General features: G+C 55.1%; 55 protein-coding genes (2 of these 55 only partly in view). 36 read left to right on the top strand and 19 right to left on the bottom strand.

Annotation, left to right across the window (positions count from 1 at the left end; translation table 11 throughout):
* Together umuC and BM373_RS11685 are read left to right on the top strand one after the other, a co-directional pair.
* Positions 1-76, top strand: part of the annotated coding region (umuC, locus tag BM373_RS11690; protein WP_143102651.1) for a translesion error-prone DNA polymerase V subunit UmuC (this coding region is incomplete at its 5' end). 647 nt of the annotated region lie to the left of the window's left edge; 76 of its 723 annotated nt are in view.
* A 182-nt stretch (positions 77-258) separates the two neighbouring features.
* The gene (locus BM373_RS11685) at positions 259-669 is read left to right on the top strand and encodes an ASCH domain-containing protein (protein ID WP_023299534.1); all 411 of its coding nucleotides are present in this window, start codon (positions 259-261) and stop codon (positions 667-669) included.
* Between the two features lie 213 nt (positions 670-882).
* On the opposite strand, the gene BM373_RS11680 is transcribed toward BM373_RS11685, so the two are convergent.
* Positions 883-1263 (bottom strand): outer membrane protein assembly factor BamD, encoded by a 381-nt coding sequence (locus BM373_RS11680; protein ID WP_090461600.1) that lies wholly within the window; start codon positions 1261-1263, stop codon positions 883-885.
* A gap of 491 nt (positions 1264-1754) precedes the next feature.
* Here BM373_RS11680 and BM373_RS11675 point away from each other — a divergent pair, with 491 nt between their 5' ends.
* Positions 1755-2420, top strand: coding sequence for a YecA/YgfB family protein (locus BM373_RS11675; RefSeq protein WP_090461599.1), 666 nt, complete (start codon positions 1755-1757; stop codon positions 2418-2420).
* 44 nt (positions 2421-2464) lie between these two features.
* On the opposite strand, the gene tyrP is transcribed toward BM373_RS11675, so the two are convergent.
* The 4 genes from tyrP to BM373_RS11655 all read right to left on the bottom strand — a co-directional run bounded on the left by tyrP (position 2465) and on the right by BM373_RS11655 (position 7248).
* On the bottom strand, positions 2465-3676 hold the full coding sequence (gene tyrP, locus BM373_RS11670) for a tyrosine transporter TyrP (protein WP_090461598.1): 1212 nt from the start codon (positions 3674-3676) through the stop codon (positions 2465-2467).
* A 214-nt stretch (positions 3677-3890) separates the two neighbouring features.
* Entirely contained in the window at positions 3891-4388 is a 498-nt protein-coding gene (gene ftnA, locus BM373_RS11665; protein ID WP_090461597.1) for a non-heme ferritin, read from the bottom strand.
* A 207-nt stretch (positions 4389-4595) separates the two neighbouring features.
* On the bottom strand, positions 4596-4931 hold the full coding sequence (yecR, locus tag BM373_RS11660; RefSeq protein WP_090461622.1) for a YecR family lipoprotein: 336 nt from the start codon (positions 4929-4931) through the stop codon (positions 4596-4598).
* 106 nt (positions 4932-5037) lie between these two features.
* Positions 5038-7248, bottom strand: coding sequence for an HD domain-containing phosphohydrolase (locus BM373_RS11655; RefSeq protein ID WP_090461596.1), 2211 nt, complete (start codon positions 7246-7248; stop codon positions 5038-5040).
* 221 nt (positions 7249-7469) lie between these two features.
* Between BM373_RS11655 and BM373_RS11650 the strand changes: the two genes are divergently transcribed.
* Positions 7470-8108 (top strand): RpiB/LacA/LacB family sugar-phosphate isomerase, encoded by a 639-nt coding sequence (locus tag BM373_RS11650; protein WP_090461595.1) that lies wholly within the window; start codon positions 7470-7472, stop codon positions 8106-8108.
* A 46-nt stretch (positions 8109-8154) separates the two neighbouring features.
* Here the strand turns inward: BM373_RS11650 and BM373_RS11645 are convergent, their stop codons facing one another.
* A complete protein-coding gene (locus BM373_RS11645) occupies positions 8155-9576 on the bottom strand; it encodes an MFS transporter (RefSeq protein ID WP_090461594.1) in 1422 nt (473 codons plus the stop codon).
* A 212-nt stretch (positions 9577-9788) separates the two neighbouring features.
* Between BM373_RS11645 and azuC the strand changes: the two genes are divergently transcribed.
* Entirely contained in the window at positions 9789-9872 is an 84-nt protein-coding gene (gene azuC / locus BM373_RS11640) for a stress response protein AzuC (RefSeq protein ID WP_088218881.1), read from the top strand.
* 117 nt (positions 9873-9989) lie between these two features.
* Complete coding sequence (locus BM373_RS11635; RefSeq protein WP_090461593.1) at positions 9990-10241, top strand: DUF2766 family protein; 252 nt, start codon at positions 9990-9992, stop codon at positions 10239-10241.
* Between the two features lie 211 nt (positions 10242-10452).
* Here the strand turns inward: BM373_RS11635 and BM373_RS11630 are convergent, their stop codons facing one another.
* Entirely contained in the window at positions 10453-11796 is a 1344-nt protein-coding gene (locus BM373_RS11630; protein WP_090461592.1) for an anaerobic C4-dicarboxylate transporter, read from the bottom strand.
* A 193-nt stretch (positions 11797-11989) separates the two neighbouring features.
* Positions 11990-12493 (bottom strand): non-heme ferritin-like protein, encoded by a 504-nt coding sequence (locus BM373_RS11625; protein WP_090461591.1) that lies wholly within the window; start codon positions 12491-12493, stop codon positions 11990-11992.
* A gap of 522 nt (positions 12494-13015) precedes the next feature.
* On the opposite strand from BM373_RS11625, the gene BM373_RS11620 reads away from it, so the two are divergent.
* The 6 genes from BM373_RS11620 to otsA all read left to right on the top strand — a co-directional run bounded on the left by BM373_RS11620 (position 13016) and on the right by otsA (position 19864).
* On the top strand, positions 13016-13573 hold the full coding sequence (locus BM373_RS11620) for a DJ-1 family glyoxalase III (protein WP_090461590.1): 558 nt from the start codon (positions 13016-13018) through the stop codon (positions 13571-13573).
* Between the two features lie 329 nt (positions 13574-13902).
* Entirely contained in the window at positions 13903-14892 is a 990-nt protein-coding gene (locus BM373_RS11610; RefSeq protein ID WP_090461588.1) for an arabinose ABC transporter substrate-binding protein, read from the top strand.
* A gap of 75 nt (positions 14893-14967) precedes the next feature.
* Entirely contained in the window at positions 14968-16482 is a 1515-nt protein-coding gene (gene araG, locus BM373_RS11605) for an L-arabinose ABC transporter ATP-binding protein AraG (protein WP_090461587.1), read from the top strand.
* Between the two features lie 14 nt (positions 16483-16496).
* A complete protein-coding gene (gene araH, locus BM373_RS11600; RefSeq protein WP_090461586.1) occupies positions 16497-17477 on the top strand; it encodes an L-arabinose ABC transporter permease AraH in 981 nt (326 codons plus the stop codon).
* A 184-nt stretch (positions 17478-17661) separates the two neighbouring features.
* Complete coding sequence (gene otsB / locus BM373_RS11595) at positions 17662-18465, top strand: trehalose-phosphatase (RefSeq protein ID WP_090461585.1); 804 nt, start codon at positions 17662-17664, stop codon at positions 18463-18465.
* The gene (gene otsA, locus BM373_RS11590; protein ID WP_090461584.1) at positions 18440-19864 is read left to right on the top strand and encodes an alpha,alpha-trehalose-phosphate synthase; all 1425 of its coding nucleotides are present in this window, start codon (positions 18440-18442) and stop codon (positions 19862-19864) included. The genes otsB and otsA overlap by 26 nt, the downstream gene beginning before the upstream one ends.
* Before the next feature lie 27 nt (positions 19865-19891).
* Here the strand turns inward: otsA and uspC are convergent, their stop codons facing one another.
* Positions 19892-20320: a universal stress protein UspC gene (gene uspC / locus BM373_RS11585; protein WP_090461583.1), complete on the bottom strand. Its 429-nt coding sequence runs from the start codon at positions 20318-20320 to the stop codon at positions 19892-19894.
* A gap of 788 nt (positions 20321-21108) precedes the next feature.
* Between uspC and flhD the strand changes: the two genes are divergently transcribed.
* From flhD to cheZ, 17 genes are all read left to right on the top strand, one after another.
* A complete protein-coding gene (gene flhD, locus BM373_RS11580) occupies positions 21109-21462 on the top strand; it encodes a flagellar transcriptional regulator FlhD (protein WP_090461582.1) in 354 nt (117 codons plus the stop codon).
* Complete coding sequence (gene flhC / locus BM373_RS11575) at positions 21459-22043, top strand: flagellar transcriptional regulator FlhC (protein WP_177220148.1); 585 nt, start codon at positions 21459-21461, stop codon at positions 22041-22043. Before flhD ends, flhC begins: the two co-directional genes overlap by 4 nt.
* A 123-nt stretch (positions 22044-22166) precedes the next feature.
* The gene (gene motA, locus BM373_RS11570; RefSeq protein ID WP_090461580.1) at positions 22167-23054 is read left to right on the top strand and encodes a flagellar motor stator protein MotA; all 888 of its coding nucleotides are present in this window, start codon (positions 22167-22169) and stop codon (positions 23052-23054) included.
* The gene (gene motB, locus BM373_RS11565) at positions 23051-23980 is read left to right on the top strand and encodes a flagellar motor protein MotB (protein ID WP_090461579.1); all 930 of its coding nucleotides are present in this window, start codon (positions 23051-23053) and stop codon (positions 23978-23980) included. Before motA ends, motB begins: the two co-directional genes overlap by 4 nt.
* Positions 23981-23990: 10 nt before the next feature.
* On the top strand, positions 23991-26024 hold the full coding sequence (gene cheA, locus BM373_RS11560) for a chemotaxis protein CheA (RefSeq protein WP_256214632.1): 2034 nt from the start codon (positions 23991-23993) through the stop codon (positions 26022-26024).
* A 21-nt stretch (positions 26025-26045) separates the two neighbouring features.
* Positions 26046-26549, top strand: coding sequence for a chemotaxis protein CheW (gene cheW, locus BM373_RS11555; RefSeq protein WP_090461577.1), 504 nt, complete (start codon positions 26046-26048; stop codon positions 26547-26549).
* Positions 26550-27118: 569 nt separating this feature from the next.
* Complete coding sequence (locus tag BM373_RS11550) at positions 27119-27688, top strand: Csu type fimbrial protein (RefSeq protein WP_090461576.1); 570 nt, start codon at positions 27119-27121, stop codon at positions 27686-27688.
* Between the two features lie 12 nt (positions 27689-27700).
* On the top strand, positions 27701-28255 hold the full coding sequence (locus BM373_RS11545; protein ID WP_090461575.1) for a Csu type fimbrial protein: 555 nt from the start codon (positions 27701-27703) through the stop codon (positions 28253-28255).
* A 16-nt stretch (positions 28256-28271) separates the two neighbouring features.
* Positions 28272-29027: a fimbrial biogenesis chaperone gene (locus BM373_RS11540; RefSeq protein WP_090461574.1), complete on the top strand. Its 756-nt coding sequence runs from the start codon at positions 28272-28274 to the stop codon at positions 29025-29027.
* The gene (locus BM373_RS11535; protein WP_090461573.1) at positions 29003-31399 is read left to right on the top strand and encodes a fimbria/pilus outer membrane usher protein; all 2397 of its coding nucleotides are present in this window, start codon (positions 29003-29005) and stop codon (positions 31397-31399) included. The genes BM373_RS11540 and BM373_RS11535 overlap by 25 nt, the downstream gene beginning before the upstream one ends.
* Positions 31399-32367, top strand: a complete 969-nt coding sequence (locus BM373_RS11530; protein ID WP_090461572.1) for a Csu type fimbrial protein — start codon at positions 31399-31401, stop codon at positions 32365-32367. Before BM373_RS11535 ends, BM373_RS11530 begins: the two co-directional genes overlap by 1 nt.
* Positions 32368-32503: 136 nt before the next feature.
* Positions 32504-34135 (top strand): methyl-accepting chemotaxis protein II, encoded by a 1632-nt coding sequence (gene tar, locus BM373_RS11525; protein WP_371261104.1) that lies wholly within the window; start codon positions 32504-32506, stop codon positions 34133-34135.
* A gap of 40 nt (positions 34136-34175) precedes the next feature.
* On the top strand, positions 34176-35774 hold the full coding sequence (gene tap / locus BM373_RS11520) for a methyl-accepting chemotaxis protein IV (protein ID WP_090461570.1): 1599 nt from the start codon (positions 34176-34178) through the stop codon (positions 35772-35774).
* 19 nt (positions 35775-35793) lie between these two features.
* Entirely contained in the window at positions 35794-36660 is an 867-nt protein-coding gene (gene cheR, locus BM373_RS11515; protein WP_090461569.1) for a protein-glutamate O-methyltransferase CheR, read from the top strand.
* Entirely contained in the window at positions 36657-37706 is a 1050-nt protein-coding gene (locus BM373_RS11510) for a protein-glutamate methylesterase/protein-glutamine glutaminase (RefSeq protein WP_090461568.1), read from the top strand. The genes cheR and BM373_RS11510 overlap by 4 nt, the downstream gene beginning before the upstream one ends.
* A gap of 17 nt (positions 37707-37723) precedes the next feature.
* Positions 37724-38113, top strand: a complete 390-nt coding sequence (gene cheY, locus BM373_RS11505; RefSeq protein ID WP_088218858.1) for a chemotaxis response regulator CheY — start codon at positions 37724-37726, stop codon at positions 38111-38113.
* Positions 38114-38124: 11 nt separating this feature from the next.
* On the top strand, positions 38125-38769 hold the full coding sequence (gene cheZ / locus BM373_RS11500; protein WP_090461621.1) for a protein phosphatase CheZ: 645 nt from the start codon (positions 38125-38127) through the stop codon (positions 38767-38769).
* A 46-nt stretch (positions 38770-38815) separates the two neighbouring features.
* Here cheZ and BM373_RS11495 read toward each other — a convergent pair whose 3' ends face one another.
* From BM373_RS11495 to BM373_RS11480, 4 genes are all read right to left on the bottom strand, one after another.
* Complete coding sequence (locus tag BM373_RS11495) at positions 38816-39979, bottom strand: fimbrial protein (RefSeq protein WP_090461567.1); 1164 nt, start codon at positions 39977-39979, stop codon at positions 38816-38818.
* The gene (locus BM373_RS11490; RefSeq protein WP_256214626.1) at positions 39960-42416 is read right to left on the bottom strand and encodes a fimbria/pilus outer membrane usher protein; all 2457 of its coding nucleotides are present in this window, start codon (positions 42414-42416) and stop codon (positions 39960-39962) included. Before BM373_RS11490 ends, BM373_RS11495 begins: the two co-directional genes overlap by 20 nt.
* Positions 42417-42501: 85 nt before the next feature.
* Positions 42502-43194 carry a fimbrial biogenesis chaperone gene (locus BM373_RS11485; RefSeq protein ID WP_090461565.1) on the bottom strand — a complete coding sequence of 231 codons (693 nt, stop codon included), beginning with the start codon at positions 43192-43194 and terminating at the stop codon, positions 42502-42504.
* A 251-nt stretch (positions 43195-43445) separates the two neighbouring features.
* A complete protein-coding gene (locus tag BM373_RS11480) occupies positions 43446-44021 on the bottom strand; it encodes a fimbrial protein (protein WP_090461564.1) in 576 nt (191 codons plus the stop codon).
* Positions 44022-44408: 387 nt separating this feature from the next.
* Between BM373_RS11480 and flhB the strand changes: the two genes are divergently transcribed.
* The 5 genes from flhB to BM373_RS11455 all read left to right on the top strand — a co-directional run bounded on the left by flhB (position 44409) and on the right by BM373_RS11455 (position 51020).
* On the top strand, positions 44409-45557 hold the full coding sequence (flhB, locus tag BM373_RS11475; RefSeq protein WP_090461563.1) for a flagellar biosynthesis protein FlhB: 1149 nt from the start codon (positions 44409-44411) through the stop codon (positions 45555-45557).
* The gene (gene flhA, locus BM373_RS11470; protein ID WP_090461562.1) at positions 45550-47628 is read left to right on the top strand and encodes a flagellar biosynthesis protein FlhA; all 2079 of its coding nucleotides are present in this window, start codon (positions 45550-45552) and stop codon (positions 47626-47628) included. The genes flhB and flhA overlap by 8 nt, the downstream gene beginning before the upstream one ends.
* The gene (locus BM373_RS11465; RefSeq protein ID WP_090461561.1) at positions 47628-48020 is read left to right on the top strand and encodes a flagellar protein FlhE; all 393 of its coding nucleotides are present in this window, start codon (positions 47628-47630) and stop codon (positions 48018-48020) included. The genes flhA and BM373_RS11465 overlap by 1 nt, the downstream gene beginning before the upstream one ends.
* A gap of 273 nt (positions 48021-48293) precedes the next feature.
* Positions 48294-49880 carry an MFS transporter gene (locus BM373_RS11460; protein ID WP_090461560.1) on the top strand — a complete coding sequence of 529 codons (1587 nt, stop codon included), beginning with the start codon at positions 48294-48296 and terminating at the stop codon, positions 49878-49880.
* The gene (locus BM373_RS11455; protein WP_090461559.1) at positions 49881-51020 is read left to right on the top strand and encodes a beta-galactosidase BglB; all 1140 of its coding nucleotides are present in this window, start codon (positions 49881-49883) and stop codon (positions 51018-51020) included. It begins immediately after the preceding gene.
* Positions 51021-51179: 159 nt separating this feature from the next.
* Here BM373_RS11455 and argS read toward each other — a convergent pair whose 3' ends face one another.
* Positions 51180-52913, bottom strand: coding sequence for an arginine--tRNA ligase (argS, locus tag BM373_RS11450; RefSeq protein WP_090461558.1), 1734 nt, complete (start codon positions 52911-52913; stop codon positions 51180-51182).
* Between the two features lie 236 nt (positions 52914-53149).
* On the opposite strand from argS, the gene BM373_RS11445 reads away from it, so the two are divergent.
* Together BM373_RS11445 and cutC are read left to right on the top strand one after the other, a co-directional pair.
* Positions 53150-53716, top strand: coding sequence for a VOC family protein (locus BM373_RS11445; protein WP_090461557.1), 567 nt, complete (start codon positions 53150-53152; stop codon positions 53714-53716).
* 72 nt (positions 53717-53788) lie between these two features.
* Positions 53789-54532, top strand: a complete 744-nt coding sequence (gene cutC / locus BM373_RS11440; RefSeq protein WP_090461556.1) for a copper homeostasis protein CutC — start codon at positions 53789-53791, stop codon at positions 54530-54532.
* Between the two features lie 109 nt (positions 54533-54641).
* On the opposite strand, the gene cmoB is transcribed toward cutC, so the two are convergent.
* The 5 genes in view from cmoB to BM373_RS11415 are tightly spaced (at most 54 nt apart) and all read right to left on the bottom strand, a layout consistent with a single transcriptional unit that may run on beyond the window.
* On the bottom strand, positions 54642-55613 hold the full coding sequence (gene cmoB, locus BM373_RS11435) for a tRNA 5-methoxyuridine(34)/uridine 5-oxyacetic acid(34) synthase CmoB (protein WP_090461555.1): 972 nt from the start codon (positions 55611-55613) through the stop codon (positions 54642-54644).
* Positions 55610-56353: a carboxy-S-adenosyl-L-methionine synthase CmoA gene (gene cmoA, locus BM373_RS11430; RefSeq protein ID WP_090461554.1), complete on the bottom strand. Its 744-nt coding sequence runs from the start codon at positions 56351-56353 to the stop codon at positions 55610-55612. The genes cmoB and cmoA overlap by 4 nt, the downstream gene beginning before the upstream one ends.
* A gap of 39 nt (positions 56354-56392) precedes the next feature.
* Entirely contained in the window at positions 56393-56788 is a 396-nt protein-coding gene (locus BM373_RS11425; protein WP_090461553.1) for an MAPEG family protein, read from the bottom strand.
* Between the two features lie 54 nt (positions 56789-56842).
* Positions 56843-57661: a DUF72 domain-containing protein gene (locus BM373_RS11420; RefSeq protein ID WP_090461552.1), complete on the bottom strand. Its 819-nt coding sequence runs from the start codon at positions 57659-57661 to the stop codon at positions 56843-56845.
* Positions 57658-57671, bottom strand: the end of a protein-coding gene (locus tag BM373_RS11415; protein WP_090461551.1) for a hydrolase. 553 nt of this gene lie beyond the right edge of the window; 14 of the gene's 567 nt are visible here — the last part of the coding sequence; its start codon lies beyond the right edge, outside the window; its stop codon occupies positions 57658-57660. Before BM373_RS11415 ends, BM373_RS11420 begins: the two co-directional genes overlap by 4 nt.

The following is a 57671-nucleotide window of genomic DNA, read 5'->3' as shown; positions in this document are numbered from 1 at the left end:
GCAGATGAAAAGGGAAATGCTGTCTCCATGCTATACAACGAGATGGACGGATTTGCCGGTTGTACGTGCCAATTGACCATTTAGAAAAGTTCACCATCTGTCCGTATAGCTTGAATCGGCCCTTTTTAGGAGGGCCAACGGCTTCTATGATCGAAGAGCGGACAAAGTAGCAGAGGGAAAGCATCAATGTTAATGTCCGGAAAGTTCATGTTAAAACTCTGTATGACATTTTTCATCGACGATTAAAAAGGGCTCTTAATGGCTACTGTTGAGGTATTAAAAGTAAAGTATCCAGGCGCAGATGCCTGGCAAATGGGAGACAGCCCGGAACTGGCCAGCGAGCTTGCGGACCTGATTAAAAAAGGGATTAAAACGGCCTCCTGCGGATCCTTTGCCTCTTACCAGCAAGAAAAGTCTGCCCCGAGGATTGGAAGCTATAACATTATCCTTGATGGCCTGAATGCCCCGGTCTGCGTGACCCGGCTGGTTTCAATGCGACTGGTGCGTTTTTGTGATGTGACTGAGGAGTTTGCCCGCAAAGAAGGTGAAGGCGATTTAAGCCTTCAATACTGGCGAAATGAGCATCAGCGATTTTTTACCCGCGAAGGTCATTTTTCTAAAGATATGGAGTTGATCGCAGAAGAATTTGAAGTGGTTGAAGTGCTGTAAGACGAGAGAGTCCGGCTGGCGTCTGCTGCTATTAATAACAATGTCCGCTCCTGGCACACAGCGGACATTCAAATGAAAACCGATTGCATCAAGTGAGTAGCTTTTACACGCCGACAGAAAAAGTTAATAAGAAATTGCGAAGATGCTCAACATGCCGGAAAAAAATAAAAAAAAAACCGGCGCAGCGGCCGGATCTTTATAAGAGCAAGTGGCTTAATCAGCCCAGCCTGATTTTGTGTTGAGTGCCGATTCTGCCATTGTGTATTTCTGAACAGTATCGTTTTTGAAGAGAATGGTCAGTTCCTTCTTCGTGCCGTTGGTCCCATTGTGGAAAAGGCCATAGAACGGAATGAAACTAGTTCCATTTACTTTCACTTTCGCGAAGGAATATTTCCAAATCTCATTGCCGCCATCGGTGTAAGAAACCCCATCTGGGGAGCCAAAAATCGTTTTCACTTCTGCTTTGGTAGTCTTCCCTTCCTGGATTTTGGACTGAACGCTAGTTTCAGTTTCGTTTTTGAGTTGTTGATTACCTGAAGAAGCGCATCCTGCTAAAGTTGCTGCCATAAAAGTAGCAATTACTAATTTTTTCATTTTAAGTTTCCGTTAGTTGCAATCGGAAACATCCTAACACAAAAGTAAGTACCGAGTAGATCACCTGTTATAGGGGTTGTAAAGACAATAAGAAAGACCCAGTGGCCGTAATAGAATTCATACAACATCATAGCCAACTTCTATGGTTAGGAAGGGAATCGGATAAAATAGCAGCCTTAATATGTTCACCATTGTAAGCGAACATAAGCTCTAAGTGACTGATATTTTGAAGGTGAATAAAGTTGATTAATGGCGAAAAATACGTTTAAATGATTGAAATGTTGTGCATACACGCCTGATTTAAAATCCCTCGGCTGTAAGGCTGTGCGGGTTCAAGTCCCGCTCCGGGTACCATGGGAAACCTCGAATAAAATCAATGATAAGCAGTGTCGTGTAAGCCACCTTCGGGTGGTTTTTTTATGCCTGCTATTTGCCTTTCCCCTTTTTCTTTACTATGGTGCCTTTTTCGCACCTCACCGAGGATTTACATCATGAAAACCGGCCCGCTGAACGAGAAAGAACTGGAGTGGCTCGATGACGTACTGATGAAGTACGGCCAGGAGGGGGCAATTATGGATGTCGCTGAACTGGATGGCCTGCTGACGGCGGTGCTGAGTGCGCCGATGCCTATCGAACCGAGCCAGTGGCTGGTCGCGCTGTGGGGTGGTCAGGACAAAGTGCCGCGTTGGGCGTCAGAAAAGGAAATGGAGCGTTTTATGATGCTTTCTTTCCAGCATATGGACGATATTAGCGATCGCCTGGCGGATTACCCGGAGCAGTTTGAGCCGCTGTTTGGCACCCGCACCGTGGACGAGCACGATCTGACGATTGTGGAAGAGTGGTGCTTTGGCTATCTGCGCGGTGTGGGATTAAGCGACTGGTCAACGCTGCCGGAATCGTTAAAACCTGCGCTGGCGGCCATTGAACTTCACGGCAAAGAAGAGAACTTTGAACGTGTCGAGCAGATGTCACCAGAAGCCTTTGAGGAGAGCGTCCAGGCAATTAAGCCTGCTGCGCTGGCGCTGTATGAATACTGGGCCGAAAATCAGCAGGCGCAACCTGTTGCTCAGCCTTTTACCGCCGGGGAAAAGGTAGGTCGTAACGATCCTTGCCCGTGCGGCAGCGGGAAAAAATTCAAACAGTGCTGCCTGCACTGATAATCTGTACTGCCCGGCGCGCATCACGCCGCCGGGCTATTTTGTTAGCCGACTTCCGGCAGTAATCCTGCAACAATACCGAACTGCACCGCAATAATCGCAACCCCACACAGAAATACCAGCACCAGCGCGGGCTTGCCGCCAGTTACCCGATAGCCAGACTGCGGATTGTGTTTGCGACTCTGCCAGGCCAGCAGCGAGGGGATCAGAAGCGCCAGCACAGCCAGTGCGACCCCGGCATATCCCAGCGCCATCACGAATCCACGCGGGTAAAACAGCGCAAAAGCCAGCGGCGGCAGGAAAGTCACTGCCCCGGTCTGTAAACGCCCGGATACGCTGTTGCGGCGATTAAACAGGTCGGCTAGATAATCAAACAGGCCCAGCGCTACCCCAAGAAACGACGTTGCCAGCGCCAGATCGGCAAAGAGATGGACCGCCAGTTCCACATGCGGTGACGCCACCACTTCGCGCAGCGCCTGCAACAGTCCATTCAGACCCGCATGATCCGCCAGCATCCCCACAAAGGTGGAAGAATGAATGCTGCCGAGCGTCGCCACTTGCCAGAAGATATAGGCCACCAGCGGGATCGCACTGCCGGTGATGAATATCCCGCGCAGCTTACGGATATTGCCGTTCATGTAACTGACAATACTGGGCACGCTGCCGTGGAAACCAAACGAAGTAAAAATCACCGGCAGGGCGGAAAGGGCCAGCCCTTTTTCCAGGGGGAGGGTCAGCAGGTTAACTTTCTGAACGTGCGGCATCAGCAGCGCCAGCATCACTATCAGGAAAAGCATTTTGGCGCTGAATAAGAAACGGTTAAACAGATCGACCAGCGACGTGCCGACGCACACCACACCGCCAGCAATCAGCGTAAACAGCAACACGCCCATGGCAGGCGAGAGCGACATATCCAGCCACTCGCTAAGGCTTGACGCGATTAACTCTCCGGCACCGCTCATATAGGCAGCGGTGAGGGCGTACATCAGAAACATCATGCTGAAGCCCGTCACCCACTGTCCGTAGCGGCCAAGGTAACGGCGCGCCAGCGTACCCAGCCCGGTATCGGCAGGCACATGTTGATACACTTCCAGTAACAGCAGGGCGGTGTAACACATCAATGCCCAGAGGCTAACCAGCAATACCAGGGTGACACCAAAACCGACGCCAGCGGCAGCCAGCGGCATCGCCAGCATCCCTGCGCCAATCGTGGTACCTGCCACGATAAAAACACTCCCGAGAGTCCGATTCTTCACGCTTTCCTCTGTACCCAGACCATTATTCAAAAAATTATGCGGCGCAGGGTAAGGGAAAACGTCTGTCTCGTCAAACGACCGTTACAGGCGCTGTAAATTAAATTTTACGGTTTTATGTCGGGCGAAGGGCACCCGCCCTGGGAGTGTAGGATGCTGCTTAAGAGAGGGTGTGGGAAGAGAGAAGCTGGCCGCCATATACATGGCAGCCACAGGATTAATTCTGGGTATCGAGAGTAGATAATTCTTTATCGATGAAATAAAGGCCTTCACCGCTTTTACCCGCCAGAGATAATTTATCAATGACCGATTTAAATAATTTCTCTTCTTCGTGCTGCTCAGCCACATACCATTGCAGGAAATTAAAGGTTGGATAATCCTGAGTGGTCATCGCAACGTGAGCCAGTTCGTTAATTTTCTGCGTGATTAACTGCTCATGTTCGTAGGTCGCGCGGAATAATTCATCCAGTGACGCATATTCAGCAAACGGCGAGGCAATAGTATTAATGCATGGCAGGCTGCCGGTGTCGCACAGGTAATCAAACAGACGCTGCATGTGGGTCATCTCTTCCTGTGCGTGACGGCGCAGGAAGGCCGCCGCGCCTTCAAAGCTGTTGAAGCTACACCATGCGCTCATTTGCTGATAAAGCAAGGAAGAGAAAAGCTCAAGGTTCATTTGTTCGTTTAATTTTTCAATCATTTCAGCTTTAAGCATGGCAGCTCCAGATAATAATGGCGGGTGGTTATGTTGTCGCCACTATAATTTGTTATTTAAATATTTGCAAAAGGTAAAATAAAATATTTAAGTGAGTGCGAATGGGAATAATACGCAATGATGCTTTAAATAAAATTAACTGAAATGAGAATTGTTCTTCTTATTATATAAAGCCTGCCCGTAATATTTACGCGGGCAGGCGGGATATTAATAATAAGTATTTACTGAAGGTGATAATGCGATGCCCCGGCACTGATATTGCAGCGTCACTTTTTCGTTCAGGCAAATTGAGCCACTGAATACGCTACAGGTGTAAATTGGCTGCCCGTAGGCGACCGCGTCGGAGAAACCCATTTGCTGACACTGGCGTGCAGCAGTGCCGTGGGTGGTGTAGTCGTCGTAACGTGCTTTTTGCAGTACCGCTTCGTTAAAGGTCAGTCGCACCACGCCGGTTGTCGGATTAACGTCGCTGACTTCGGGTTCTTTGGTGATGGTACAGCCGGTAAGCAGCATCAACGCGGCGACAAAAAATAGATTCTTCATAGAATCGCTCTGATTCACTTTGGATGATCTCATCCTACCGCCTGGCGTCAAACCCAATGGGCGGAATAGCCTGTTTTTGATGCCTTATTCATGGCAACGGCGGAGTTCAGTCGGCCAGGCTGTCATAAATAATGCGGAAGTTTTCGTGATGCTGACGAAACAGCGCCACCAGACGGGGATCAAAATGCTGGCCGCTGCCGTTGACGATCAAATCATAAGCGTGCTCGTGGCTGAAGCCCGGCTTGTAAACCCGCTTCTGGCGCAGGGCGTCGTAGACATCGGCAATCGCCAGGATCCGCGCCTCCAGCGGTATTCTCTCGCCGCGTAAACCTTCCGGGTAGCCGCTGCCGTCCCACTTCTCATGGTGAAAATGGATGATGTTTTCCGCAACCGTCCCCAGCCCCAGGCCCTGGATAATGCGCCAGCCTTTAACGGTGTGCAGCTTCATCTCATTGTATTCTTCCGGCGTCAGGGGGCCTTCCTTGCGTAAAATCCGCTCCGGCACGGCAATTTTCCCCACGTCATGCAGCGAGGCAAAATGGCGAATATCCCGGGTGATTTTGCGTGGCAAACGCAGTTCGCGCGCCATCAAATCACAATATTTGGCGACACGCTGAATATGGCTGCCGGTTTCATTGTCGTGGGCGCGATTCACCTTTTCCAGCGCCTCGACGATATTGCGGTTGATGTGACGATTCTGACGAATATGCCGCCACATCATCCCCAGCAAGCAGAGGCTAAAGAGGGCGGTGATCAGCAAAATGACGCTGATAATTTTCAGCGTGTTTTTCGTCAACCCGGGCGTCACCACCGGTTCAGCCTGACGCTCCAGTTGCGTGCGGTAGCTCGACAGGCGGTGAAATTGCGACAGCAAATTATGTAAAGGGTGCGTTGCTTCAACCCATGGCCCGATGTTGAAGGTCGGACGGGTGATGCCAGCCACTTTCAGCACCCCACGGAACAATTCGTTGCCCCGCAAAGACGTTTCCAGCGAGCTTAAATCACCGAGAATATAGTCCACCTGGTGATCTTCAATCGCATCGATAAGCCGGTCGATGGAGGCCACCGTCACCACCGTCACTTCGCTGTCAAAGCGCTGACGCAGATAATGATAAGCAAAGGAGCCCGCCAGCACGCCCACGCGCTGGTGGCGGATCTGCTCTTCATCCCACAGGAACGGCTGGCCGATGCGGGTGTAATAAAGGTTATGCCAGGCGATTTTCGGCCCAATATTACCCTGTGCATGCGGGTCATCGTCTGTCGTGGAAATGTCGATTAAGCGCACCGGCCATCGTTCGCGGCGAAGGTACTCCACGTAATCGTCGATATAGTGGACTTCAATCCGCGCCTGAAGCAGCTCGCGGAGATCGTTAATAAGATCGAGGGCCGACCCGTGATAGCCGTTTTTGTCCTGCCAGATCAGCGGGGCAAAGTTTTCATTTTTTGGCAGCCAGATGTGCAGGATGTGGTGCGCCAGCCACTGTTTTTCTTCATCGCTGAGGGTGATCCGGCTGAGCAAATACTGTCGCCGGTTCTCAGACAGCGCGTTTTGCATTTTCCCGTTGCGCTGCCATTCATTGATAAGCTGATTAACATTATCGCGCATCCCCCGCAAATCCGGGCTGAAGCCAATAACCGTGGCGAGGCGCAGCGCTTTAAAAGGGTGGGAAATCTGGTAATAACGCGCGGTGGTGTCCATCTCCGTGGCGTCATTCACATAGTAATCCGCCTGATCCTCGCTGAGTATGCGGAAGGCCTCCTCGCTGGTGGTGACCATGCGTAGCTGGCGGAAAGTGAGATCGGGATAACGCTGATGAATGCGTTCCCAGGTGGCGTCATTCTGGCGGAAAATTACCCGCGTCTGATTCAGATCTTCCGGGCGGCTGGCGGATGAATTAAGACTTGCGGCGACCACTTCATTATCAAACAGGCGGGAGGAGAGCACTTTGGTGCGCGCCCGCGTCTCTGTACGGATCACACCCACATACAGCCCATGGCTGTCATGATTAAAACGTTTACTGATATCGGCACCCTGAACCGGCTGAAGCTGCAATTTATAGCCATACTTATCATTCAGGGCGTTAATGATTTGCGGATAGAGTCCCCGGTATTCACCTTTCGCATCGCGCCAGAATTCAAAGCTGTCGGCATCATAAACCCATACCGGGATACTCTCCTGCTGCGGGTTATTCGCCGCAAGCAGTCCGCCTGACCAGAGCAAAAAGGTGCTCACCACGCTGCAAAACAACAAAATTGTTAAAGGTATCTGGCAGCGTACTTTCACCACGTCTCCCACCCGTTTTAACGATATTGTCATCTTTGCAGTCTAACCAGGCCTTAACGAAGCGGAGGGATTTTTCTCCGTTTTGCGAAGAAGGCGTAACCCCGCTGTTTTTACTGAGTAAAAATGTGAGCGCCTCTGAGTTTTTTAAAACCATTTTTCACTTAATTTGAAAGAACGTTTGCTAAGTAGTAAGGTTAATCAAACGTTAGCTATTGATAGCGGGATACGCCGCAACGCCTTCAGGAGATGAAAGAATGAAAATTGCACTGATGATGGAAAACAGCCAGGCCGCTAAAAACGCCATTATCCTCAAAGAGTTGAAAACCGTTGCCGATGAGAAAAACTTCCCGGTGTTTAATGTCGGCATGAGCGACGAGAACGATCATCATCTGACCTACATCCATTTAGGGATCATGGCCAGCATTCTGCTGAATTCAAAAGCGGTGGATTTTGTGATCGCCGGCTGCGGCACCGGGCAGGGCGCGCTGATGTCACTGAACATCCATCCGGGCGTGAATTGCGGCTACTGCATCGATCCGGCGGATGCGTTCCTGTTCGCGCAGATCAACAACGGTAACGCGCTGGCACTGCCGTTCGCCAAAGGTTTTGGCTGGGGCGCTGAACTGAACGTGCGCTTTATCTTTGAAAAAGCCTTCACGGGCCGTAAAGGTGAAGGCTACCCGCCGGAGCGTAAAGAGCCGCAGGTGCGTAACGCCGGTATTCTGAACCAGGTGAAAGCCGCCGTGGTGAAAGACAACTACCTCGATACCCTGCGCGCTATCGACCCGGAACTGGTGAAAACTGCCGTGACCGGCCAGCGTTTCCAGGAATGTTTCTTTGAGAACTGCCAGGATAAAGAGATCGAAGCCTTCGTGCGTGAGATCCTCGCGTAAGCGGTCGTTTTTAAAGGGCCAGGCAGGTCATCCTTGCCTGGCTTTTTTATTTTGTTTTCTTCGACACCGCGCTGCCCGCATCTTTCGTGAGTCGTAGCGTATCGCCCATCCCAATCAGACAAATCAGCGCGATGACCACAAAGGCCAGCCGAAAGCTGATCCCCGGCAATTCACTGAGCAACAGCCAGTCGCTGACTTTCTCACCAATACGGATGCCAATCGCCCCAAGGGTAATTCCCAGCCCGACCGCGAGCTGAGTGGCGGTGCTGAACAGCGTATTCGCATAGCTCATCTGCGCCGACGGGACATCGGCAAACGCCAGTGTACTGACCCCGGTAAACTGCACCGAGCGGAAAACGCCGCCCAGATAGAGCACCAGCATAATGATCCACACCGGCGTGTCGGGCGTCAGAAAGGCGCAGGCCAGCAATGCCGCCACGTTAAGCGCCCCGTTAATCAGCAACAGCTTTTTGAATCCCAGCCAGCGGATCAGCGGCGTGGTCGCCGGTTTAATGGTGAGATTGCCGACGAAAACGGCCAGCACCAGCAGTCCGGCGTGGAAAGCATCCATGCCGAAACCCACCTGAAACATCAGTGGCAGCAAAAAGGGCACGGCACTGATCGAGGCGCGAAACAGCGAGCCGCCATACATCGTGACCCGGAACGTCGGCACCTGCATGGCGTCCAGGCGAATCATCGGCCAGCGGGTACGCTGAAAATGGCGCAGGGCATAAATCAGCGTGACAGCCCCAACCAGCAGCAGCGCCAGCGTTAACAGACCCTGCTGCTCCTGCGCGCCCAGTGACTCCATCGCATACACCAGGCTGACCATCGCAATGGCGGTAGCAAGAAAACCAGGCATATCGAAGGGGCGTCGTTCCTCTTCGCGGATGTCAGGAATAATGCGAAACGCCAGCGCAATGGCAATCAGGCCAATCGGCACATTAATGAAGAAAATCCAGCGCCAGTTCGCGTAACTGGTGATAAATCCGCCGAGGGGCGGGCCAATGATGGGCGCAACAAGCGCAGGCCAGGTGAGGGTGGCGATGGCAGTGATAAGCAGATGTTTTGGCGTGGTGCGCAATACAGCCAGCCTGCCGACGGGCACCATCAGCGCGCCGCCAACTCCCTGTAAAATGCGCATGGCGACGAACCATTCCACATTCACTGCCAGACCACAAAACACCGAGGCGAGGGTGAAAATGCCCAGAGCGGTGGCAAACACTTTACGCGCGCCGAAGCGGTCAGCGATCCAGCCGCTGGCCGGAATTAACACCGCAAGGGTAATAAGATAGGCGCTAATCCCGATGTTCAAATCGACGGCGTCAACGCCGAAGTCCTGCGCCATGTCTGGCAGGGCGGTGGCGATCACCGTCCCGTCGAGAAATTCCATAAAAAACGCCCCGGCGACTAACAGCGCGGCCGGTGATACGCCGCTTTTTTTCTCCGGGAGAGAGTTATCACTCATTTTTGGTCTGCCATTTTAAAAAAATTTTTAATATTTTACAGAAATGAACCATGCGTAAGCGTAAGATTTTTATAATATTTTTTAACAAGGTCACTAACGATTGCTCAAAATTTGTGTGATTCACGTCACAAATAAGTTGATTTTTGTGATGTAGGTCATATTATAGGCGCACAGACATATAACACCTGCATAACAAATCGCTGGAGCAAAACATGAAACTGCGCAAAATCCTGAAAAGCATCTTTGAAACCTACTGCAAAACCTTCAAAGACGTTCCTCCTGGCGCGATGTTCTAATAAAAAAACCTGCTACGGCAGGTTTTTTTATGTCTGCAATCCAGCGCTCAGGCTCCGCAATCTACCTTTTCCATCTGCTTGCCGTTACTATGGCCTCCTTTTTCTCAGGAGATCCTCATGACTCAGCCTCTAAATAGCGATCAGGAACTGGTATCCGATATCGTGGCCTGCCAGCTCGTCATCAAACAAATTCTGGATGTGATTGACGTTATCGCGCCGGTCGAAGTGCGCGAAAAGATGTCGCATCAGCTTAAGAATATTGATTTCAGCACCCATCCGGCAGCCGCCGATCCGGTGACCCGACGTGCAATCCAGAAAGCCATTGCGCTGATTGAGCTGAAATTCACCCCGCAGGGTGAAGCACACTAACGGGAAGGCTTAGCAGTAAAGTAAACCTTTGTTTTGAATTTTTCAAACGGAGGTTTAGTAAACCCTCACCCCAACCCTCTCCCTGAGGGAGAGGGAGAAAGGCGCGTATGTGCACGGTTCGCCCTCTCCCTGGGGGGAGGGAGAAAGGCAGGTATGTGCACGGTTTGCCCCCTCTCCCTCAGGGAGAGGGCCGGGGTGAGGGTAAAGAACGTCAGAAAATCGCCATCACCAGCATATAACTCGCCGCGCACGCGCAGCTCACCCCTATCAGGCCCGGAATAATAAAGCTGTGGTTAATAATGAACTTGCCGATCCGCGTCGTGCCTGAACGGTCAAAACCAATACAGGCCAGATCGCTTGGGTAAGTGGGCAGCACAAAATAGCCGTAAGACGCCGGGAAGAACGCCAGCAGCATTTTCGGTTCCACGCCCAGCAGCAGCGCCATCGGCGCGACGGCGGTGAGCGCAGCCGCCTGGCTGTTTACCAGCTTGGACACCAGGAATAACACAATCGCATAGGTCCACGGATGGGTTTGCACCACGCCCGCCAGCGCCATCTTTAATTCCTCCAGATGGGCCTGAAAAAACGTGTCGCTCATCCACGCCACGCCGAACACCGAGAAAATCGCCACCATCCCGGCTTTAAACACCGCTCCGCTCGAAATCGCAGCGGCATTCACTCTGCAGACAATCAGCATCACCGCCCCGGCAATCAGCATCATCATCTGAATCACCAGGTTCATCGACAGCGGTGCCAGCTTGCCCTTCACCTCAAATGCCGGACGCAGATCGGGCAGCGCACCGAGCAGGACAACCACTAAGATCCCGGTAAAGAAGATCCAGGTTGACCAGTAGGCTTCTTTTGGAAAGCGCTGGTTCATCAGCGTGTCGCTACTGCCGTAGATAAACTCACGTTGTTTCGGATCCTGGAGCTTTTTCTGAAATTCCATATCGTCCGCCAGATCTTTCCCCCGGCGCAGACTCCAGAGGGCCGCCATGGTCACACCGAACAGCGAAGCGGGAACCGACACCGCCAGAATCTCCAGAATGCTCCAGGCATGACCGATCCCATGCTGGGCGGCGAGAATAGAGACTAATGAAACCACCGCCACCGACACCGGCGAGGCGGTGATCGCCATCTGCGAGGCAATAGAGGCGACGGCCATCGGGCGCTCCGGGCGGATCCCTTTTTTCAGCGCAATATCGGCAATAATGGGAAACATGGTGTAAACCACATGCCCTGTGCCGCACAGAAAAGTGAGCATCCAGGTGGTGAACGGGGCCAGCAGGGTAATGTGCTGCGGATGGCGGCGCAGCAGCCGTTCGGCAAACTGCATCATCACGTTTAACCCGCCTGCCGTTTGTAACGTTGCCGCACAGCCAATAACGGCCAGGATGGTTAACATGACATCCACGGGCGGTTTACCCGGTTCAAGTCCAAATACAAACGTCAGGATAAATAAGCCGATGCCGCTAATTAGCCCGAGGCCCATGCCGCCGAACCGCGTTCCGACTAATAAACAGAGGATGATGACAATAAATTCAAGGGTAATCATGGAGCACCTGTGGGCGTAAAAAAGATGCTCAAATCATTACATTTTGTAAGGTCTCGCTTTGGGAGCCAGATCAGATTTGTTAAAGTGTAATAAAAGCAATAAGTTATAAACAAATAATTAACATTAAAGGGAAAATAACTTATTTAAAATAACAAACCCGGCATCAGCCGGGCGGGAGGAGGTGAGATTTTACTCAATGATGCTGATGGTTAACGATATTGAGTAAGTGCTGATCGGTTTGCGTAAGCCCCAGTCCCATTTTCCGGGCATTGCGCACTTCATCCATGATGGTTTGCAGCAGCAGGCCGTCATATTCCTGTTCTTTTTCCAGAGACTGTAAGAAATCCAGCGTCTCAGCGTCGCCCTCAGCCTGCGCCTCGGCGGTTAAATGGGCCAGCGTATGGCAGCGGCAACTGTGTTCATCCAGCATTTTCTGGAAGAGGTCTTCCAGTGTGGCGCAGCCCACGCAGGGGGTGTCAGGCGTTGTGACCACCGGGTTAGCACCCGATCTTTTTATGTAATCAAACACACGCATTATGTGGGTGATATTTCCTTGCGCCTGGGTGCGCAGGAAAGTCGCGGTTCCATTAAGACTATGCTCGGTACACCAGTCGCTCAGGCTGAGATAAAGATTGGAGGCCTGGAATTCCAGGTTCATCTGCGTGTTGAGATTTTTTGCCATTCCGACAGAAGCCATATAAATATCCTTATTCCGGGGAAAGTGATGGCAGAGAGTCATTCACTGCATGTGTATTACTTTATTCCGCCCTGCATTATTAAGATAACCAGGAGAGTGATATCAGCTTAATGAATTCGTGCGGTCAATAAATGTGACCGCTTAGCGATTTTTGTAAATTTACCGGCAGCAGCGTGAAATAATTTCAAAAGGATATTATTTATCTGGCGCTATAACGGCGGGCCGTTATTTAGCCTGGAATTTGAGCGTTTCATTTTATTTAAAACATAATTAAATCAGTCAGTTAAATTTAATAAGCGGAGAGTTAAGATCAATGAAAGACATTTGCGGCGAGACATATTATAAAAGTACGCACGTGTTAGCGGTTCTTATGTGAGCATATTATTGCCTCCTGTAATTTCCGATGAAAATTAATGTCGGCAGGGCGGGAAAAATGCGGCAGATCATGTTTGATGTCATAAAAACCGTGACGCACAATTGATTTCGCAATATTGCTTTTAATCACTCAGGAAGGAGTCATCAATGAAGAAAGTGGCGGTATTACTGGCCCCCGGTTTTGAAGAGGCGGAGGCGATTGTCACGATCGATATTTTGCGTCGCCTGCATATTGAGGTGGAAACCCTGGCCTGTGCGGAATCCCGCACGGTCGTCAGCTACCATAATATCCCGATGGTGGCTGACCACACCTTAAGCGAGCGGCTTGATACCCGGTACGACGCGGTTGTCCTGCCGGGCGGCCCGCAGGGGAGCGTGAACCTAGCCGCCAGCCAGGAGGTGGTCCGTTTTGTCGCCGCCCATGACGAAGCCGGTAAGCTCATCTGCCCCATTTGTTCGGCAGCGGCCCGCGTCCTCGGCGGCAACGGCCTGCTGAAAGGGCGTCGCTACGTCTGCTCCGGCGATCTCTGGCAGGACATTACCGACGGGGAATATGTCGATGCCCCGGTGGTGGAAGACGGCAACCTGCTGAGCGGCAAAGGGTTAGGGCACGTATTTGATTTTGCCCTCACGCTGTCTGCCCGCCTGTTAGGGGATGAGGCACCCGTGCGCGATCACGCCGATCATATTTACTATCGCTGGTAATCCTTAAGCCGGAAGCGACCCGGATGTGCAACGCATTCGGGTCACAAGGATAAGCTGGCTGGTGTTATGGATAATTCTGCTAACCCCCTTTTTAATTGTCTGACAAATACCCGCAAATTTATGGCTTTTATTGCTGAATCTATGTACGCAATTACTGTAATTCTGCGGTGTGATGGCGCTCTCCTATGGAGAATCAATTTCCCGCTAAAACTTAATGACAGCACGAGCATCTCAGGCGTTGAAGCTGCTAATGCGTTGTTTTCTGACTGATTAACGTACCGACAGAGCGTTATTCCCTACATAAAAGAAAGTTTAAGCTGGAGTTAACCATGCACAAATTCACTAAAGCGCTGGCTGCCATTGGTCTGGCTGCCGTTATGTCACAATCCGCTATCGCAGAGTCCATGAAGCTCGGTTTTCTGGTTAAACAGCCGGAAGAACCCTGGTTCCAGACGGAGTGGAAATTTGCGGATAAAGCCGGCAAAGATTTGGGCTTTGAAGTCATCAAAATTGCCGTGCCGGATGGCGAAAAAACGCTGAATGCCATCGACAGCCTGGCAGCCAGCGGCGCTAAAGGATTCGTGATTTGTACGCCCGATCCAAAACTGGGTTCAGCAATTGTGGCGAAAGCGAAAGGCTATGACATGAAAGTGATCGCCGTCGATGACCAGTTCGTTAACGCCAAAGGCAAACCGATGGAATCCGTTCCGCTGGTAATGATGGCAGCGAGCGAAATCGGCGCGCGCCAGGGTCAGGAACTTTATAAAGAGATGCAAAAACGCGGCTGGGATGTGAAAGAAACCGGCGTTATGGCCATCACCGCCAACGAACTGGATACCGCCCGTCGCCGCACCTCCGGCTCCATGGACGCGCTGAAAGCGGCCGGATTCCCGGAAAAACAGATCTACCAGGTCCCGACCAAAGCGAACGATATCCCCGGCGCATTTGATGCCGGTAACTCCCTGCTGGTACAGCACCCGGAAGTTAAACACTGGCTGGTGGTCGGCATGAACGACAACACCGTCCTCGGCGGTGTGCGTGCGGCAGAAGGCCAGGGCTTTAAAGCGGGTGACGTAATCGGCATCGGCATTAACGGCGTGGATGCGGTCAGCGAGCTGTCAAAAGCACAGGCCACCGGCTTCTACGGCTCCCTGCTGCCAAGCCCGGACGTACACGGCTATAAAACCAGCGAAATGCTCTACAACTGGGTTGAGAAGGGCGTTGAGCCGCCGAAATTCACCGCCGTTACTGATGTGGTGCTGATCACCCGCGACAACTTTAAAGAAGAGTTGGCGAAAAAAGGGCTGGGTGTGAAGTAAGTCTCTCTGTTGGTTGTGCCCTTCACCCCGGTGGTGAAGGGCCAGACGTACAATGAAATGAGTCACGGAGATGTTATGCAACAGTCAACTCCCTACCTTTCTTTCCGTGGTATAGGCAAAACCTTCCCCGGCGTTAAAGCGCTTAGCGATATCAGCTTCGACTGCTACGCCGGGCAGGTTCATGCCCTGATGGGGGAGAACGGTGCGGGTAAATCCACACTGCTCAAAATCCTCAGCGGCAACTATGCGCCAACCACGGGCAGCCTGATACTGCGCGGCGAAGAGGTGACCTTTGCCGATACCACTGCCGCGCTGAATGCGGGCGTGGCGATTATTTACCAGGAACTGCACCTGGTGCCGGAAATGACGGTGGCCGAGAATATCTATCTCGGGCAACTGCCGCACAAGGGCGGGCTGGTCAATCGCTCGCTGCTTAACTACGAAGCCGGTTTGCAGTTAAAGCATCTGGGCCTGGATATCGATCCGCAAACACCACTGAAATATCTCTCCATCGGTCAGTGGCAGATGGTGGAGATCGCCAAAGCGCTGGCACGTAACGCCAAAGTGATCGCCTTTGACGAGCCGACCAGTTCGCTCTCGGCGCGGGAAATCGACAATCTGTTCCGCGTTATCCGCGAGTTGCGCGATGAAGGGCGCGTGATCCTTTATGTGTCGCACCGTATGGAAGAAATCTTTGCCCTGAGCGACGCCATCACCGTGTTTAAAGATGGGCGCTACGTGCGCACCTTCAGCGACATGCAGCAGGTCAATCATGACTCGCTGGTGCAGGCGATGGTGGGCCGTGAGCTGGGCGATATCTATGGCTGGCAGCCGCGTGAATACGGCGAAGAAATGCTGCGCCTGGATGAAGTCAAAGCGCCGGGCGTGCGTAAACCGGTCAGCCTCTCCGTTAAACGCGGCGAGATTGTCGGCCTGTTTGGTCTGGTCGGTGCCGGACGTAGTGAATTAATGAAAGGGCTGTTTGGCGGCACCCGTATTACCGGAGGGCAGGTCTGGATCGACGGTAAAGCGGTGGACATCCAAAAACCGGCGCACGCCATCCGTGCGGGCATGATGCTCTGCCCGGAAGACCGCAAAGCCGAGGGCATCATTCCGGTGCATTCGGTCCGCGACAACATCAATATCAGCGCCCGCCGCAAGTACATCCGTGCAGGCTGCCTGATTAACGACGGCTGGGAAGAGCAAAACGCCGATCACCATATCCGCTCGCTGAACATCAAAACACCCGGTGCGGAACAGTTGATCATGAACCTGTCCGGCGGTAACCAGCAGAAAGCCATTCTCGGGCGCTGGCTGTCGGAAGAGATGAACGTCATTTTGCTTGATGAGCCGACGCGCGGTATCGACGTGGGTGCCAAGCATGAAATCTACAACGTCATTTATGCGCTGGCTGCACGCGGCGTTGCGGTGCTGTTTGCCTCAAGCGATCTGCCGGAAGTGCTCGGCGTGGCTGACCGCATTCTTGTGATGCGTGAAGGTGAGATCGCCGGGGAACTGCTTCACGGTCAGACGGATGAACAACAGGCGTTAAGCCTTGCCATGCCTAAAGTTAGCCAGGCTGTCGCCTGAGCGAGGAGAATATTATGTCGTCATTCACTGCTTCCGGCGCGCCGAAGTCGCCGTTTAACCTTGGCCGCATCTGGGACCAATACGGCATGCTGGTGGTTTTCGCCGTGCTGTTCCTGTGCTGCGCGCTGTTTGTGCCAAACTTTGCCAGCTTCGTAAATATGAAAGGTCTGGGGCTGGCTATCTCGATGTCCGGGATGGTGGCCTGCGGTATGTTGTTCTGCCTGGCGTCCGGGGATTTTGACCTCTCCGTGGCCTCCGTGATTGCCTGCGCCGGTGTCACCACGGCGGTGGTGATTAACCTCACCGAAAGCCTGTGGATCGGTGTGTTTGCCGGTCTGATGCTCGGCGTACTGAGCGGTCTGGTGAACGGTTTTGTTATCGCCCGCTTGAAGATTAACGCCCTGATCACGACGCTTGCCACCATGCAGATTGTGCGCGGGCTGGCATACATCATTTCCGACGGTAAAGCGGTAGGTATCGAAGATGAGCGTTTCTTCGCCCTCGGCTATACCAACTGGTTCGGTTTACCTGCGCCGATCTGGTTAACGGTGGGCTGTTTAATCATTTTCGGATTTTTACTAAATCGTACAACTTTTGGCCGCAACACGCTGGCTATCGGCGGTAACGAAGAAGCGGCGAGACTGGCAGGCGTGCCGGTCGTGCGCACCAAAATTATCATCTTTGTGCTCTCCGGTCTGGTGTCGGCGGCGGCGGGGATCATTCTGGCCTCGCGAATGACCAGCGGCCAGCCGATGACCTCCATCGGTTATGAGCTGATCGTCATCTCAGCCTGCGTGCTGGGCGGGGTGTCGCTCAAAGGCGGTATCGGTAAAATCTCCTACGTCATCGCCGGGATCCTGATCCTGGGTACTGTCGAAAACGCTATGAACCTGCTGAATATTTCGCCGTTCTCGCAGTATGTGGTGCGTGGTTTGATCCTGCTGGCGGCGGTAATTTTCGACCGCTACAAACAGAAAGCGAAGCGCACTGTTTAGGTGCATCTGCCGTTTCGCCTGGTTTAACCTTCAAGTCTAGTCCCTCCCTCTGCCAGCCGTTTTCACGGCTGGCACATTCCGATCAAAATGGCGAGCCTCGTCACACTGTCTATACTTACATGGCTATTAATAACGAGATGCGGCTGCTTATGCGGCCGATCAGAACCATAAGGAGGAAACCAGGGTGGCTGACCAGTTATCTGTACCGCCTGTACTTTCCGGGAATTTTGCTTTCTTTTTTGACCTCGACGGAACCCTCGCCGACATTAAACCGCATCCCGACCAGGTATTCGTTCCCCCCGCTGTTCTCAGCCGGTTGCATCAACTGGCGCAAGCTAACGACGGCGCGGTGGCATTGATTTCAGGGCGCTCCATGAAGGAGCTCGATTCCCTGTCTCACCCTTATCAATTCCCGCTGGCCGGGGTTCATGGGGCAGAGCGCCGCGACATCAATGGTAAAACCCATATCGTGACCCTGCCGGAATCTCTGGTAAAGCAGATTGAGCTTGAGTTAATCGCGGCCCTCGACGGGCTGGAAGGGACCGAGCTTGAAGCGAAAGGGATGGCATTTGCGCTGCACTACCGTCAGGCGATGCACCACGAAGAAGCCATCTTTGCGCTGGCGAAATCCCTCGAAGAAAAATACAGCGAACTGGCATTACAGCCGGGTAAATGCGTTGTGGAATTAAAACCGCGCGGCATTAACAAAGGCGCGGCCCTTGAAGCCTTTATGCAGGAAGCCCCGTTTGCGGGTAAGAAACCGGTATTTCTTGGTGATGATCTGACCGATGAAGCGGGCTTTAAGATCATCAACCGACTGGATGGGGTTTCCATCAAAGTCGGCATTGGTGCCACGCAGGCGCAGTATCGACTGGAAAGCGTAGCCAGCGTGCACCAATGGCTAGAAGACATGCTCGACCAACAAAAACAAGAAATGGCATTAACAAACAGGAGAGATGGCTATGAGTCGCTTAGTCGTAGTATCTAATCGCATCGCACCGCCGGATGACAAAAAATCCAGTGCAGGTGGACTGGCTGTCGGGATTTTGGGCGCACTGAAAGAGACCGGGGGCCTGTGGTTTGGCTGGAGTGGCGAGATCGGTGATGAAGATGAGCCGCTGAAAAAAGTGACGCAGGGGAACATCACCTGGGCGTCATTCAACCTCAGCGAACAGAATTATGATGAGTATTACAGCCAGTTCTCGAACGCTGTGCTGTGGCCGGCATTCCACTACCGTCTGGATCTGGTGAAGTATCAGCGTGAGGCCTGGGAGGGCTATCAGCGCGTGAACGCACTGCTGGCGGACAAGCTGGTGCCGCTGCTGGAAGAAGACGACGTGCTGTGGATCCACGATTACCATCTACTGCCGTTCGCCAGCGAACTCCGTCAGCGCGGGGTGAATAACCAGATTGGTTTCTTCCTGCATATCCCGTTCCCGACGCCGGAAATTTTCAACGCGCTGCCGCCGCACGCGGAACTGTTAGAACAGCTGTGTGATTACGATTTGCTGGGCTTCCAGACGGAAAGTGACCGTGTCGCGTTCCTCGACAGCCTGTCCTGCCAGACCCGGCTGATTGCCAAAGGCAATAAAACGCACACCGCATGGGGCAAAACCTTCCGCACGGAAGTCTATCCGATTGGTATTGAGCCAAAAGAGATCGCCCAGGCCGCGGCTGGCCCGCTGCCACCGAAGCTGGCCCAGCTTAAAGCTGAGCTGAAAGGCGTGAAAAACATCTTCTCGGTAGAGCGTCTGGATTACTCCAAGGGGCTGCCGGAGCGTTTTGCCGCGTTCGAAACGCTGCTGGAGAAGTTCCCGCAGCATCACGGCAAAATCCGTTATACGCAGATTGCGCCGACCTCACGCGGTGAAGTGCAGGCATATCAGGATATTCGTCATCAACTGGAAACCGACGCCGGGCGCATCAACGGCAGATACGGACAACTGGGCTGGACGCCGCTCTATTACCTGAACCAGCACTTTGATCGCAAACTGTTGATGAAAGTGTTCCGCTACTCTGATGTGGGTCTGGTCACGCCGCTGCGCGACGGGATGAACCTGGTAGCGAAAGAGTATGTGGCGGCACAGGATCCGGCGAATCCCGGCGTGCTGATCCTCTCGCAGTTTGCGGGTGCGGCCAACGAACTGACCTCGGCGCTGCTGGTTAACCCTTACGATCGTGACGGCATGGCCGCCGCAATGGACAGGGCGCTGAGTATGCCGCTCGCCGAGCGTATTTCGCGTCATGCCGAGATGATGGACATCATCACCAAAAACGATATCAACGCCTGGCAGGAGAGGTTCCTCCGCGATTTAAAGCAAATCGCGCCACGTAGCGCGGAAAGTGCGCTGCAAAACAAAGTGGCGACCTTCCCGAAAATGGCGTAATCCGACGGCTCCCGTTCTGCGGGAGCCTCACTCCGCGTTCAGCGACACCAGCAGCACATCCACCTGACTTGTCCCCACCAGCGTTTTTGCCGAACAGAGCGCGCGCGACATCACGCTATGATTGTGGTTTCCGCACACCACCAGATCGATCTGGTGCGTTTTACATAGATGCAAAACCTGAGTGCTTAACTCACCCGAAGGCATGAATGTGTGGGCGATGGGGTAATCCGTTTGCCGTATTAACTCCGCCAGAAACATCTGCGTCTCCTCGTAAATGACATCACGAAGGTTCTCAAGCATGGGGGCGGCGAAGTGATTATAAATTTCCGGGTCGGTGGTCAGGGTGATAAGACTGATGCGGGCCTGAGAAGGGCGGGCGAGGGCTACGGCTTTATGGAGTAGCTGATGACTTTCCGGTGAAACAGCAACCGCGACAAGCAGATGTGAGTAGCTCATAACTGACTCCTTTTCGTCTATGAACCGGGCTAGCGTTACTCCTTTTTTTCCGATTCTGCAAGTAACTAAAATCGCAGTTGTATGACAGCGTTAATAAATATTCATTAATTATTCTTACGCCTGGAATTGTTTCATGAGGAATTATGTTAAAAGTTTCTAAGTACTTATCGCAAATTTCGCGCTTCAAAAGAAGAGAAACGAACGTTTTAATCCTGTCGATAAACAAAATTTCCTGGAAGTTGCCGATTCGCCTGTAGCCCTCATTTTTTAATTAACTTGTTGTTTAAATTAAATAAAAAATAATCGTTTCTACTGTAGAAATGATCGTGATGCATAGCAGGCTCAGGATTTGCCAGCGAAGAGGGCAGGACAAATAAGTAAAATGAGGTTTGCATGACTATTCGATGAAATGGAATAGATAAGGCTCCTGATAGAACAAAAAGTACTCAATCAATCAGCGCGAATTATAGATTTATTCGGAATATTCGCTTAAATTATGTGATCTCTGTCACATTATTTTCAAATTGCTGCCCGGTCACATTGTATGTCTCAGTGTCCGCGAGTACAGTTGCCTCGATTTAGGAAAAATCTTAGTTTAGTGTAAGAAATGATTTAAAGCGTAGAAGGGAACGAGAACCCTGTCGAGGTGACCGCCCTCACACTTTTGACCTAAATCGATGCAATGCATTTTTGACTTTTCTTTTTTTAACCGGGTTTTTTCCCGGCGACATCACGGGGTGCGGCCAGGCCGCATAAGTATAATAGTTGGTTATTCTGGATGGGAAAAAATGCATACATCCGAGTTGCTAAAACATGTTTATGACATCAACTTGTCATATTTACTGCTTGCACAACGTCTGATTAGTCAGGACAAAGCGTCAGCGATGTTTCGTTTAGGTATTAACGAAGAAATGGCGACCACCATGGGCGAGCTTACGCTGCCGCAGATGGTTAAGCTGGCTGAAACTAATCAGTTGATCTGTCAATTCCGTTTTGACAGCCACCAGACCATTACGCGCCTGACTCAGGAATCCCGTGTTGATGATTTGCAGCAAATCCACACTGGCATTCTGCTTTCAACGCGTCTGCTGAGTGATGCAGGTCAAACTGTCGATGCGCCTGCCCGGAAAAAAAGGGCCTGATAATGAGCGAAAAAAGCATTGTCCAGGAAGCACGTGACATTCAGTTAGCGATGGAACTCATCACGCTGGGTGCACGTCTGCAAATGTTAGAGAGTGAGACGCAGCTGAGCCGTGGTCGCCTCATTAAACTTTATAAAGAACTGCGTGGAAGCCCGCCGCCAAAAGGTATGCTGCCTTTCTCAACCGACTGGTTTATGACGTGGGAACAAAACATCCATGCGTCAATGTTCTGCAACGCCTGGCAATTTCTTCTTAAAACAGGGCTATGCAGCGGCGTTGACGCGGTGATTAAAGCGTACCGTCTCTATCTGGAACAATGTCCGCAACAGGAAGAAGGGCCGATCCTCGCCCTGACCCGCGCATGGACGCTCGTGCGTTTTGTTGAAAGCGGAATGCTGCAGCTTTCCCGCTGCAATTGCTGTGATGGCAATTTTATTACCCACGCACACCAACCCGTGGGAAGCTTCGCCTGCAGTTTATGTCAGCCGCCATCCAGGGCAGTAAAAAGACGTAAACTTTCCCCGGAAGCTGCCGATATTATTCCACAACTGCTGGATGAACAGATCGATCAGGCTGTTTAACCGACACGGTGTGGACAACACTCCAGCAGCGGTAAGCAATTACCGCTGCTTTTTTTTGCCCTGCCGTTACGTTAAGACCGATTTGTTCCTCCTTGCCTTAGTCAACAGCTGAAGGATGATGTCGTGCTGATCTTATTAGGTTACCTGGTTGTTCTCGGTACAGTTTTCGGCGGTTACATGATGACCGGCGGACACCTTGGGGCACTTTATCAACCTGCCGAACTTATTATCATCGGCGGCGCGGGCGTAGGTGCGTTTATTGTGGGCAACAACGGCAAAGCCATCAAAGGGACGCTCAGAGCGCTGCCTTTACTCTTTCGCCGTTCAAAATACACCAAAGATGTGTACATGGATCTGCTGGCGCTGCTCTATCGCCTGATGGCCAAGTCACGTCAACAGGGGATGTTTTCGCTTGAGCGGGATATTGAAAACCCGCAGGAAAGCGAGATTTTCGCAAGCTACCCACGGATCATCGCCGATCCGGTGATGCTCGAATTTATCGTGGATTATCTGCGTCTGATTATCAGCGGCAACATGAACACCTTCGAAATCGAAGCGCTGATGGATGAAGAGATCGAAACCCACGAAAGCGAAGCCGAAGTGCCGGCGAACAGCCTGGCGATGGTGGGGGATTCCCTGCCTGCATTCGGTATCGTGGCGGCGGTCATGGGGGTGGTTCACGCCCTGGCGTCAGCGGATCGTCCGGCAGCAGAACTGGGTGCATTGATTGCACACGCCATGGTGGGAACCTTCCTCGGCATTTTGCTGGCCTACGGGTTTATCTCCCCGCTGGCGACCGTTCTGCGACAGAAAAGCGCCGAAACCACCAAAATGATGCAGTGCGTCAAGATCACGCTGCTTTCAAACCTCAACGGCTATGCACCGCCGATCGCCGTCGAGTTTGGACGTAAAACGCTCTATTCCAGCGAACGTCCGTCGTTCGTTGAACTGGAAGAGCACGTGCGTGCAGTCAGAAACCCGAATCAGCAGAGCACGACTGAGGACGCATGAAAAACCAGGCCCATCCTATTGTCGTTGTTAAAAAACGTAAACATAAAGGACACGGAGGCGGTTCGCACGGTTCGTGGAAGATTGCTTACGCCGACTTTATGACGGCAATGATGGCGTTCTTCCTCGTGATGTGGCTGATTTCCATCTCCAGTCCGAAAGAGCTGATTCAGATTGCGGAATACTTCCGCACCCCGCTGGCAACAGCGGTGACGGGCGGGCCTCGCATCTCGAACAGCGACAGCCCGATCCCGGGCGGTGGCGATGATTTCACCCAGCAAAAGGGCGAAGTCCACCGTCAGCCGAATATTGAAGAGCTGCGCAAGCGCATGGAGCAGACGCGACTGAGCAAACTGCGCGGCGACCTAGATCAGTTGATTGAAGCGGATCCCAAGCTGCGTGCGCTGCGCCCGCATCTGAAAATCGACCTGGTGCAGGAAGGGTTGCGCATTCAGATTATTGATAGCCAGAATCGCCCGATGTTTAAGACCGGCAGCGCGGAAGTAGAGCCTTATATGCGCGATATTTTGCGCGGCATCGCGCCGGTGCTTAACGGCATCCCGAACCGAATCAGCCTGTCGGGTCATACCGACGATTTCCCCTACGCCAATGGGGAAAGAGGTTACAGCAACTGGGAGCTTTCCGCTGACCGCGCAAACGCCTCACGGCGTGAGCTGGTTATCGGGGGGTTAGATGACGGTAAAGTCCTGCGCGTGGTGGGCATGTCAGCCACTATGCGTCTGCGCGACAGAGGCCCAGGGGATGCGATTAACCGCCGTATCAGTCTGTTGGTGTTAAACAAGCAGGCAGAAGACGCCATTCTGCATGAAAACGCCGACAGTCAGAATGAACCAATCAGTTTATTAAAACAGCCGGGGGCCGAGCCTCAGGCGACAGTACCCACATCGCCACAACCCGATCCGAGGTGATAGCGTGAGCATGGATATTAGCGATTTTTATCAGACGTTTTTTGATGAGGCTGACGAATTGTTGGCCGACATGGAGCAACATTTGTTGGATCTGGTGCCAGAGGCCCCGGACTCCGAACAACTGAACGCCATCTTTCGTGCTGCGCACTCGATAAAGGGTGGTGCAGGGACGTTCGGCTTCACCATTTTGCAGGAAACCACGCACCTGATGGAAAACCTGCTTGATGAAGCCCGACGTGGAGAGATGCAGCTCAATACCGACATTATCAACCTGTTTTTGGAAACCAAAGATATTATGCAGGAACAGCTCGACGCCTATAAAAGCTCACAAGAGCCGGATGCCGCAAGCTTTGAATATATCTGCAATGCCCTGCGTCAGCTTGCACTGGAAGCAAAAGGCGAGGTGGTTCCTGCAGCGGCCAGCGGTGCCAAACTGAGCGTGGTGGACACCGCGTCCGTCGCCACAGAAACCGCGGCTGCGCCCGCAGCGGAAGAGGCGAAACTGCGCATTGTGCTGTCGCGCCTCAAAGAGAGCGAAGTCAGCCTGCTGGAAGACGAACTGAAAAACCTCGCCACTCTCAGTGACGTGGTAAAAGGGGCGGATTCACTCAGCGCCACGCTTGACGGCGGTGTGAGCCAGGACGATCTGATCGCGGTACTGTGCTTTGTTATCGAGCAGGACCAGATTGCTTTCGAAACCGCGCAACCAGCAAGTGCTGAACCTGAAGCGGCGAGCGTTGCGGTAGTGGAAGAAGCACCGCAGGTCCCGGCCGTCAGCGCCGCACCTGTGCTGAAAGCCGTACCGAAAGAGCAGCCTGCGGGCCGTCAGGAGCGTGAAAAACCCGCTCGTGCCAGCGAATCCACCAGCATCCGCGTGGCGGTCGAAAAAGTTGACCAGATCATTAACCTGGTCGGCGAACTGGTGATTACCCAGTCGATGCTCGCCCAGCGTTCCAACGAGCTGGACCCGGTGACGCACGGCGATCTGATCACCAGCATGGGGCAGTTACAACGTAACGCCCGCGATTTGCAGGAATCGGTGATGTCCATCCGTATGATGCCGATGGAATACGTGTTCAGCCGCTTCCCGCGCCTGGTGCGCGATCTGGCGACCAAGCTGGATAAGCAGATTGAACTGACACTGGTGGGTAGCTCAACCGAACTCGATAAGAGCCTGATTGAACGCATCATCGATCCGTTAACGCACCTGGTGCGTAACAGCCTTGACCACGGGATCGAACTGCCGCACGTACGTGCCGAAGCAGGTAAATCGCCGGTCGGCAACCTGGTGCTGTCAGCGGAACATCAGGGCGGCAATATCTGTATCGAAGTGACCGATGACGGCGCGGGCCTTAACCGCGAGCGCATCCTGGCGAAAGCCATTTCTCAGGGCATGGCCGTTCACGAAAACATGTCTGATGAAGAAGTGGGCATGTTGATTTTCGCACCGGGCTTCTCCACCGCCGAGCAGGTAACCGATGTGTCCGGGCGCGGCGTGGGCATGGACGTGGTGAAACGTAACATCCAGGAAATGGGCGGTCACGTTGAGATCAAATCCAAACAGGGCGCGGGTACCACCATTCGCATCCTGCTGCCGCTGACGCTGGCGATCCTTGACGGTATGTCAGTCAAAGTGAGCGAAGAAGTCTTTATTCTTCCGCTGAATGCGGTGATGGAATCACTGCAACCGCGCGAAGAAGATCTCCACCCGCTGGCTGGCGGCGAGCGCGTACTCGAAGTGCGCGGCGAATACCTGCCGCTGGTTGAGCTGTGGAAAGTCTTTGACGTAAAAGGTGCCAAAACTGAAGCCACGAAAGGCATTGTGGTGATTGTGCAAAGTGCTGGCCGCCGCTACGCCCTGCTGGTTGATCAGCTTATTGGTCAGCATCAGGTAGTGGTGAAAAACCTTGAAAGCAACTATCGCAAAGTGCCGGGCATTTCCGCTGCGACCATCCTTGGTGATGGCAGTGTCGCGCTGATTGTGGATGTATCGGCGTTACAGGGATTAAACCGTGAACAACGTATGGCGCACACAGCCGCCTGATTTAGGTAAGAAGGTATAAATATGACCGGTATGAGTAATGTAGCGAAACTGGCTGGTGAGCCATCAGGTCAGGAATTCCTGGTCTTCACTTTGGGTGATGAAGAGTACGGCATCGATATTCTCAAAGTGCAGGAGATCCGTGGTTACGATCAGGTGACCCGCATCGCCAACACCCCTGAATTTATTAAAGGCGTCACCAACCTGCGTGGTGTGATTGTGCCTATCGTTGATCTGCGCGTGAAGTTCAGCCAGACCGAAGTGGAGTACAACGAAAACACCGTGGTGATCGTGCTGAATCTGGGCCAGCGTGTGGTCGGGATTGTGGTCGACGGCGTATCCGACGTGCTGTCGCTCGCCTCCGATCAAATTCGTCCGGCCCCGGAATTCGCTGTCACCCTGTCCACCGAGTACCTGACCGGCCTCGGCGCACTCGGCGACCGTATGCTGATCCTGGTGAACATCGAGAAGCTGCTGAACAGCGACGAGATGGCGCTGCTGGACGTGGCGACTACACACGTCGCCTGATAGCACTTTTACCCTCACCCTAACCCTCTCCCTCGGGGAGAGGGGACAGCCCGGCGTCCGCACTTGCCCGCCTTTCTCCCTCTCCCGGGGAAGAGGGCACCGGCCCGCTGTTCCCCCTCTCCCCTGGGGAGAGGGTCGGGGTGAGGGGATATATTCTCCCCGCTTTAAAATACCTCCTTTCCCATATTATCTAATTTGAAATAATCATCCCTGAAGTCTATCTCCCGTTATTTCCCCACTTATTTAAGTCCCGGTAAAACATAATTAACCCGACATTAAAGCCGCCGTCGAAAATAAGCGTTAATAGCGTGATCTAGATCACACCAGCAGGAATATATTATTCGCTGATACGTTTATTTACACCTTTTACTTAAATTTAATCCCTTGAAAATAAATGAAATTTTATGTCAGTCTGCCTTCATTTCAGCATTAATTTCAGGGCTGGTTGTTTGCACCCGCTTAAGCTAAATTTCTGTTAATTCTGCTATTTAGAGCCGCAGAATAATTAATATCGGCAACTTTCCTGGTATCGCTTTGAACGGTACGCTTCATTTTCTGGAGGCGGTGACATGAACAAAAAATTACTTTTTGTCCTGACAGCTGGCGCATTCGTTTTTGCCGGGCAGCAGGCCCGCGCGGTGACCAGTAGCGGGACAATTGGGGCCAGCCTCACCTTAACGAATGGCTGCCTGATCAACGGATCGCCCAGCCAGAATGGGATCAACTTCGGTACGCTGGACTTCGGTGAACACCCGGCGACCTTCTCCGAACTGACCACCCAGCTCACTGGCGCGGCGGGCGGAAACAGCTTCGGCATTCAGTGCACCACCGCCAGCTATACCGTGCAAATCACCGGTAACACCAACGCCACCGCGCCCGGTACCGTAGTCGGCACCCCCGGCACGCCGGCGCGTTACCTGATCAACACTACCAACGCGACGCAGGGCGTGGCCTATAGCCTCTACAGCGACAGCGGATTCAGTAACGTCGTCGCCAACAACGCGCCGCTGCCTATCGCCTCCACCACCGGCGGCGTGGATAACTACACGCTGTATGGCCGTATCCAGGGCGGCGGAAACAGCGTCAGCGTCGTGCCGGGCAGCTACACCGATACGATTAACGTGAGCGTTATTTACTAACGCCCCATCACGATGACCACAGATGGATGCACCGCTTTCCCTCGGGGAGGCCGGGGAGTCCTGCGCGGCGGATTTTATCTGCTCGTCGCCGGACTCATATTGCCGGGAGCGGCAAAGGCCGTCACCACACAGACGTTTCAGGTGGGGGCCACGATCGAAGCCGGATGCTCGGTCGCCAGCGGCACAGGGGGCGTTCTTGGTTCGCTCAACTTTGGCACCCATACCGGCGTCGAAAGCGGGCGCGTCACCACCAGTTTTGTGCCTAATTCCGCCTTATCGCTCGCCTGCACGCCAGGCGTGGCGCTGAGTATGAGCATCAACGGTGGACTGCACTACGCCTCCGTCCGCAACATGCAGCGCAGCGGGGGCACCGAGGTGGTCCCGTACCGTCTGTACCGCAGCAATACCTTTGCGGCAAACAGCGAAATTGGCGTCGACCAGACGCTGTCGGTCACCTACACCGACAGCAACAATATTGCGCTGACGCTGTTCGGCGCAGCGCAACTTACGGGGTTTAGCCCCGCCGGAAATTACAGCGATCAACTCACCGTGACCTTGTCATGGTGATACAGGGAGGAGTGTCATGAACGTCACTACACGTGGGGCGATGCTGCTGACCGCAGCGCTGGCGCTCAACGCTCAACAGGTCATGGCGGCGGCGACCATTCTGTTATGGCCGATTGACCCGTGGCTGGCGGCGGATAAACAGGCCACCGAGCTTTGGATCCAGAATCAGGGTGACACCCCGACCACCATGCAGGTGCGTATCGTGCGCTGGCATCAGGATGGCGGTCATGAGCGCTATCAGGCGCAGCAGGAGGTGGTCGCCAGCCCGCCGATTATCCGCATCGATAAGGGCAGCAAACAGCTTATCCGCCTGATGAAACAGGCGAATGTGCCCGCTGGCGTCGAGCAGGCCTACCGCATTATTGTCGATGAAATTCCGCAGCCTAATGATCCTTCCTCCCCGCAGATTGGCCTCAAGATCCAGATGCGCTACTCGATCCCGCTGTTTGTCTACGGCCAGGGTGTGGCGACCTATGCAGAAGGGGCCAATCATGCGCTGGTTAATCCCCGCGATCTGAGCTGGCGGGTGATCCGCGAGGGCGGGAAACCGGCGCTTGAAGTGCGCAATCGCAGCGACGTGCATGTGCGGTTAAGCCAGGTGTCGCTGCAACAGGGCGGTCAAAACCGTACCGTTGCGGAAGGGCTGCTGGGCTATGTGTTGCCGGGCAGCGTGCGAAGCTGGCCGCTGCCCGCAGGCCTCACCGATCCCGGACGCATTCGCGCCACCATTAACGCACGGGATACGCAATGGCAGTCGGCCCCCGCAAACTGATCTTGCCGATAATGATGATGGTGCTGGGCAGTTCCACGGTCGTGCGGGCAGAGGAGGGGGATGACGCCCTGCCGCCGCCCCCGGATGCCCAGGCGATCAATGCCCAGGCGGTGTTCCACCTCTCGCTGGTGGTGAACTATTACGACACTGAGGTGGTGGCTCCCGTCACCCGGCGTGACGATATCTTTTATGCGCAACGCGAGGATCTGATCAAAGCCGGGATCCCCGCGGATCGTCTGCCTGCCGGGGAAGTGAACCTCTCCACGCTCCCGGATGTGCGCACGGAATATGACAGTACCCGCCAGCGCTTAATGCTGTTTGTTCCGCGTGAATGGGTGGGCGAGCGCAACACGCCCTTTAGCGGCGAGGCGGAGCGCGCCGAACCGATGTACGGACGCGGGGCGCTGCTCAACTACGACATCTACGCCAGCCAGACCGAGCACGTCGGCAGCCAGCTTGCCCTGTGGCATGAGCTGCGCTTTTTTAATGAAAATGCGGTGCTCAACTCCACCGGCACCCAGCGCCAGAACCTGACCGGCGAACTACAACAAAAAGAGGGGTATATCCGCTACGACACCACCCTGACGCTGACCAACGAAGACGACGCCACGGAGCTTAACGTCGGGGATGTGATTTCTGACTCGCTAAGCTGGAGCAGCAGCGTGCGCATGGGCGGTATTCGCTACGGGCGCGACTTCTCCCTGCGCCCGGATCTGGTCACCTGGCCGCTACCGGAATTTTCCGGCGAGGCGGCGGTGCCGACCTCCGTGGACGTGTTTATCAACGGGTATCGCGCGGGCAACACCCGTCTGCAACCGGGACCGTTTACCTTAACCAACCTGCCCTATATCAACGGGGCGGGCGATGCGGTGCTGGTGACGACCGATGCGCTCGGACGCCAGGTCAGCACCACGCTGCCGTTTTACGTGGCCAGCGACGTGCTGAAAAGCGGGCTGAGCGATGGCGCGGTCACCGTCGGCAGCCTGCGGCGTAATTACGGCATCGACAATTTTGATTACGGCCCGGCGGCGGGCAGCGGGACGCTGCGTTACGGGCTGACCGATTACCTGACGCTGGAAGGCCACACCGAGGCGGCCGAAGAGCTGGCCCTCGGCGGCGCGGGCGCGGTGCTGAAACTCGGTCAGTACGGAGTGGTGAACACCTCCTGGACGCAAAGCCGGATGCGCGGTAACAGCGGTGGCCAGTTTGACTGGGGCTACCAGTACAGCACCAGCACCTTTAGCGTGGCGACCCAGCACAGCCGGCGCGATCGCGGCTTCGGGAATCTGGCGCTGTATGACCAGACGGCGCTGTATGAATATGACGAAAACAACCGCCAGCCGATAGCGAGCCTCAGCCGCAATACCGATCAGTACTCCCTGACCTTTAACATGGGCGATTTTGGCAACGTCGGCGCGGCGTGGATCGGTGTGCGCAGCTTTGATAACCAGAAAACCGAACTGCTCAATCTCTCCTGGAGCCGCAATCTGTGGGGCAGCAGCAGTATTAACCTCGCCGCCAGCCGCGATAACCAGCGGGGCGACTGGACCTACGGCATGTCGTTGCAAATCCCCCTCGGCGACCGCGACAGCGCCGCCTTTAGCATGGAAAACACGCCCACCTCCGGCAACACGCAGCGTCTGAATTACAACCACGCCATGCCGACCGACGGCGGCTTTAGCTGGAACATGGCGTATGCCCGCCAGTCACAGGCCCGCAGCTACCAGCAGGGCACGCTGGGCTGGCGTAATAACAACATTGAATTGCAGGGCGGCGGCTACGGTGAGCGCAATATGATGACCTGGTGGGGCGAGGCACTGGGATCGCTGGTGCTGATGGATGGCGAAGTGTTCGCCGCCAACAGAATCAACGATGCCTTTGTGGTGGTCAGCACCGGCGGCCAGCCGGATGTGCCGGTGAACTATGAAAACCAGCCGGTCGGCAGCACCAATAAAAATGGCTATCTGCTGATCAGCGGCGTCTCGGCCTACTACCCGGCGAGCTACAGCATCAACACCCTCAATCTTCCCGCGGATACCCGCCTGACGGAAACGGAACGTAAGGTGGCGCTGCGCCGTCAGAGCGGTTACCTGGTGGAGTTCCCGATGCAACAGGAGCGGGTGGCGAGCGTGATCCTGCATGATGAAAACGGTCAGCCACTGCCGCTGACCAGCCAGGTTTACCGGCAGGGCAAACCGACGGCGATTGTCGGCTATGACGGCATCGCCTGGCTGGAAAGTCTTAATGAAGTAAACGACTTACGCGTGACGACCCCGGAAAACAAAACCTGTTTTGTCACGCTGCGGGTGGGGCCAAATCCCGACCATAAATTACAGACCTACGGGCCGGTTACCTGTGAGGAGAAACGCTGATGCTCCGTATTGGTTTATTACTCTGCCTGCTGTTGGGGGCGATCCCCCAGGCTTTTGCGGCCTGCAGCGCTAGTACCGTGGCGGGGACGTTTGGTACCGTCACCTCGTTTGCGCTTAACAGCAATCCGCAAACGACCACCGCCACGCTGAACGTGCAGTGTGACCGGGTGCTGGGGCTTCTGACCAACGACTCGGTGACGCTCTCGATCACCGGGGCGACGGTGACCGCCAGCAACCGCGCGGCGATGAAGCGCACCGACAATCTCACCGTGACGGATACCATTCCGATCCGCGTCTGCGGCCAGGCCAACTGCGCCAGTAACAGCGAAGTGACCATCAACGCCTCGCCCTATACCTGGAACTCTAACGCGCTGCTTGGATTACTTGGGCAGCAGCGCTACAGCCTGCCGATCTATCTGCGTACCGTCGCCGGGCAAAACGTCTCCGCCGGGCCGTACCAGGTGACGCTGAATCTCAGCATCGGTTACAACATCTGCGCTGTCGGACTGTTGGGGTTATGCGGCACGCCGCAGACCGGCACCTTGTTAACCACGCTTCAGGTCAACGGCACCGTCACCAACGACTGCTCCACCATCACCGCGCCGAATGTGAATTTTGGCACCGCGCCGCTGGTAAAAAACTTCCCGGCAATTTCACAGTCGATTGCCATCACCTGCACCAAAGGCAGCACCTACACCGTGGGGCTGAGCAACGGCAGCTATGCCAATGGCAGCGTGCGCAATATGGCGAGCGGTAACAATCGCATGAGCTATGAGATCTACAAAGGCAGCACCAGCAGCCGGTGGGGTAGCGTCGGTGCCGAGCGCTGGGCCAGCAGCGCGTCCACCTCACAATCGACGGATCTGTTAACGCGCAATTACAACTACACCGCCCGCGTGCTCACCAACCAGACCACGCCGCCTGCCGGAACCTATGCCGACACCATTATCGTGGACGTCGCCTTTTAAACTCTGCGGGCGGCGCGTTGCCGCCCGATGATTTTTTCCTTTTCGCAAATGTAAAGTTCCCCAGTGGCTTGCCGATAACACCGTTACTAAGTCATCAATGGGGTGTTGCAAGTTGAACCGTATCCGTGTTGTCACAATGCTGATGATGGTGCTGGGGGTTTTCGCACTTTTACAGCTCGTTTCTGGTGGCCTTTTATTTTCTTCTTTAAAAGATAACCAACAGAGCTTTGCTGTTTCTAACGATCTTCGCTCACAGCAAACCGAACTCACCCGTGCCTGGGAGCTGATGCTGCAAACGCGCATCAACCTGAGTCGCTCCTCCGCGCGCATGATGATGGACCCCAATAATCAACAAAGCAGCGCCAAAACTGACTTACTGAAAAACGCCCACGCCACCCTTGCCGACGCGGCGAAACACTACGCGGCCTATAAAGCGCTGCCGGTGGTGCCGTCGATGGCGCAGGCCAGCCAGACGCTGGATGAAAAATACACGGCATACTCTGCCGCGCTGGCGGAGCTGATCCAGTTCCTTGAGAGCGGCAATATGGACGCCTATTTTGCCCAGCCGACCCAGGGAATGCAGAATGCGATGGGCGAGGCGATGACGCAGTACGCCAGCCTCAGCGAATCCCTTTACCACAACGCCTTTACCGACAGCAGCCGTGACTACCAGTTTGCCAAATGGCAGATGGGCGGCCTCGCGCTGGCTCTGCTTATTATTCTGGCCGTCGTCTGGTTCGGTGTCCGCAACGTCCTGCTCGATCCGCTTAACCGCGTGATCCGCCATATCCGTGAAATTGCCAGCGGCGATCTGACGCAAACGTTAGCCGTGGAAGGCCGTAACGAGATGAGCGAACTGGCAGACAGCGTTAACCACATGCAAAGTTCGTTAAGCGACACCGTCACTAACGTGCGTCTGGGATCGGATGCGATTTACAGCGGCACCAGCGAAATTGCGCGCGGTAACCACGATCTCTCCTCCCGCACCGAGCAGCAGGCGTCGGCGCTGGAAGAAACCGCCGCCAGCATGGAGCAGTTGACCGCGACGGTGAAACAGAACGCCGACAACGCCCGTCAGGCGTCACAACTGGCGCAAAGCGCGTCGGATACCGCTGAACGCGGCGGCAAAGTGGTCGATGGCGTGGTGAAAACCATGGCGGAGATCGCCGGAAGCTCGAAGAAAATTTCCGACATCACCAGCGTGATCGACGGTATCGCTTTCCAGACCAATATTCTTGCGCTCAACGCTGCCGTAGAAGCGGCGCGGGCGGGCGAACAGGGACGCGGTTTTGCCGTCGTCGCCGGAGAAGTTCGCAATCTGGCCAGCCGCAGTGCGCAGGCGGCCAAAGAAATTAAAGCCCTGATCGAAGACTCGGTGGCCCGCGTGGATACCGGCTCGGTGCTGGTGGAAAGCGCCGGGGAAACCATGAACGATATCGTCAGTGCGGTGACCCGCGTGACCGATATCATGGGCGAAATCGCTTCCGCCTCTGACGAGCAGAGCCGGGGCATCGATCAGGTCGCTCTTGCCATATCCGAAATGGATCGCGTGACACAGCAAAACGCATCGCTGGTACAAGAATCTGCGGCATCCGCTGCCGCACTAGAAGAGCAGGCCAGCAAACTGAACATGGCGGTATCCGCTTTCCGCCTTGGCGCAGTCCCTGCAAATCCGGTCAGGTCCGTTGTCGCCCCGCAGCCCGCTCTGGTGCCTGCGACGACCGCGCGTGCCGCCCCCGGGCAAAATGATAATTGGGAAACTTTCTAAGTGATTTCACCGTGGCAATTGCCACTTGATGGGAGCGTAGATGTTTAATCGTATTCGTATCTCGACCACACTTTTTTTGATTTTGATTGTTTGCGGCATTTTGCAGATAGGCAGTAACGGCCTGTCATTCTGGGCATTTCGTGAAGGGTTTCAGCACCTTCAGCAGGTGGAAAAGAGTAATCATCAGCGTGACGCACTGGCACAAATGCGCGCCACGCTGTTGCAGGCCAGTATCTCTCTGAACAAAGCGGGCACGCTGACGGCGCTGGCTTATCCGCCAGAAGATATCAAAGGCTTCATGGTGGCGGCGCGTGGCAGTCTGCAACAGGCAGACGCGGAACTGAAAGAATTTCTGAGTATTGAAGCGGTATCAACAGAAGGGAACGCGCTGAAAGAGAAGACCAAAGCGGCCTATGCCGTCTGGCACGATGATTTAGCGCATCAGGCCACCTGGCTTGAAAACAACCAGCTTTCCGATTTTATGAGCGCGCCGGTCGCGACATCGCAGGCGGCGTTTGATGAGAACTTTAACGCCTGGCAGAAACACATTAATGCGTTTGTGGAAACCGCCAGCGCCGAAGGGCAGACCAACTACCACATGTCGGCGGTGATCTTTGCCACTGTGGTGATTCTGGCGGCATTACTGACCAGCGGTTCGCTGTTCTGGTCGCGCAAAATGATTGTGCAGCCGCTGGCGATTGTCAGCAGCCATTTTGACAGCATCGCTGAAGGCAACCTGGCGCGCCCGGTTATGGTCTATGGCCGGAATGAAATTTCCGCCATTTTTGCCAGCCTCAAGCGGATGCAAACCGCGCTGCGCGCCACGGTGACCGATGTGCGCCAGGGCAGTAACGGGATGCACACCGGGATTTCAGAGATTGCGGCGGGCAACAACGATCTCTCTGCCCGCACCGAGCAGCAGGCTGCATCGCTGGCGGAAACCGCCGCCAGTATGGAGCAGTTAACCGCCACCGTCGGGCAGAACGCCGACAACGCGCGTCAGGCCTCTGGCCTCGCGTTCAGCGCGGCGGAAACGGCGCGGAAAGGCGGTGAGCAGACCTCACGCGTGGCCAACACCATGCAGGAGATCGCCACCAGTTCGCAGAAAATCGGCGACATCATCAGCGTGATTGATGGTATCGCCTTCCAGACCAACATCCTTGCGCTCAACGCGGCCGTCGAAGCCGCGCGAGCCGGGGAGCAGGGACGGGGCTTTGCGGTCGTTGCCGGCGAAGTGCGCAACCTGGCCAGTCGCAGTGCGCAGGCAGCAAAAGAGATCAAAGGGTTGATCGAAGAGTCGGTTTCACGCGTGGAGCAGGGGTCAGTGCTGGTGGATACCGCCGCGCAGACCATGACGGACATCGTCCGTTCCGTAACCCAGGTGAACGACATTATGGGGGAGATCGCCTCCGCCTCGGATGAACAACGCCGTGGCATTGAGCAGGTCGCCCTTGCAGTCAGTCAGATGGATCAGGTGACACAACAGAACGCCGCGCTTGTCGAAGAAGCGGCCACGGCCACCGAACAACTGGCAAACCAGGCAGACCATCTGACATCGCTGGTCGCCGTATTTAAGCTTGATGAGCAACCAGAACTACCTGCGGTGGCACGGCCCCCGGCTGTGCCCGTTGTATCCTGAACATAATTAAGAAGGCGCTATGACATCATCTCAGCCCAACGGGCAAACATCGCTGCTGTTGCAGATGACCCAGCGCCTGGCGCTATCCGACGTGCATTTTCGTCGGATATGCCAACTGATCTACCAGCGTGCGGGGATCGTACTGGCCGACCACAAACGGGATATGGTTTACAACCGTCTCGTGCGTCGCCTGCGAACCCTGGGCCTGGACGATTTTGGTCGCTATCTGAGCATGCTCGAAGCTAACCAGAACAGCGCCGAATGGCAGGCGTTTATTAACTCCCTGACCACGAATCTGACCGCCTTTTTCCGGGAAGCGCATCATTTCCCGGTGCTGGCCGATCACGCCCGTAAACGCACGGGTGAATTCCGGGTGTGGAGTGCTGCGGCCTCCACGGGTGAAGAGCCGTACTCTATCGCCATTACGCTTGCCGATGCGTTAGGCATGGCCCCTGGCCGCTGGAAGGTGATCGCCAGCGACATTGATACCGAAGTGCTGGAGAAAGCCAGAAGCGGCATCTACCGCGTGGACGAGCTTAAAACCCTCTCTCCGCAGCAGTTGCAGCGCTACTTCATGCGCGGCACCGGCCCGCATGAGGGACTGGTGCGCGTGCGGACGGAGCTTGCGAATAACGTCGATTTCACCTCGCTGAACCTGCTGGATAAGCAGTACAACGTGCCGGGTCCGTTTGACGCTATCTTCTGCCGTAACGTGATGATTTATTTTGATAAAACGACGCAACAGGAGATTTTGCGTCGCTTCGCACCAATGCTTAAGCCTGACGGATTATTGTTTGCCGGGCACTCGGAGAATTTCAGCAACCTCGTGCGTGAGTTTACCCTGCGTGGGCAGACTGTTTATGCGCTGAGTAAGGAAAAAGCATGAGTAAAATCAGGGTATTGTCCGTAGATGATTCTGCACTGATGCGCCAGATCATGACGGAAATTATCAACAGTCACAGCGATATGGAGATGGTGGCGACGGCCCCGGATCCGCTGGTAGCCAGGGATTTAATTAAAAAATATAACCCCGATGTGCTGACGCTGGATGTTGAAATGCCACGCATGGATGGACTCGATTTTCTGGAAAAATTAATGCGTCTGCGCCCGATGCCGGTGGTAATGGTGTCGTCGCTGACCGGGAAAGGCTCAGAAGTGACGCTGCGCGCGCTGGAACTGGGGGCGATTGATTTCGTCACCAAACCGCAGCTTGGCATTCGTGAAGGGATGCTGGCATACAGCGAAACCATCGCCGAGAAAGTGCGTACCGCGTCGCGGGCAAAACTGTCGGCGCACGCGCCGGTGGCTGCACCCGCTACGTTAAAGGCCGGGCCGCTGCTCAGTTCAGAAAAACTGCTCGCCATTGGCGCGTCAACCGGCGGCACCGAGGCGATTCGCCACGTGCTGCAACCGCTGCCGCTCTCATGCCCGGCGGTGTTGATCACTCAGCATATGCCGCCAGGTTTTACCCGTTCGTTTGCCGAGCGCCTGAACAAACTGTGTCAGATTAGCGTGAAAGAAGCAGAAGACGGTGAGCGTGTATTGCCCGGTCACGCCTATATTGCGCCCGGTGATCGGCACATGGAACTCGCGCGTAGTGGGGCAAACTATCAAATTAAAATCCATGACGGACCGCCGGTAAACCGGCACCGACCGGCCGTGGATGTGCTGTTTCATTCGGTGGCAAAGTATGCGGGGCGTAATGCCGTGGGGGTGATCCTCACCGGTATGGGCAACGACGGCGCAGCCGGAATGTTAGCGATGCATCAGGCAGGTGCCTGGACCATCGCGCAAAACGAAGCAAGTTGTGTGGTGTTCGGCATGCCGCGCGAGGCTATCAATATGGGTGGCGTTAGCGAAGTGGTCGATCTTAGCCAGGTAAGCCAGCAGATGCTGGCAAAAATCAGTGCCGGACAGGCAATACGTATTTAGATCAGGAGCATTTTTTTATGGCGGACAAAGAACTTAAATTTTTGGTTGTGGACGACTTTTCCACCATGCGTCGTATCGTGCGCAACCTGCTTAAAGAGCTGGGTTTTAACAACGTCGAAGAAGCAGAAGACGGTGTGGATGCGCTCAATAAACTCCAGGCGGGTGGTTTTGGTTTCGTGATTTCTGACTGGAACATGCCCAACATGGACGGTCTGGAATTACTGAAAACCATTCGTGCGAGCGGCAACATGGCCTCCATGCCTGTGCTGATGGTGACGGCGGAAGCGAAGAAAGAAAACATCATCGCTGCCGCGCAGGCGGGTGCAAGCGGCTATGTGGTGAAACCGTTCACCGCAGCCACTCTGGAAGAAAAGCTCGGTAAGATCTTCGAGAAACTTGGCATGTAAGGGGCGGTATGATGATGCAACCACAGATAAAACCCGCTGACGAACACGCAGCCGGAGATATTATCGCCCGGATCGGCAGTCTGACCCGTATGCTGCGTGACAGCCTGCGCGAACTGGGTCTTGATCAGGCGATTGCAGAAGCCGCCGAAGCGATCCCGGATGCACGCGATCGTCTCGACTATGTTGTGCAAATGACTGCCCAGGCCGCTGAGCGCGCGCTTAACAGCGTCGAAGCGTCGCAGCCGCACCAGGATGCGATGGAGAGCGGGGCGAAATCGCTGACCAAACGCTGGGATGAGTGGTTTGAAAATCCCATTGAGCTGACGGACGCGAAAGAGCTGGTCAAAGACACCCGTCAGTACCTTGGTGACGTGCCGGGCCATACCAGCTTCACCAACGCCCAGTTGCTCGACATCATGATGGCGCAGGATTTCCAGGATCTGACCGGTCAGGTGATCAAGCGCATGATGGATGTGATCCAGGAAATTGAGCGTCAGTTACTGATGGTGCTGCTGGATAACATGCCAGAGCCATCGGCGCGCGCGAAACGTGAAAACGAAAGCCTGCTCAACGGCCCGCAGCTTGATACCTCTAAAGCTGGCGTGGTCGCAAGCCAGGATCAGGTTGACGATCTGTTAGACAGCCTCGGTTTCTGACCGCCGTCGCCCCGGCGGGCAGGATTTGCCGGGGCGATCGGGCTGATTAACGGATGTCCATTCTGACGGTGACATTGCCGTCAAACGACCCCGGTGCGGGTCGCCGGACGGTGGTACTCACCGGTGCGGCTTTCATTTTTACCTGCCCGTTACCCTGTTCGTCGAGGGTAACGGGAAATTCCGCTGTCCCGTCCAGCCGCACATTTCCGCAGCCCTCGTCGTACAGCCGGACGCCCAGATCGTCCCGATCAACCAGTTTTGCCACCAGCCCCTGCGAACCTTCGCTCACCCCCAGATCCGCCGTAAAGGTCATTTTGATTTTTTGCGAATTACTGCTCGCCGGATTATCGCAGTGGTATGAGATATCCACATCTTTCAGCGCATAGCCCGCCGGCGGCGCGCCGGGAGTGACAAACTGCGTACTGGCGATCTGCCCCAGCTCCACTTCAATGGTATTCCCGGCGTTAATCGTGCAGCTTAACGGCGCGCTCAGGGTGCCGCTCAGCCAGATGTCGGAGACATGTTCGGCCTCGGTTTTATTGCAACTGCCGGAACCAAAATAGAGGCAGGCATAATTCTGGATCACCAGCGTCGGCGGGAAGGTTTCTTCGCCCAGGATCGGTTTTTTAATGTAGAAGGTGGCGGCAATTACGTTCCACTTAAACTGCCGTTTAGCCGGGCCAGGTGGTGCGGGGACCGGGCCGGTCCCGCTGCGACAGATGGAGGATTCCGCTTCGGTGAAATTCCAGTTCTGCACCCTGGCGCTGAGCGTGTCCATCGTGGACGGATAATCGGTGATCACCAGCTTGGTCAGGCCATCGCCCGAAGGGGAAAAAATCGCGTCGGTGTACCCGGCGACTTCGATATCCAGGTTTTCCGTCAGATAACCAAAGCCGGGAGCGTGACCGGGCGGCAGCGGGCTGCCCGCAGCCGTAAGTTCATAGATCGGCGTGGTGTCGTACAAATTCCCGGGGCAGTCGCAGTTGGCGACCATAAAGGTACTTTCGCCCACCAGATGACTCGGCTCGGAAATAATCTCGCTGCCGGTGATATCCCCCTGCGGCGACAGTGCCTGGGTGTGCTGAATGGAATAAGTTTCAGGCGCGTCAAAGCAGTTGTGCAGGACGGTGGTGGCCTGGCTGGTGGCGGGGGAAAGCAGGCTGGCAAGAAGCCAGCTAAAAGCCAGCAGTTTAGCGTGAAGGCGTGGCATGGTCAGGTTCCGTAAGGCAGGTGACATGAATAAAACGTAATCCGGCGGGGTTAGCCGCAGGGGTATCGATGGCGGACCGGGAAAGATGCGCGGTGCAGGACTGATCGGGGGCGCTGCCCCATTTCACCTGCACGCGGGTGTCGTCGCGCAGGCCGGAAAGGTAGACCGTGCCGTTATCATCCACAATGCCGCTCTGGGCCGGTTTCTCAATGCTGACCACCGCGCCAAACGGCACCGGTTGCTGGTTTTCGCGGGTCAGGGTCGCCAGCACGCGGTAGCCGCTGCGGGCATCAAAATGGGCCAGCACCGCAGCGTTGCGGGTGGGGATCACCGTCACCGCCGTGTCGTTGCTGTCCACGTCCTGCGGCAGGGTGGTGGTATCCATCCCGATGCGGTTTTTCTGGTAAACACTGAGCGACGGAATAATCGCAAAGCCTGCGCTATCGGTCTCAATACCTTGCTCATTCTGGAAACGCACCCCCGACGCGCCGTTTGCATCGACGATAGCGAAGGCGTCACCCACCGGTTGTGACAACGTCACGCCAGCCGGATGTGCCACCAGCGCGCCGCTCACCCCGTAGCTCAACTGACGGCTGTAGTCCGAATCGCTGTAGTAACCGGCGTTCAGGTTAGCGTATTGCGAACGATAAGAACCGTACAGACTGTGGCTGGCGCTGCTCTCGCCCTCAGTACGGCTTTGTTGCAGGGCGTAGCTCAGGCGCTGATCGTCCAGCGCCGTGCCGTTCAGCGTTAAGGACTGCACCGCACGCCCCTGCTGGCTGTCGCTGTAGCTGTAACCCGCCCAACTGTGCGGCAGCCAGCGGCTTAACGGCACGTTAATGCCCAGGGTGATCATTTTGTCGTCGTCGCCTTCGGGCGTCTGGCTCCAGGTTCCGGCGAGATGCACGTTGATGCCGTTGATAACCCGGCTGATCCCGGCGGAATAGCTGCGCTCTTTACGGCGCGTGTTCCAGTAACGCTGTTCGTAACCGTTCAGGTACAGACTGCTGCCGAGCAGCGGCTGGCTGAGACTGATCTGCAACCGGCGGCGTTTGCGATCCTCGTCTTCGTCATCGCCTATTTGCATGGCGTCGGTAAAGCTGTCGTAGCCTTTACTCGAATAGCGGGATTCAGAGAGCGTAAGCTGGGTGTCCGTCGCCGCGATGTTTTTGACATACATCAGACGCAGCGCGCGGCCTCTGGCCTGAGTGACGTCGGCGGCCACGGAACCGAACTCGCCCAGCCCGAATCCCAGACCGGTTGCCAGCGCCCGATAACGATCTGACGTCAGCAATCCGCCATACACAGTCAGGGCGTTATTCAGGCCGTACAGCCCGCTCGCCTCGACAAACAGCGGCGTCTGCGTGCGGCTTCCGGCCCCGTCTTCATGGTAGCGCCCGGCGGTGAAATCGTATTTGAAGCGGCCCGGTCGCTGCATCACCGGCACGCTGGCCCAGGGCTGAATAAACTGATGCTCGCTGCCGTCGGCCTCTTTTACGGTGACCTCCAGATCGCCGCTGTTGGCGGTGGCGTAGATATCGTCCAGCGCAAAGGCACCCGGCGCGACGTTGGTGCGGTAAATCAGATTACCGTTCTGGCGCACCGACACTTCGGCGTTGCTGCTGGCGACGCCGCGGATCACCGGCGCAAATCCGCGCTGGCTTTGCGGTTGCATCGCCTCATCTGAAGCGAGATTAACGCCCCGGTAGGCGATGCTGTCGAACACCTCGGCACCGGTGTGGCTTTCACCGGCGGTGAACTGCGCTTTCAGCCGGTTGATATCGTGCTGGAGAAAGGTCTGCTGAGTAGTCCAGTGCTGCTTATCCTCGCTTTTGTCCCATGATGAACTGTTGCGTACCCGCCAGCCGCCGAGGTTAAAGCCGCTGTGCAGATCCAGCCAGGCGCTGTTGCGCGTGGCGTGGCTGCTGTCCCCGGTGTCGGAACCGGAAAAGTTATAGTTGGTAAACAGCACCGGCACCCCGTCATCCCACAGGGACGGATCGACCGCGCCCTGCGCACGCCTGGTGATGTACGCCTGCGGCATACTGATGTCGAGACGAAGCTGGCTCATATTAAAGCCCGCGCTGGCCGCCGGAATATAGCTGCCGAGCGGTTCGGCCAGCGGCGTCTGGGCAGGCAATCCGGCAAGCGCCGGAACAGCGTCCACACCGATGCCCCATTCCCGCAGCATCTGTGGGGTGAGCGCGGGCTGGAGCGCCCCGTCCGGGCCACTGATATAGGCGATCTCTTTGGTTTCCAGGCGCACGTTATTGAGGAAAATCGTCGTGCTGTACACGCCGGGAAGCTGCGCGTTCTGGTTCGAGAACAACGAGAGATCCACATCCTGAAACTGCCCCGGCGCGCCTTCCAGATCGGCCGGGCTGAAGCTGTACTCCCCGGCGCGGGCGGCGGACGCTGAGAGCAAAATGGCCCCCATTATCGCGAGCCTGAGCGGGTTTCGCGGCCATTCCTGCCTGGCGGAAACAGAGTGAGATGCGTGGAGCATGGTCTGGCGTCATCCATTAATTAAGGGTGGCGTCGAATTTTGCCGAAGCGTTGCCGTAGTCCGTAATGCAGCGCCAGCTAACCTGATGCCCTGCGGCGGCGGAGGGAAGCGTCAGGCGCACCTCGCTTTTGGGGGCGACCAGATCGGCTTTGTTCAGCGGCGTATGGCCGATGTTCAGCGAGTCAAAGACGTTATAAAACGCACTCTGATTGCTGACCAGCAGCGTGTTGCCTTCGCGCTGAAAACGGAGGTTTTCACAGGCCTGTAATGGCGTGCCGGGTAATCCCTGCGGGCGGTAAAAGAGTTTCAGCCGGGTTTTAAAGATCAGCTTAAGGACGTTCTTATCCACCTCATCTGCCGGGGTCGCCGGAATGGTGCGCACATCCAGAAAGAACAGCGATTCCCGATCTTCAGGAACCTCTCCGCCAGACCATGAGATACGCAAACTTTGCTCTTTCTGCGGATCGAGCCGGAACAGCGGCGGGGTAATAATAAACGGCCCGCGTGTTTTACCGTCGCCCGTATCGGTCCAGGATTGCACCAGCCAGGGGAGGGTGGAATCTTTATTTAATAATGGCAGGGCCACTTCTTTTTTATCCGCCTCATAAATAAGCCGGGTGCGACCAATCTGAATGCCACCGGCATTCGCGCACTGAAAAGCTGTAAAAAATAGACACGTGAATAAGGCTGAAAGCCGCGCGTTGCGCATAAATAACCCTGTTAATACCTGAATAAATAATTTAATAAAGAGCCCTTAAAGGCTCTTTATATTTTCTGCGAAGTGCTGTGATAAATAATTTCACAATAATAAAATTATTATTAACAATTAAATATCTTTACCCTAAATAATTCGAGTTGCAGGCAGGCGGCAACTGAGTAAATCCCCGGGAGCTTACATAAGTAAGTGACTGGGGTGAACGAAGACAGCCAACGCACCTGCAACTTGAAGTATGACGGGTATTAACGGTAGAGGATATTGACTGTCATATCCGCATCCGCGGCACCCGCGGTAACAGGAACAGCAAAGGCGCGATAGCGGGCGACGAAATCCGCCATCACGGTGTCGCTTTGCGTGGTCGGCAACTGCACAAAAACCTGATCGGTAGAGCCATCCATTTTCAGCAGGCGGGTGGCTTCATCGGCAGGACTGACGGCAACGCCGATGTTGGTCGCAGCGGTTGCGCCTGTGGTGGTCAGCTTACTGACATCAAGCAGATCGGGCGTTTGCGTCAGGGCCGTCGGGCCATTAAAGGTCAACTGTACGGCAGGCAGACCAGAGCTACTGAGCGGGCATTCAGCCAGTTCAATGGTAAAAGGCACAGGTTCAGACTCGTTGCCGACATTGCTGAAAATGGAGGTCGGCCAGGTGCCGAGCAGAACGTTATTATCTTTTCCATCGTTACCGTTAATAACGCAACTGGGTTCGATAATTTCGCCGGTAAAATGGACTGTGCCGGCATTCATTTCATCTGCTAATACGCTGTGGGAAGCGAGCGCAAATAAAATAAGAAAAGCCGCGTTCTTATTTAATTTCATGATAGACATCTCCTTATGAAAATGTGGTGTTCCAGATATAACGCGTAATGTAACGGTAATACGCCGGAAGGGGGAGTCATTATTCCTCATTTTTCCTCACGGGAATAAATGAGATCCCCTGTGATATCGCAGTGCTTGCGGGAGGCGGAGAGTATCAGGTGAAATTCATGTAAATTTGACCTTTAATGCGCCGCGTCAGGTAAATCTTATTTGTTAATGTCTTATTTTATTAAAAAAATATTAATCGGCTTTTTTTTAGTATTATTTTGGCGAAGAGTTAACAGATTAACAGCGGAAAACACCATGATTCTGACGGCTTTTCTGCCCATTAACCGGGCACCGACTCTGCGATGATAGTCATGAGTAAAAGTAACGCGAGTAGATGGCGTGGCAGACGATAGCGAAGACAAAACAGAAGCCCCCACACCCCACCGAATTGAAAAAGCGCGTGAGGAAGGGGACATACCCCGATCCAGGGAATTAACCTCCGTACTGGTTTTAGTCGTGGGCGTGAGCATTATCTGGATTGGCGGCGAGTCTATTGGCCGACGGCTGGCTGCGTTGCTGGCGTCCGGGCTGCGCTTTGATCACGGCATCGTTAACGATCCGAATCTGGTGCTTGGGCAGATTATTTTGCTGCTGAAAGAGGCGATGTTTGCCCTGCTGCCGCTGATTGCGGGCGTGGTGATTATTGCGCTGTTTTCACCCATTCTCCTTGGCGGGCTGGTCTTTAGCGGCAAATCCATCCAGTTCAAATTCTCCAAGCTCAACCCCCTGACCGGGATTGCGCGGCTGTTTTCAGCCCAGGTGGGGGCGGAACTGGTGAAAGCGGTGCTCAAATCCCTGCTGATGGGAAGCACGGCGGGTGCCTATTTGTGGCACAAATGGCCCGAAATCATGCGCCTGATCAGCGAGTCACCGATTACGGCGATGAGCAATGCGCTTAACATCGCCGGGATGTGCGCGCTGATGGTGGTAATCAGCATTATCCCGATGGTGGGTTTTGACGTGATCTGGCAGCTTTACAGTCATTTCAAAAAGCTGCGTATGTCCCGACAGGATATCCGCGATGAATATAAAGAGAGCGAAGGCGACCCGCACGTTAAAGGGCGTCTGCGCCAGATGCAGCGCGCGGCGGCACGTTCACGCATGATGGCGGATGTGCCTAAAGCGGACGTGATTGTGAATAACCCGACGCACTATTCCGTCGCGCTGCAATATGACGAGAACAAAATGAGCGCCCCGAAAGTGGTGGCAAAAGGGGCGGGGCTGGTGGCGCTGCGCATCCGTGAAATCGGTGAGGAAAATCGTATCCCGATGCTCGAAGCGCCGCCGCTGGCGCGTGCGCTTTATCGCCACGCTGAAATCGGTCAGCAAATTCCTGGTCAGCTCTATGCGGCGGTTGCCGAAGTGCTGGCCTGGGTCTGGCAACTTAAACGCTGGCGTCTGGCTGGCGGCACGGCCCCTGCTAAACCTGCAAACCTTCCGGTGCCTGAAGCACTGGATTTTCTGAACGAGAAGGACAGTGATGAATAATCTGGTGGCAAAATTGCGCTTGCCTGGCAACATGAAGTCGGTTCAGTGGCAGATCCTTGCCGGGCCGATCCTCATTATGCTTATTTTGTCGATGATGGTGCTGCCGCTGCCGGCGTTCATTCTTGACCTGTTATTTACGTTCAATATCGCGCTCTCCATTATGGTGCTGCTGGTGGCGATGTTCACCCAGCGCACCCTGGAATTTGCCGCTTTCCCGACCGTTCTGCTGTTTACCACCCTGTTACGCCTGGCGCTGAACGTCGCCTCGACCCGTATCATCCTGATGGAAGGGCATACCGGCGGCGCGGCGGCGGGTAAAGTAGTTGAAGCCTTCGGCCACTTCCTCGTCGGCGGTAACTTCGCAATCGGTATCGTGGTGTTCATCATCCTCGTGATCATCAACTTTATGGTTATCACCAAGGGTGCCGGGCGTATCGCAGAAGTTGGCGCGCGCTTTGTGCTCGACGGGATGCCGGGTAAACAGATGGCGATCGACGCCGACCTGAACGCCGGGCTGATTGCCGAAGATGAAGCGAAAAAACGCCGCGCCGAAGTGACCCAGGAAGCGGATTTCTACGGTTCGATGGACGGTGCGAGTAAGTTCGTACGCGGCGATGCCGTCGCCGGTATTTTGATCATGGTGATCAACGTGGTGGGCGGCCTGCTGGTGGGCGTGCTTCAGCACGGAATGGACGTGGGCCACGCGGCTGAAAGCTACACCCTTCTGACCATCGGTGACGGTCTGGTGGCGCAGATCCCGGCGCTGGTGATCTCTACCGCCGCGGGCGTTATCGTGACCCGCGTGGCGACCGATCAGGACGTCGGCCAGCAAATGGTTGGCCAGTTGTTTACCAACCCAAGCGTGATGGTGTTAAGTGCCGCGGTGCTCGGCCTGCTGGGTCTGGTGCCGGGGATGCCAAACTTTGTGTTCCTGCTGTTTACCGGGGCGCTGCTGGGGCTGGCCTGGTGGCTGCGTGGACGCGAAATTAAGGAGCCCGCCGAAGCGGCTCCGGCCAAAGCGCCAGAAATCACCCAGGCGGTGGAAGCCACCTGGAGCGATGTGCAGCTTGAGGATTCGCTGGGGATGGAAGTGGGCTATCGCCTGATCCCGATGGTGGATTTCCAGCAGGACGGCGAGCTGTTAGGCCGTATCCGCAGTATTCGTAAGAAATTTGCGCAGGACATGGGCTTCCTGCCACCGGTCGTGCACATTCGCGACAATATGGATCTCCCTCCTGCCCGCTATCGCATTCTGATGAAGGGCGTGGAGATTGGCAGCGGCGATGCCTATCCGGGACGCTGGCTGGCGATTAACCCAGGCACCGCAGCGGGGACGCTGCCGGGCGAGCAAACGGTCGATCCGGCCTTTGGCCTCGCGGCGACCTGGATCGAGAGCGCGTTAAAAGAGCAGGCGCAAATTCAGGGCTTTACCGTGGTGGAAGCGAGTACCGTGGTCGCCACGCACCTTAACCATCTGATCGGCCAGTTCTCTGCTGAACTCTTTGGCCGCCAGGAAGCGCAGCAACTTCTCGATCGCGTGACCCAGGAGATGCCGAAGCTGACTGAAGATCTGGTGCCGGGCGTGGTGACGCTCACCACCCTGCACAAAGTGCTGCAAAATCTGCTGGAAGAAAAAGTGCCGATCCGCGATATGCGCACCATTCTGGAAACCCTGGCGGAACATGCACCGGTGCAGCACGATCCGCACGAACTGACGACGGTAGTGCGCGTGGCGCTGGGCCGTGCCATCACGCAGCAATGGTTCCCGGGCAACGGTGAAGTGCAGGTGATCGGTCTGGATACGCCGCTTGAGCGTCTGCTGTTGCAGGCGTTGCAGGGCGGTGGCGGTCTGGAGCCGGGCCTGGCGGATCGTCTGCTGGCGCAAACCCAGGAGGCGCTGGGGCGTCAGGAGATGCTGGGCGCACCGCCGGTATTGCTGGTGAATCACGCGCTGCGTCCGCTGCTTTCGCGCTTCCTGCGCCGCAGCCTGCCGCAACTGGTGGTGATGTCGAATATGGAAATGACCGACAACCGCAACATTCGTATGACCGCAACCATCGGAGGTCAGTAATGCGCATTCTGGCGTTAATCCTCGCGCTGCCGCTTTTCGCGCACGCGGCGGGCGAGGGGATGTGGCAGGCCAGCAGTATCGGCATCACCCTCAATCACCGGGGCGAGTCAATGTCATCCCGGCCGTTATCGGCATCGCAGCCGGTTTCCGGGCTGATGACGCTGGTGGCCTGGCAATATGAACTGAATGGCCCGACGCCTGCCGGACTGCGGGTGCGTTTATGCGCCCAGACCCGCTGCGTGGAGCTGGATGGCGAACGTGGCACTACCCACGGCTTCAGCGATGTGCCCGCGGTTGAACCGCTGCGCTTTATTTTTGAAGTCCCCGGCGGCGGGCGGCTGATACCGGCGCTGAAAGTCAGCCGCAACAACGTCATCGTTAACTACCGCTAACTGCTCTTCTTTTCGCCAGTCATCAGCTTATCCGCCCGGATTATGATGGCTGGCTCGCAAATTCTGACCTCACCTTTTGATGCAAGAGAAACACTGTTTTATAAATCAGTGACACGCGTAGCGAGACTCTTTGCATTTTTGCCAGTTGCCTGATTCCCATGGCAGAAACAGAAAGGTTTCTCAGTTCACATAATTTTACCTTAGCCGTGTAAGGACTCCCTTGGATAAGCCAGACTGCCGGAGTTCTCCCAATAACCAACAGGGTTTACGGCAATGAAAACACGTAAAATAGGATTGGCGAACTATCTCGCCTATGGATCGGGTGATTTTTTGGGTGCAGGCACGACAGCACTGACCGCTGCGTGGCTCCTTTATTTCTATACTACCTTCTGTGGATTAACCCCTATCGAGGCGACGTTCATCTTCGCCGCGGCAAGGGTGGCGGATGCGGTCATCAGTCCGCTGATGGGCTTCTTAACCGATAACTTCGGCTCAACCTGGCTTGGCAAACGCTTTGGCCGCCGTAAGTTCTTTATTTTACTGGGTATTCCGTGCGTATTTAGCTACTCCATTATGTGGGTTGGCGATATGGGCTTCTGGTATTACCTCGTTACCTATCTGATTTTCGATATCGTTTACACCATGATCCTGGTACCGTACGAAACGCTGGTGCCGGAAATGACCGACGATTTCAAACAGAAAACCAAATTCTCCGGCGCGCGCATCGGTATGGCGCAGATGTCGGCGATTCTGGCGTCGTTCCTGCCGGGGATCCTGCTGGCGCATTTCGGCAAAGACAACCCGATCTCCTTCTTCTACGCAAGCCTGGTGTTCTCCGTGCTGTGCGCCACGATGCTGACCTTCGTGTGGTTCTTTACCTGGGAACGCCCACGTGAAGAGTGGACCGAAGCGGCGCTGCGTGCCGAAGAAGAGAAAAAACACCTTACTTTCAAACAGAGCATGGGCCGTCTGTTTATTGAGCTCTCCTCTACGCTGCGCATTAAGATTTTCCGTCAGCACCTGGGCATGTACCTCGGCGGTTACATCGCGCAGGACGTGTTCAACGCCGTCTTTACCTACTACGTGGTCTTCGTGCTGATGCAGGATGCATCAATGGCGTCGAACCTGCTGGGCACCATGGCGATTTTCCAGTTCATCGCCGTAATGATCATGATCCCGCTGTGCATCCGCTTCGGGCCAGCGCCGTCTTACCGTATGGTCGTGACCCTGTTTGGTCTGAGCTCTATCTCTTATGCCGTGCTGTACTACGCCGGACTGAGCGATATTTACTCGCTGATGCTGCTGGTTTCTGCGATTGCCGGCCTCGGTCGTGGTGGTATCAACTATGTACCGTGGAACACCTACACCTACATTTCTGACATCGACGAAGTGGTCACCGGCCAGCGCCGTGAAGGGATCTTCGCCGGGATCATGACCCTGACCCGTAAAGCGTCCCAGGCCGGTGCGGTAATGCTGGTGGGGATTGTGATGCAGGCTTCCGGTTTCGTCTCCGGGCAGAAAACCCAGGTGGAATCGGTCAGTCATACCATTCTGATGATCCTCTGCTTCGGTACAGTTGCCGTGCTGCTCTGCGGTTTCCTGGTCTCCCTGCGCTTTAAGCTGAACCTGAAAACACACAGCGTGCTGCGTGCAGAAACCGAAAAAATGCGTCAGTCAGGCCGCATTATGCCGGAAACCCTTACCCCGGAAGCCCGTGCCACCGTCGAGATGCTGGCGGGTATGCCTTACGAATCCCTGTGGGGGAATAACAATATCGGCTTCCTGAATCGTCATAAGCCTGCGCCGGGATCGCTTTCTGCGCGTAAATCAGGTGAATTTAATACTCAAGAGGTGAAGTAAATGATTGTTTACCCTGTCAAACATAGCCCTTTGCTGCGTCAGCCGGAGCGTTTTATTGCCCGCGATGAACTGAAAGCGCTGATCCAGAAGGTGACGCATAATCTGGTCAACATTCAGGATGAGACCGGTAAATTTTTACTGCGGCTGGACGACGGGCGGGTCATCGACACCAAAGGCTGGGCAGGCTGGGAATGGACGCACGGCGTAGGGCTGTATGGCATGTATCAGTATTATCGTCAGACCGGCGATACCGCGATGCGCGACATTATTGATAGCTGGTTTGCCGACCGCTTTGCGGAAGGGGCGACCACCAAAAACGTCAATACTATGGCTCCGTTCCTGACCCTGGCGTACCGCTACGAAGAGACCGGCAACGCCTCTTATCTGCCGTGGCTGGAGACGTGGGCAGAATGGGCGATGCATGAGATGCCGCGTACCGATCATGGCGGAATGCAGCACATTACGCTGGCGGAAGAGAATCATCAGCAAATGTGGGATGACACGCTGATGATGACCGTGCTGCCGCTGGCGAAAATCGGCAAGCTGTTAAACCGCCCGGACTACGTGGAAGAAGCGGTGTATCAGTTCCTGCTGCACGTGCAAAATCTGATGGATCGTGAAACCGGGCTGTGGTTCCACGGCTGGAACTACGACGGTCATCATAACTTTGCCAGTGCCCGCTGGGCGCGCGGCAATAGCTGGTTAACCATCGTGATCCCGGATTTCCTTGAGCTTGTGGATCTGCCGGAGAACAACGCGGTACGCCGTTACCTGGTGCAGGTGCTGAATGCGCAGATCGCCGCCCTGGCAAAATGCCAGGACGACAGCGGCCTGTGGCACACGCTGCTTGATGACCCGGAGTCTTATCTGGAATCGTCTGCCACCGCAGGCTTTGCCTACGGCATTCTGAAAGCGGTGCGCAAGCGCTATGTCGGACAGGAATATGCGGAAGTGGCAGAGAAGGCGATTAAAGGCGTGGTGCAGAACATTTCCCCGGAAGGCGAACTGCTGCAAACATCGTTTGGTACCGGTATGGGATCGAATTTGCAGTTCTACCGCGATATTCCCCGCACCTCAATGCCATACGGTCAGGCAATGGCGATGCTGTGTCTGACGGAGTATTTGCGCAAGTATTTTTGACAGGATTCCCCCTCACCCTAACCCTCTCCCATGGGGAGAGGGGACAGATCGAGCACGGACTGGACTTTCTCCCTCTCCCATGGGGAGAGGGGACAGATCGAGCATGGACTCGCCTTTCTCCCTCTCCCTTAGGGAGAGGGCCGGGGTGAGGGGTGTTAATTACATCCGTTCTACTGTCTCAATACCCAACGTATCCAGACCCTGCTTCAGCGTTTTCGCTGTCAGCAGCGCCAGTTTCAGGCGGCTTTGACGGGTAGCGTCATCTTCGGCGCTCAGGATCGGGCAGTGTTCGTAGAAGCCAGAGAACAGGCCGGCTAAATCGTACAGATACGCACACATCACGTGCGGTGTACCTTCGCGGGCTACCACGGTTAACGTCTCTTCAAATTGCAGCAGACGCGCGGCGAGCTGAACTTCACGATCTTCCGTCAGGATCACCGGGGCTTCGCTCAGGGCGCTTTCATCCAGACCGGCCTTACGGAACACGGAGAGCACGCGGGTGTAGGCGTACTGCATATATGGCGCGGTGTTGCCTTCAAACGCCAGCATGTTGTCCCAGTCGAAGACGTAATCGGTAGTGCGGCTTTTCGACAGATCCGCGTACTTCACGGCTCCAATACCGACCGCGTTCGCCAGTTTTTCCAGCTCATCGGCAGGCATGTCCGGGTTTTTCTCCGCCACCAGACGACGGGCGCGTTCCAGCGCTTCATCCAGCAGATCCGCCAGTTTCACCGTACCGCCTGCGCGGGTTTTGAACGGCTTGCCGTCTTTGCCCAGCATCATGCCGAACATGTGGTGCTCCAGCGGCACGGAATCCGGCACGTAACCGGCTTTACGCACAATAGTCCAGGCCTGCATCAGGTGCTGGTGCTGGCGGGAGTCAATGTAGTAAAGCACGCGGTCGGCATGCAGCGTCTCGAAACGGTATTTCGCACAGGCGATGTCCGTGGTGGTGTAGAGGTAGCCGCCATCCTTTTTCTGGATGATGACGCCCATCGGATCGCCTTCTTTGTTTTTGTATTCGTCGAGGAAAACGACGGTTGCGCCTTCGCTTTCAACCGCCAGGCCCTGTGCCTTCAGATCGGCCACGATACCTGCCAGCATTGGGTTGTACAGGCTTTCGCCCATCACATCGTCGCGGGTCAGGGTCACGTTCAGACGGTTATAGGTGAGCTGGTTTTGCGTCATGGTGATGTCGACCAGCTTGCGCCACATTTCACGGCAATACTCGTCGCCGCCCTGCAGCTTCACCACGTAATTACGCGCGCGCTCAGCAAAAGCGGCGTCTTCGTCGTAATGCGCTTTTGCCGCACGGTAGAACTCTTCCAGATCCGCCAGCGCCATTTCGCCGGCGTTTTCCTGCTGTTTCAGCTCAAGGAATGCAATCAGCATGCCGAACTGGGTGCCCCAGTCGCCGACGTGGTTCGCGCGGATCACTTTATGACCGAGGAACTCCAGGGTGCGCACGGAGGCATCACCGATGATGGTTGAGCGCAGGTGACCAACGTGCATCTCTTTTGCCACGTTCGGCGCAGAGTAGTCGATAACCACGGTTTGCGGCTCAGGCTGAGACACGCCCAGACGGTCCGAGGCCAGCGCCTGGTTAACGTGATCGGCCAGAAACGCAGGTTCCAGGAAGATGTTGATAAAGCCAGGACCGGCGATTTCAACTTTGCTGGCGATCCCGTTGAGATCGAGATGAGACAGCACAAGCTCTGCAACCTGTCGTGGCGGCATGCCCAGTTTTTTAGCAACTGCCATCACGCCATTGGCCTGATAGTCACCAAACTGTACTTTTGCTGACTGACGAACCTGAGGTTCGCAATCCGCAGGTGCGCCTGCGGCAATCAGTGCCTGACTGACTTTTTCTGAGAGGAGAGCCTGAATATTCACCGTGATACCTTACGTTTTTGACGCGAGTGGACAATACCCGCGCCCGTTTGAGAATTAGGGCGGGAGTATACTGCAAATGGCTTTTGCCGTCAGCATTGTGCACCGCGCAGGTTGTGCAAAAAATCAGCGATAATAAGTGCATAACTATTCATCGTGCGCCAAATGCATTCTGCGGTTGGTCAAATGCGGGCAAGCGCGTAAATTAGCGCCTTTGTATCCGATGAAGAGTGTTGAATATGGCCGACTGGCAATCCATTGACGAACTGCATGATATTTCCGCAGATTTACCGCGTTTCACCAAAGCGTTAACAGAACTTGCCACCCGGCTCGGGCTGGATATCGCGCCGCTTGATGCCGATCACATTTCATTGCGTTGTCATCAGAACACGACCGCTGAACGCTGGCGACGCGGATTTGAACAGTGCGGCGAACTGCTCAGCGAAAATATCATCAATGGTCGCCCGATTTGCCTGTTTAAACTGCATCAGCCGGTGTGCGTGGCGCACTGGCAATTCAGCGTGGTGGAATTGCCCTGGCCTGGCGAAAAACGTTACCCGCATGAAGGCTGGGAGCATATCGAAATCGTCCTGCCGGGCGAGCCGGACTCGCTCAACGCCCGCGCGCTGGCGCTGCTCTCCGATGACGGCTTAAGCCAGCCGGGAATTTTCGTCAAAACCAGTTCGCCGAAAGGCGAGCGTGAGCGGCTGCCTAATCCGACGCTTGCAGTCACCGACGGCCAGGTGACGATCAAATTTCATCCGTGGAGCATCGAAGCAATTGTTGCCAGCGAACAAAGCGTGTGATGTCACGCAGCGCGGGGCCTCGGGCGGCGTAGCATGATGAGCGGATACTGATGTTTCAGGGAGAAAACCGTAGTGTTACTGGAAATTTGTTGTTACAGCGAACTGAGCGCGCTGGTGGCGCAGCAGCACGGCGCTGATCGCATTGAACTGTGTTCCGCGCCGAAAGAGGGCGGGCTGACCGTTTCTTATGGCGTCCTGAAACGGGTGCGCCAGAACCTCACCATTCCGGTGCATCCCATTGTGCGCCCGCGCGGGGGCGATTTTTGTTATGACGCAGAAGAGTTTAACGCCATGCTCGATGACGTTTACCATCTCAACGCGCTGGGCTTTCCGGGGCTGGTAATCGGCATCCTGAATGAAGACGGGGATGTGGATATGCCCCGGATGACGCAAATTATGGCGGCGGCAAAGGGGATGGCGGTCACTTTTCATCGTGCTTTTGATATGTGCCGCGACCCTTACGAAGCCTTTGATAAGCTGGCCGAATTAGGCGTTGCGCGCGTTCTCACATCCGGTCAACAGCCCTCGGCAGCAAAAGGTCTTTCATTAATTACGGAACTAAACGCACGATCCGGTGTTCCAATCATTATGGCGGGTGCGGGTGTTCGCGCATCCAATCTTGACCAGTTTTTGAGCGCTGGGGTGGCAGAGGTTCACAGCTCTGCGGGTGACTGGACACCTTCACCTATGCGCTACCGTCATTCAGGCCTGTCGATGTCGTCAGATGCTAACGCGGATGAATTTTCCCGCTACGGTGTAGACGGTGCGGCAGTGGCTGAGATGAAAGCGATGATTGCCCGTCATCGTCTTCGTTAACAGTTTTTACCGCGCATCATGTCGCCCAATGTGATGCTTGCTTGTACCAGGCCCCTGCAATTTCAACAGGGGCCTTTTTTTGTCCTTCCCCTTCCTGGGGAAATTCAGGTCACGGCTTGCGGGCAATCAGCACGGCGCGCATCGGCGCAGGATACCCTTCAATGGTTTTGCTGTGATCGTTCGGGTCGAGGAATTCCGCCAGCGATTCGGTGATCATCCAGTCGGTACGACGCTGCTCGTCGGTGGACGTCACGCTCACATCGGCGATGCGCACATCCACAAAACCGCATTTCTCCAGCCAGTTTTTCAGCGCCAGCGCCGACGGAATAAAGTACACGTTGCGCATCTGCGCGTAGCGATCGCCGGGCACCAGCACTGCGTTTTCGTCGCCTTCAATCACCAGCGTTTCCAGCACCAGTTCACCATCTTTTACCAGCTGATCTTTAAGCTGCCAGAGGTGCTCCAGCGGCGAGCGGCGGTGGTAAAGCACGCCCATCGAAAACACCGTATCGAATGCGTTAAGCGCCGGAAGTTGCTCAATACCCAGCGGCAGTAAATGCGCGCGCTGATCGTTACCCAGCAGCTTACGCACCGCTTCGAACTGGCAGAGGAAAAGCTGCATCGGATCGATGCCAACCGCCAGGTGTGCGCCCGCGCCGATCATGCGCCACAGGTGATAACCGCTGCCACAGCCGACATCGAGAATGGTGCGACCGGTCAAATCGGACAGATGCGGCAGCACGCGATCCCATTTCCAGTCGGAGCGCCATTCGGTGTTGATATCCACGCCGTAAAGCGAAAACGGCCCTTTGCGCCAGGGCATCAGATTGCGCAGCAGGGTTTCAATCCGCCGGGTTTGTCCGTCAGACAACGGCGCTTCGCTGTTGGCGGTCACGCTGTGCAGCAGGTCCAGATGATGCGGGGTTAATTCCGGCAGAAATTCGACGGCATTGTTCCAGTTTTTAAACTGTCCATGCAGCGAATCGCGCTGCCATGCGGCAATCTGCGCCGGCAAGGTTTCCAGCCAGTGGGAGAGATGATTTTTGGCGATGAGCTGATAAAAGTTGCCGAAGTCGATCATTGGGCTTCTCCGGCTTTCAGTGCCACCAGCGAACCAAAGTTAAAGCACTGGAACCACAGTTCGCTGTGCTCAAACCCGGCCTGGCGCAGACGGGCTTTGTGAGTTTCCACGGAATCGGTGAGCATCACGTTTTCCAGCATGCTGCGCTTCTGGCTGATTTCCAGCTCGCTGTAGCCGTTCGCGCGCTTAAAGTCATGATGCATGTTAAACAGCAGTTCGCCGACGGTGGCATCTTCAAAGCTGAATTTTTCCGACAGCACCAGCGCGCCGCCCGGATTCAGCCCCTGGTAAATTTTATCCAGCAATGCCTGACGCTCAACGGGTTCAAGGAATTGCAGGGTAAAATTCAGCACCACCATAGAAGCATTTTCAATCTGGATATCGCGGATATCGCCTTCAACCACCTCAACCGGGGTTGGCGCTTTCCAGGCATCAATATGACGGCGGCAGCGTTCGATCATGGCAGGGGAGTTATCGACGGCAATGATTTTACAGCCGGTATGAGCGATGTTGCGGCGCACGGAAAGCGTCGCTGCGCCCAGTGAGCAGCCGAGATCGTAAACCTGGGTGTCAGGCGCAACAAAGCGCCCGGCCAGCATACCGATCATCGAGATAATATTTGAATAGCCTGGGACGGAGCGCTGGATCATATCCGGGAAGACTTCGGCTACCCGTTCATCAAATGTCCAGTCACCCAGGCTGGCGATTGGCGCAGAAAAAAGCGTGTCGCGGTGAGACATAACGTAAAACCCGAGAAAACAAAAGTGGCGTATTGTGCGCTAATGCAGGGAGAAAACCAACTCCCAGGGCATATACCACAGGTTAGCCAGCACCATAATAATCAGCACACACCAGGTCGCGCCCATGGCAGAGCGCCGCCAGCGGAACAGCCGGTGTTGAAAACCGTGGTAGTGCATCAGACGGCCCACGATCAGCAGCAGTCCACAGACATGTACCATCCAGGTTTCTGCGCCGTTCATTTCCATAAACAGCAGCAGGATCAGCGCCGCAGGGATATATTCCACCGCGTTGCCATGAATACGAATGGCGATTTGCAGTTCGCTAAAGCCCCCGTCGCCCGCAGAAACACGGTATTGGGTACGCAACCGAACCACGTCGAAAGAAAACTTCAACAGCAGCAATACACTCAGCACGGCATAGAGCGCGCTTACCATAAAAACTCCATTTAATGCACAAAGATGGCACACTTCTATGATAGCGCGACTGCTTCAGAAAAGAGAGGTTTGTTGTGGAACAGACGGGGCGGGGCCGATTGACGGGATAGCCGACTGCAATGAGGGCCAGAGTGTGGCAACCAGTTCCAGCGCCTGACCGATATCCGGCGTGTGCAAAAACAGAAACGGCGTGGTGCGCTGCTCCCACTCCGGCAGTTTTTTCAGCCAGACATCAAACAGTGCGGTGTTTTGGGCCATGTTGTCGCTACCGATAAACCGCACCATTGGATGTTGCGCCGTGGTGATGGCATGGACATGCACCTTCGGTTTTTTACGCTGGGCGTCGATGATGGCCTGATTGTGCGGGATCGCGCTGTGCACCGGGCGACTGTCGAGGATCACCCGGTTAATGCCGCGCGCGTGCAGGCCCCGGTTAAGCTGCGTTTCCGCCTCGCCTTTGCTAAAGAACGCCTGATGGCGGACTTCCACGCCATAAGTGAATTCGCGCGGCAGGGAATCGAGAAACGCCCACAGCGCCGGGAGATCGCGCGGGCCAAAGGCTGCCGGAAGCTGGAGCCAGTATTGTCCGATGCGATCGGCAAGCGGCGAGAGGCGGGTAAAAAACTCCTGCGTTAATTCATCGCAATCACGCAGGGCCGCCTGATGGGAAATCGTCTGCGGGAATTTAAAACAGAAGCGAAAATCATCGTTGGTCTGATCCCGCCAGCGATGGACGATTTCGGCTTTCGGCAGGGCGTACAGCGTGGTGTTGCCCTCCACGCAGTTAAAATGACGCGCGTAATCCTCCAGCCCCTGGATGCCCAGTCGCGCCCATTTGGAGTGCGACCATTGCGGCAGCCCGATATAGATCATAACGCGGCCA

This window comes from Enterobacter sp. kpr-6 (genome assembly GCF_900116015.1).
Classification (GTDB): domain Bacteria; phylum Pseudomonadota; class Gammaproteobacteria; order Enterobacterales; family Enterobacteriaceae; genus Enterobacter_D.
Note: the sequence above shows the minus strand (reverse complement) of the source record. Positions and strands in the feature narration are given on the sequence as shown.

Coding starts and splice junctions, on each gene's coding strand:
- BM373_RS11685 (WP_023299534.1), top strand. CDS start 259: ATGGCTACTGTTGAGGTATTAAAAGTAAAGTATCCAGGCGCAGATGCC.
- BM373_RS11680 (WP_090461600.1), bottom strand. CDS start 1,263: ATGAAAAAATTAGTAATTGCTACTTTTATGGCAGCAACTTTAGCAGGA.
- BM373_RS11675 (WP_090461599.1), top strand. CDS start 1,755: ATGAAAACCGGCCCGCTGAACGAGAAAGAACTGGAGTGGCTCGATGAC.
- ftnA (WP_090461597.1), bottom strand. CDS start 4,388: ATGCTTAAAGCTGAAATGATTGAAAAATTAAACGAACAAATGAACCTT.
- yecR (WP_090461622.1), bottom strand. CDS start 4,931: ATGAAGAATCTATTTTTTGTCGCCGCGTTGATGCTGCTTACCGGCTGT.
- BM373_RS11655 (WP_090461596.1), bottom strand. CDS start 7,248: ATGACAATATCGTTAAAACGGGTGGGAGACGTGGTGAAAGTACGCTGC.
- BM373_RS11650 (WP_090461595.1), top strand. CDS start 7,470: ATGAAAATTGCACTGATGATGGAAAACAGCCAGGCCGCTAAAAACGCC.
- BM373_RS11645 (WP_090461594.1), bottom strand. CDS start 9,576: ATGAGTGATAACTCTCTCCCGGAGAAAAAAAGCGGCGTATCACCGGCC.
- azuC (WP_088218881.1), top strand. CDS start 9,789: ATGAAACTGCGCAAAATCCTGAAAAGCATCTTTGAAACCTACTGCAAA.
- BM373_RS11635 (WP_090461593.1), top strand. CDS start 9,990: ATGACTCAGCCTCTAAATAGCGATCAGGAACTGGTATCCGATATCGTG.
- BM373_RS11630 (WP_090461592.1), bottom strand. CDS start 11,796: ATGATTACCCTTGAATTTATTGTCATCATCCTCTGTTTATTAGTCGGA.
- BM373_RS11625 (WP_090461591.1), bottom strand. CDS start 12,493: ATGGCTTCTGTCGGAATGGCAAAAAATCTCAACACGCAGATGAACCTG.
- BM373_RS11620 (WP_090461590.1), top strand. CDS start 13,016: ATGAAGAAAGTGGCGGTATTACTGGCCCCCGGTTTTGAAGAGGCGGAG.
- BM373_RS11610 (WP_090461588.1), top strand. CDS start 13,903: ATGCACAAATTCACTAAAGCGCTGGCTGCCATTGGTCTGGCTGCCGTT.
- araG (WP_090461587.1), top strand. CDS start 14,968: ATGCAACAGTCAACTCCCTACCTTTCTTTCCGTGGTATAGGCAAAACC.
- araH (WP_090461586.1), top strand. CDS start 16,497: ATGTCGTCATTCACTGCTTCCGGCGCGCCGAAGTCGCCGTTTAACCTT.
- otsA (WP_090461584.1), top strand. CDS start 18,440: ATGAGTCGCTTAGTCGTAGTATCTAATCGCATCGCACCGCCGGATGAC.
- uspC (WP_090461583.1), bottom strand. CDS start 20,320: ATGAGCTACTCACATCTGCTTGTCGCGGTTGCTGTTTCACCGGAAAGT.
- flhD (WP_090461582.1), top strand. CDS start 21,109: ATGCATACATCCGAGTTGCTAAAACATGTTTATGACATCAACTTGTCA.
- motB (WP_090461579.1), top strand. CDS start 23,051: ATGAAAAACCAGGCCCATCCTATTGTCGTTGTTAAAAAACGTAAACAT.
- cheA (WP_256214632.1), top strand. CDS start 23,991: ATGGATATTAGCGATTTTTATCAGACGTTTTTTGATGAGGCTGACGAA.
- cheW (WP_090461577.1), top strand. CDS start 26,046: ATGACCGGTATGAGTAATGTAGCGAAACTGGCTGGTGAGCCATCAGGT.
- BM373_RS11550 (WP_090461576.1), top strand. CDS start 27,119: ATGAACAAAAAATTACTTTTTGTCCTGACAGCTGGCGCATTCGTTTTT.
- BM373_RS11545 (WP_090461575.1), top strand. CDS start 27,701: ATGACCACAGATGGATGCACCGCTTTCCCTCGGGGAGGCCGGGGAGTC.
- BM373_RS11540 (WP_090461574.1), top strand. CDS start 28,272: ATGAACGTCACTACACGTGGGGCGATGCTGCTGACCGCAGCGCTGGCG.
- BM373_RS11535 (WP_090461573.1), top strand. CDS start 29,003: ATGGCAGTCGGCCCCCGCAAACTGATCTTGCCGATAATGATGATGGTG.
- BM373_RS11530 (WP_090461572.1), top strand. CDS start 31,399: ATGCTCCGTATTGGTTTATTACTCTGCCTGCTGTTGGGGGCGATCCCC.
- tar (WP_371261104.1), top strand. CDS start 32,504: ATGCTGATGATGGTGCTGGGGGTTTTCGCACTTTTACAGCTCGTTTCT.
- tap (WP_090461570.1), top strand. CDS start 34,176: ATGTTTAATCGTATTCGTATCTCGACCACACTTTTTTTGATTTTGATT.
- cheR (WP_090461569.1), top strand. CDS start 35,794: ATGACATCATCTCAGCCCAACGGGCAAACATCGCTGCTGTTGCAGATG.
- BM373_RS11510 (WP_090461568.1), top strand. CDS start 36,657: ATGAGTAAAATCAGGGTATTGTCCGTAGATGATTCTGCACTGATGCGC.
- cheY (WP_088218858.1), top strand. CDS start 37,724: ATGGCGGACAAAGAACTTAAATTTTTGGTTGTGGACGACTTTTCCACC.
- cheZ (WP_090461621.1), top strand. CDS start 38,125: ATGATGCAACCACAGATAAAACCCGCTGACGAACACGCAGCCGGAGAT.
- BM373_RS11495 (WP_090461567.1), bottom strand. CDS start 39,979: ATGCCACGCCTTCACGCTAAACTGCTGGCTTTTAGCTGGCTTCTTGCC.
- BM373_RS11490 (WP_256214626.1), bottom strand. CDS start 42,416: ATGGGGGCCATTTTGCTCTCAGCGTCCGCCGCCCGCGCCGGGGAGTAC.
- BM373_RS11485 (WP_090461565.1), bottom strand. CDS start 43,194: ATGCGCAACGCGCGGCTTTCAGCCTTATTCACGTGTCTATTTTTTACA.
- BM373_RS11480 (WP_090461564.1), bottom strand. CDS start 44,021: ATGAAATTAAATAAGAACGCGGCTTTTCTTATTTTATTTGCGCTCGCT.
- flhA (WP_090461562.1), top strand. CDS start 45,550: ATGAATAATCTGGTGGCAAAATTGCGCTTGCCTGGCAACATGAAGTCG.
- BM373_RS11465 (WP_090461561.1), top strand. CDS start 47,628: ATGCGCATTCTGGCGTTAATCCTCGCGCTGCCGCTTTTCGCGCACGCG.
- BM373_RS11460 (WP_090461560.1), top strand. CDS start 48,294: ATGAAAACACGTAAAATAGGATTGGCGAACTATCTCGCCTATGGATCG.
- BM373_RS11455 (WP_090461559.1), top strand. CDS start 49,881: ATGATTGTTTACCCTGTCAAACATAGCCCTTTGCTGCGTCAGCCGGAG.
- BM373_RS11445 (WP_090461557.1), top strand. CDS start 53,150: ATGGCCGACTGGCAATCCATTGACGAACTGCATGATATTTCCGCAGAT.
- cmoB (WP_090461555.1), bottom strand. CDS start 55,613: ATGATCGACTTCGGCAACTTTTATCAGCTCATCGCCAAAAATCATCTC.
- cmoA (WP_090461554.1), bottom strand. CDS start 56,353: ATGTCTCACCGCGACACGCTTTTTTCTGCGCCAATCGCCAGCCTGGGT.
- BM373_RS11425 (WP_090461553.1), bottom strand. CDS start 56,788: ATGGTAAGCGCGCTCTATGCCGTGCTGAGTGTATTGCTGCTGTTGAAG.
- BM373_RS11420 (WP_090461552.1), bottom strand. CDS start 57,661: ATGATCTATATCGGGCTGCCGCAATGGTCGCACTCCAAATGGGCGCGA.